We start from the raw sequence: 57,671 nt of genomic DNA on the forward strand, positions 1-57,671 counted from the left end.
CGGCACAGCGCCTCATCCGCCTTTCCCGGCCCTCCAAAGGGGGAGAGATGGGCGGTGCGGCCCATGAGCACCACCTGGCTTACCGTATAGGGAAACACAGGCTGATGCCCCTGGGGCACCAGGGCCATGCGCCGGGCCAACTCCCGGCGGGAGAGACGGGTGCTGTCCTGGCCGTCCACCAGGACCCTTCCCGCCAAGGACCGCCGGAGGCCCAGTACCGTGTTGATTAGGGTGCTTTTGCCGCAGCCGTTGGGGCCCATGAGGCACACCACCTGTCCCCGGTCCACCGAGAGGGACAGATCCCGGAACACCGGCACTTCCTGATAGCCGCAGCTCAGTTCTTCCAGGCGCAGCAGCTCACTCACTCCAGCCACCTCCCCTGGTCTTTTTCAGCAGGTAGATGAAGAAGGGCGTGCCCACCAGAGCAGTGAGGATGCCGATGGGGATCTCTGCGGTGGTCAGGGTGCGGGCCAGAATGTCCATTACCACCAGGAAGGAAGCCCCTACCGACAGGCTGGCCCCCATCAGGCGGCGGTTGTCGCTGCCGAACAGCATCCGGCAGATGTGGGGCACCACCAGCCCCACCCAGCTGATGACCCCGCTGATGCACACCGCCGAGGCGGTGGCCAGGGTGGCGCCTCCCACCAGCAGCAGCCGGTACTTGCTCAGATCCAGGCCCAGAGCGGCGGCCTCCCGGTCCCCCATGGACAGCACGTTGATCTGCCACCGGCACAGCATCACCAGCAGAATCCCCACCCCCATGGGCAGGAAGGCCGCAAAGTGGTGGTAGTGAATATCCGCGAAGCTGCCCATAAACCAGAAGGTGATGGCGGGCAGCTGAGAATAGGGGTCGGCAATGTATTTCAGAATGGAGGTGAACGCGCTGAAAAAGGCGGAGATGATAACGCCGCCCAGGATGAGGGTGATCCCGGAACTTCCCCCGGCCACCCGCCCGGCCAGCACGCTGAGCACCACCGCCAGCATCGCAAAGGCAAAGGCGGTGGGGTAGATGGCGGTGCCGCCCCCCAGCGCCACGATGGCCAGAGCCGCGCCAAAGCCCGCCCCGTTGGACACCCCCAGCATACCCGCATCCACCAGGGGATTGCGGAAGGCCCCCTGATAGGCGGCGCCGCTTACCGACAGAGCGGCTCCCACCAGGGCGGCGGCCAGGGTACGGGGCAGCCGCAGCTGCCACACCACACTGACCTGGGCGGCTTCCGCCCGACCGGGGTGGAACAGGATGTCCAGCACATCGCCCGGACTCAGGTCGTACAGCCCGATAAAGAGACTGGCCCCCACGCACAGCAGGGGAAGCAGCACCAGGACCGCGCCTCTCAGCCAGCTTCCTCTTCCCGGCATCCTTCCACCCCCTCTGCCCTCTTGTTGCCATTGTTTTAATTATAGCATAGTGGCATAAAAACGCAACTGGCCCAAAATATGCAAAAAAGGCCGTGTACACGGCCTTTTTTGCATTTGGACGATTTTACAGCTGGTAAAGGGTCTCAAAGCTGCCTTTAAGGGCGGGATAGAGACTGGTATACAGTTGATAGAAGGGCTCATAGGCCGCGCTGTTCTCCCCCTGGGGTGCGCAGGACTGATCGGGGTGGACGATGGCGTCGCAGGCGGTGGGCACATCGGGGTACACCCCGGCGCACACACCTGCCAGGATGGCCGCGCCCAGAGCGGGCCCCTCCTGGGCCGCCTTGGCGGTCTGGACGGTGCAGCCCAGCACATCGGAGAGCATCTGCCGCCAGAAGGGGGAGCGTCCGCCGCCGCCGCAGGCCATGATATGGTCGGGGGCCACGCCCATCTCCCGCAAAATGTCCAGACACTGGCGCTGGGAGTAGGACACCCCCTCCAGCACCGCACGGATGAGATCCCCCCGACCATGCATGGCGGACAGGCCGATGAAGGCACCTCTGGCCTTCTCGTCCAGCAGCGGGGATCGCTCGCCCATCAGGTAGGGCAGATAGAGCAGCCGGTTGGCTCCAATGGGGGACTCCCCCGCCTCCCAGGTCATAATATCGTAGGGATCCACTCCCTCCGCCTCAGCCTGCCGCCGCTCCTCGGTGCAGAACTGGTTGCGGAACCACTGGAGGGACAGACCGGCGGCCAGGGTACAGCTCATCACCGTCCATGCTCCGGGTACGGCGGCGCAGAAGGTATGGACCCGTCCGCCGGGATCGATGCTCACCTGGTCGGCGTGGGCAAAGACCACGCCGGAGGTACCCAGGGTCACAAAGGCCCGGCCGGACCGCACCACACCGGTACCCACTGCCGCTGCGGCGTTGTCACCGGCGCCACCTGCCACCGGTGTACCGGGGGCCAGGCCGGTCTCGGCAGCGGCGGCCGCCGTCACCGTGCCGGTGAGGTCGGTGGACTCATACAGCTTGCCCAGCAGAGCCGGGTCGATGTCCAGCTTGTTCAGCACCTCCTGGGACCAGCAGCGGTGAGCCACGTCCAGCAGGTTCATGCCCGAGGCGTCGGACACCTCGGTGGCAAACTCTCCCGTCAGCTTGTAGCGCAGGTAGTCCTTGGGCAGCAGGATGCGGCGGCATTTTGCAAACAGCTCCGGCTCATGGCGGCGCACCCACAGGATCTTGCCGGCGGTAAAGCCGGTGAGGGCGGGGTTGGCGGTAATATCGGTCATCTGCAAAATTTTCATGGTCAGGCACCCTCTTTAAGGAACAGCGGTCCCCGTGGGCGGCACAGCGCCCGCGGGGACCGCCGCTCGGTCTCGTTTAGAAGCCCTCGTAATCGGCCACGTTGGTGGAGCCGACCACGTCGACGGTAATGGTATGATCCTTTTCCACGGTCTCGCCGTTCAGGTGGCTGATCATGTCATCCACGGCGGTCTGGATCATCTTGGGCGGATAGGTAACGGAGAACAGGTCGAAGTTGGCAACGATGTCGGGATAGGCGGTATTGGCGTGAGTGCCGGACAGCACTTCATACATCTCGCCCAGGCCGGAGGAAGAACCGATGGACTCGATGGACTCCAGGAAGGCGTCCTTCTTGGCCTGCTCGATCTCGGTGCCGCTCAGGGCCTCCAGGATGCCCATGCCGATCTCATCGTCGTGGGTGAAGATGTAGTGATACTCGCCCAGCTCCTCGACGGTCTTGCTGTTGATCCAGTCGATGAACAGCTGCTTGCCGGTGGAACGGCTCCAGCCGGTGGCGGCAGAGTACTCGATGGTGGCCAGCTGCTCCTCGGTCCAGCCGTTGGCAGCCAGAGTCTCGGTGAAGCCCTTGTTGCGCATCTCAGGCACGGAGGAGGTGTCGCCGATCATAACGTACAGCTTGTCGCCAGGCTGCAGGCCGTCGGCGATGAAGCGCTCAGCGGTAGCCTTGCCGATACCCTCGTTATCGCCCTTGACGTTGGCGGTAACCTTCTCCTGCACCACGGGGTTGTCGATGATGCGGTCCACCATGATGAAGGGGATGTCGGTAGCAGCGATGGAGGCCATGGAGGACTCCATGGTGTTGTCGTAAGGCAGGATCACGATGCCGGCGGGAGGAGTGGCGGCAGCCAGAAGGTCGTCGATCTGCTCCTGCTGGTTCTTGGCGTCGGTAGCGGCCTGGACCACTACATTGTAGGTGCCTTCGGCGTTGACCTCTTCAGCCTTCTGCTGAGCATAGGTCAGAACGGCTCCGGTCCAGCCGTGGTCGGCGTTGGGTACCAGGACATAGATGTCGCCGCCGGCAGCGGGCTCGCCGCCGGTCTGGGTCTCACCGCCGCCGCTGGGGCTCTCGGTGCTGCCACCGCCGCCACAGGCGACCAGGCTCAGGGACATGACGATCGCAAGGATAAGCGCAAGATACTTTTTCATGTTCATTGGTCCTCCTTGTCAATTTATTTTCCGCGGCTGCTGCCGCAAATAATCGGTTGATCTCGTCTTTACAGGTCCCTTGAGGCCGGCAGGCCAGGGCGAAACGGCGCTCAAAGCCGTCCGCGCTGATCTTGCCCATGCTGCCTCGTGGTGGAATAAGTCAAAGGGTCCCGCCGCCGGAGGTGATGACGCTGGGGAAAGGGTGTATGCCGAATGTGCCGGTAACGAGGGGATAACGGGAACAGGGCATACAGGTCACCTCCTTTCGCGGAAGTCGTGTCGGTGGGTAGGGACTGCCCCGGCGGCGGACCTCTGGAAAGCCATCTTCTAACAATAAACAGAAAAAGAGTACGGCTTTTCAAAAGCTGTACTCTTTCATACCTGCGGCGCGAGCGCCGCGCTCTTTCATTCAATTTTTCCGGGAAAAGGGCATACTACCCCCTTTCCCCCGTCATTTCACATCAGCATATTGCCGTGGCCTCGCGGGCAGCGCCCACACCGGCAACAGGGGACTTGGTTCACCTCACTCCGCAGATCACACGGAAACGCTGACGCCGCCCATCGTCCGCCGGGACAAGCGTTTCGCATTCGGTTTCATTCAAAAATCATCCTTGGGCCTATTTATATCATTACACTTGGAGTTGTCCCGCTGGCGCATAGGCAGGGGAGGCGTCCCCGCGCGCCTGCGGCTCCACTTCCACGGCAAAACGGTTTTCTGCCGTGGAGAAACTGACCTCACGCACAGCCCATACACTATTCCCGGTTGCACTTATGCGCCCATATCCATAACGCCGGGGCCGGACTGCCGTATGAAAGACTGTCCCTGCTTCCCGCTGGTCCTGCCGGTGATCCTCGGGCAGGGGCCGTCCGCAGCAGTCTTTTACACCGCCAGTATAGCCGTTTTTTACCGGGCCGTCAAGGGCCGAAAAACGCCCCCTCCGCATCAGACTATTGAGCCTTAGTAAATTGCGACAAGCATTGAGCCAAATCAGACCTTAGACTACTAATTTCTATCTCCGAATAGTCTCCCCAGGAGCAGACTAACGCGCCAAACTCCTCGGAATAAAAAAGCCCATCAGAAACCACAAAATCTAAAAAATCCTTTTTACCATTATCCCAAACATACTGCCGGGACGCTCGTCTCTTGAATTTATGTCCAGCATCAGTATAGCCCAGCCTGCGCAGACCTGCCGCAATATCTTCTATGGAGATTTCGTCAGTATCAGCCACTCTATAGAACCTGTTGTTGAAAATGGAATTGTGGTGCAAGGTTTCATATAACTCCGCCGGTCGTATAATCGTCACATTCGGCGCAGATTCGGACTGCCTTGCCGTGGCCTCCTCGTCATTCCACTTCCCGCTGAACAGATAAATCCGCTCGTAGCCGGATTCGCCGCTATAATGTTCGATGGAGATTTCCTCCTGATTCTTAACCTGACAACTGATGGGTTTCTGACGGGAGTCTCTTGCGTTGACAAATTGGAACTCATACTTCTGCTGGTTAGTCTTTCCGGAAGATGGGAGGAGCATATATCCCTTGTCTCCATGCCTCTCCCAGATATACAGAGCCACCAAGTCCTCCAACTGCCTATAATCCAGACACCGAACAAAGTTCTCACGAGTAAAGCGCAGCGGCGGTATCTTCAATTGCGGCACAGTTTCTCTGTCGTCATAGAGTTTCATCGTTAGCAGACGGAGCCTATATCCATCCATTCTCTGTATTGTGGGGTGACGCTTCTGGGAAAGCCGCCCTCGGATCTCTGACGGGATATCCTCCTCCGAGGCATATTCCTCCCACTGCTCCACTCGACAGCCCCAGGAGAGATTGATATACGGCTCCTGATCTTGCTGCACATAGATTGCTGGCTCAATCACCCTTCCGACATAATAATGGCCGTTCTTCAGGCGAGTCAACACATAGTCGCCCTTTTGTACCCTTTTATATTGTTTTAGGGCGTTTTCCATACCGGAATTTGGGCCATATCTTTCTTTGTAAATTTCTGCGCCATCCTGAATGGAAGTACCGTAGCTAAGTGGCTCATTTACAATATCCCAACCCATTCCGAAGATCTTGTGATCGATGCAGGACTGCTGGAAGGTATCAATCTTCTCATAATCACCCCGTTCTTCCGGGTCGAAGGGCATCAGATAGACGATCCAGCAGTTGACGGGGTCCCCTGGTGATCTGCGCATATCGAGAAATGGGATCTCTCTGTGCATGTCGTTTCCTCCTCATATCATTTGTACTATGTTAACTTTGACCTCTGCAAAGGTCGCTGATACGATTAAGATATTCGCCCTGCAGGGCTTTCCCGGGAGGCACGCATTACAGCAGTCGCGCATCATAGGGAAGAAATCGCCCCGTCATCTTATCCCATAAAAGGGACAGAACTGCGCAGCGGTCGATGCTGGGTCCAGCAGCAATCGTGGCTACCTGATACTGTGATGTGTCCCCCGTGTAGTATCCGTCTCTATGGAGCAGGAACACAGAGTCTACCACCCTCTTGATGCTCTCCCAGTGGGGGATATCCACAGAGATCGGATGATGGCCCCTCCTGTACTCTGATGCCCTTGTCAGGCGTGAGAGCAGCAGCACGGCCATATTTTGACTGCGGGCAAAGTCCCGCAGATCAGCACAGATTCGTGCCGCATCAAATATTGCCTGACCGCCGCGGGAAATCCGATACATTCCCTGCAAATCATCTACCACCACAAGGTCAATTCGCTGCCCCAATTCCATGACAGCTTGTTGCAGTTCTCGTCCATCCCCCACTCTGTCCTCCAAGGCGATGTTTTGTGGACATTGAAAGTCTGGTTTGACCCGAAGGATTTTCTCAACAATCTCTCCAACAGAGAGGACTGTCGTAAACCAGACCACATAGCCGCCGGAGTCAGCGATGTTTGCAGCAATTTGGGCCGCCAAAGTACTTCTTCCCATGCCAGGGCGTGATCCAAGGAGGGACACCGTCCCGCGTCGAAGCAAGGGGGCCATACTGTCTAATTCAAGGAAACCCGTATGGATGATAGGAAACCTATCTTTCAAATCCGCGTGTTTCCTAATTGCATGATCCATCCATTCCATAGTATATCACCTTGGTCGTTACTATCACAATCATTTTAGCAGTTCTATTATCCGATATCCAGTGTACCAAAAAACGGACTTAAAACGGGGTGATTAAAAGAACAGGCCGACACTCAAATCACCTATGAGCGTCGGCCTGTTGTTACCCTATCATGCGCTTTGTCTGTGGCGTAAGTCTGGCGTAAATCCGCTTTTCCTAACGCTGAAACCCAGTCGTTTCAAGGGCTTAGGGTGTTTATCAATACATGCCGCCCTCGGGGAATTACGGCTTTCTATACGAGATAAGTAGAGAAAAGAAGGGATATGTGTTATATTCTATAATTTCTTTCCGATATTCTCTACCATAGTCTACATATCTTACCTGCTGAAAATGGTAAGTTTTATGGTAAGCAGTCGGGTATTTTTTGCAGGAAGCAAAGACACTTATAGATTGGAGACTGCCTTGCCAAATGCCTCTTGAACCGCGTGAAAGTCAACATGCGTATAGACATCTAATGTCACGCTGACATTGGAGTGGCCCATAAGGTATTGCAGGCTTTTCACATCGATCCCGGCTCGCTGCATATTGGTACAGAAGGTATGGCGCAGCACATGGGGCGTTACACGCGGAAAGGATTTTCCATAGATCCGTTCCATCTTTTTCTGCATTCCCCGCATATAGTTTTCCAAGTGCATAGCAACCTTTGGCATCCCGGCTTTATCCAGGAAGAGAAAGCCGCTGTACCCATCCACCAGGAGTTCTACTGTTGGAGGCTGCCGGTTTGCCACAACACGCTTTAACGCCATGTAGACCACATCGCTCATGGGGATACACCGGACACCGCTGCTGGTCTTAGGCGATTTTACAAAGTAAGGCTTTTCTGCCGTCCGGCAGAGCTGGTGGTCAATAAAGATGAGCCGCTTTTTGAAGTCCACGTCTTTCTTGGTAAGGCCGTACAACTCACTAACCCGCAACCCGGTGCCCATCAGGATCACAATATCATCATAGTAATTATCCTGTCCATTCTCCTGAATAAAGCGAAGATAATTTTCCTGCTGTTGCTTGGTAAGTGCCGTTCTTTTCACCGCATCGTCCGGAATAATATCGGACACCTTGAATTTGAACGGATTTTTGCGAATCATGTCATCATCGACAGCCATCTCAAAGGTGGGCCGTAGCACACTATGGTAGATAGAGATTGTGTTGCGTTTGCTTCCGGTATCATGTAGGTCAATGTAGAAACGCTTGGCATCGGACAGCTTTACATTTCGCACCTTCATCTGCCCAAACTCAGATTCCTTGATCCGGTTAATGACGGTTCCATAGGCCCGCTTCGTATTATTTCCAATGTCTCGCTTCAGGCTCATATAGCGGTCTACCAAATCAGCTACTGAAATTTCACCGGCAGCATAGTCGATGCCATCGGCGAGGTCCCTTTGGATCGCGGCTTCCTTCTTCCGAAGATCTTCTAATGTCTTAGCGTAAATACATCGCACTTTTCCGTAACTATCTGTATAGCGATAATCATAGGTGCCATTTTTGCGTTGATTTTCACCTGTTTTCAGTACTCGGCCATTTCTATCTTTGCGCTTTCCCGCCACAATGCACACTCCTTTCCGGAAAAGCGCCCGATATGTATGATACAGTTATCATAGCATATCTGGGCGCTTTTTGCCATTCAAATGGAATATTCACTTTGGAGATATGCCTCAAATGGTTTCCGTTTTATCAGGCGACGATTTCCCACCCAAAGCACATATTTCTCGCACTCCTTGGTATCGGTCATCTGCCTCAGTTTGTTGATGCCAATGTTATAGTAGGCAGCGGCTTCCTCCAAAGTAAGATTGGCTTTCTGCCAAATAGGAATTTCATGCGCCACGGAAATCACCTCACAGTTGCTTTTCGTCCAGCAAGTAAGCCTGGAACACAGTACCATCCCCGGTGATGAAGCGGCCCCTTGCGTCCTTGGGTATCTGATCGGCGGCGCTGGTATTGTCCAGAATGATTTGAGAGAGTACATTGTCCGCCCTGCCGCATACCCGGAAATCCAGGTTGTTCTTGATCTGGCCGGGGAGAATGTTGGCGTCCGGGCGCTGGGTGGCGAGGATTAGGTGGATGCCAAAGGCCCGTCCCAGGCGGGATAGTGTCGCCAGCTTGTTTTCAATCTGGGCCAGCACTTCCTTACTTTCTTTGCTGCGGCCTGTTTTGTCCAGCATCTCTGCTACTTCGTCGCAGGCGAACACGATCCGAGAGAGACTTTCTCCTGTGACCTCGTTATAGGTATCCAGATCTTTACACCCGGTTTCCGCAAGCCGTCCCTTGCGGTATTCCAACACCGTCACAAGCTGACCCAGGGTATACAGCAAATCTTTCTCAGTGAAGCACATCCGGCATTTATTGTGCCAGGCTTCGGGAAAGTCCACGCCGCCCTTGAAATCGGCTATGTAGACCTCCGCCCCCTTGAGGAGCGACTGCATAAGCAGCAGCTTCAGCAGCACACTTTTTCCGCTGCCCGTAGAGCCGCCCAGCAGGATATGAGGGATATTTGCAAGGTTGACTGTCACCGCCCCTGTGAGGCTTTCTCCCAGCACCAGAACAAAACTTTCCGGGGACAGGTATTTGTCATTCCAGGGGAGCAGGGCCGGGAAATCACTTTTTGCCGGGACAGCATAGACACGAATGAGTTTTCGCCCCTCCGCCCAGGTCATTTTTGCTATGGTAATATCCAGGGCCGTTTCAATCCTGGCCCGTTTGTCCTCCCACTCGCCCAGCGGTATCCCACAGGGGTCAAACTCCCAGATCGTCAGCCGGGGATTATCCCTGTCCTGCCGTTTGGCTATGAGGGCGGGGGCCTCTCCTGCATGGTTGACAAGGCCAACTTTCTGCAAACCCTCCTTTGCCGCTTTGCTGCCCTGGGGCGTTCCCAGGAACGCCAGGAAAGCCAAGAGGCCACCCACAGCATAGAGGGGAATCAAAAGATTGATAGCCGCTTCCAGAACAGGGGAAAACATACCATAGGAATCCAGACTGAACAGGTATGCCCGAAACAGCCAAACCAGCGCAGCGCCCACCAGATAGGCTCCCAGCAGCACGCCCTTGTAAGGAGTATGCGTTACCACCTCAAGCCCCGTTTTCATGCGTTGGAGTAGGCGGCGGTTCTCCGTCCGCTTGTGAATCGTGTCTTTATCACTTCTTGTCATAGGGAAAGCCCCCTTTCTTGTGGATGATCGTGGAGCCGTCCGGGAGGTACTCCACCACAGTATGGATACGGCGGAGAAATGCCCGCCAGGTTTCCGGCCTCGCCTGCTGTTCCACCCAATATTGATTTTCCAGCGGCGAGTTAGATGTGATATATACTTTTGTGTAACAGGCCGTTTTGTCATTGTACCGGGCCGGGAGCGACAGGGGATAAATGTCCAGGTAGTTGAGCATATCTTCAATGGGAATTTGGCTGCTGAACTCCTCGAATACAAGCACATCCTGCCCGTGGTAGCCGTCAAAGGAAATGCCCCTTGTGGCCCGGTAGTTTGTCACCCGGTAAATGCTCCTGGGGTCATGGGTGCTGTAAATGCTCCGTGTCTTACCTGCTCCGCTGGATCCATAGAGATACGTTACTTCCAAAAGGCGGTTTTCCACGGCGTACTTTTCCGCCGTCAAGGTCTGCCGCAGCAGGTCAATATCACGGACACGAAAAGCCATGGCGGGATTATCGTCAATGATCTCCGTGGTGGTCAGGCCGTCCCGGATATTCTGGACGAGCCGGAACATCTCCGGGTGTTTCTCCGCCCGTTCCGGGGGCATCTCGCCCCATTCCTCAAATGTCCCAGGCACCGCAGTTTCCGCTTTGTCCGTATCCGCCCATCGGCCCTCCTTGCGGATGTAGGCCCGGTTTTCCTGCACCGTTCCGTATGCCTTTTCTATATGAGCGACGGGGAAGCGGTTTTTGATTGTGGTAAATCGTACCGGCGATGGAGCGTAGAAAAACAAGTGCGTGTGATATGTCCCCGTTGACGCTGTTTCGTCGGCCATGCAGTAATAGGCCGGGGAAAACCTCTGTAAGATTTCCTTGATGGCGCTATGGTCTAATCCGGCCTCTGATGGATTGTTGATTACAAGCGCCCATTTTCGGGATTGGCTGTTGCTGCCCATGTAAAGCCTCCCTTGTATTGCTACATGCTACAAGTTTCCCATAAGGGGTAATACTGACCCTTATGGGAGGGCGGCGCTGGCGCTGCCGCCGGGGGCCATTCCCTTGAGGGGACTGTCCTTATCCCGGCTGGCCTCTCCAGTGCCGCCCAGGTCATCAGGCTTTCGGATTCACCAGATGGATGCCCGCAGCCCTAGCTCCCACCTGGGGCTGGCCCTGGCTCCAATAGATGAATACCTCCAGGCCGTCAAAGCGCACTTCCACATAGCCGTCCGGGGTATCCATACGCTTTTCACCGTCAATGCGTACATTGATTTTGTCCAGACCCTTGTCCGGCAGGGCCACCGTATAGCGGTAGCCGAGGACGGTATCTGTCCGCCTGTTGTTCTGGTACTCATAGGCCGGGGACACCTCCACCAGCCACAGCTTGCTTCCCAGGCTCTTAGAGTCAATGATAAGGTCAGTGATTTTCATAGCAATTTCCTCCACTGTATTGTGGGCGGTGGCTGGCCTGCCCGCCGCCCTGGTGATAAGGTCACAAGTCCTTGTGTGGCCTTATCATACCGCGGAAAATCCCTTGAAAATTTCACTGGTGAAATTCAGACAAAAAAATTACCGCCGTCCCACTTGCTGCCTGGGACGGCGGTTTTCTGTCATTCTTCAAAATTGCTTCCCAATAAGGGAAGTCCCTGTTCGGCCAGTTCACAGTTTACCAGGAACACACACCCGTCACGCCGCTTTAACGCCTTGTCAATCTCGTACAGTTCGGGCCATGCGAGATACCGCAGGTTATCCCGTTCTGCCGTTGTCTTTCTAAGGCCAAGGGCTAACTGGTTAATGTCCTGTTCTGTCAGCCGTACTTTTCCACTCCGCAAAATCCGGCTCAATCTGGCCTCCGGCATACCGCTTGCGGTTGCCAGTTCCTTTTGTGTCATGCCGAGTTTTTGGAGGTCTGCCTGGATCTGCCTTGCCAGGGCAGATTGTTCGTTCCTTTTATAACCGGGGCTTTGCTTCGGCTTCCTGTAAGCCAAAGCGGTTTCCCCTGGTTATAAATTGCCTATGTGGGCCTATTGCCGGAGGTGGTCTGCTGATTGTGTGCGTTCAGCTTGCTATGGTGAAAGATAGAATGTGCCATAGCGGCCACCTCCTCCCGTGAAACGCTGTTGGTGAATAATTACATTATCCACCTCCGGCGCAAAGCCCGTTCACGAAAGAAATTCATGGGCGCAGTTTTGGACTGCGCTGGGTCGTTGTTCCCGCAGGGTACCGGGTTGGCAAGTGCAGCAAACTTTTCCCGCCTGCATGTGGGATTGTTCGGGCGTTACCGCCCACCTCGTGGTTTTTCATGCCGCCCATAGGACGGCGTCCTCGTTGTGCCGTAAAAGCGGCGCTCTAATAAGTGGGTCGTGCTGTTGTCGTTGTTCATTCATAGTTATGCCTTTAGACGTTGGCAAAGATAGGGTATCATAGACACGCGCAGAAATCAACTACATATTGAATTATTTTCCGAAAATATTCTATATATTGTATCTCTGTGAATCCGGTCGCGCTTAAAAAAGATAGTGCTTCGCTTTATCCAAATAATCCATCTGTTTCAAAAATATGATCTAACTCCTCGTTAGATATTGCGCGAAGCACTTTGTCACACACAGATATATCAGTGAGATCCAGACGGACAAATCGACTCTTGTTGCCCGCACCAGTGGTCTTATGGATTAGTTGGATTCGGCCAATACGTTCTTCTGCCTTTGCATATGCTACCAGTGCTTTTGCCTTCGGCAGATTATCGGCATATTGGTTGCCATGGGGTTCCAAGATATCCACAACATAATCAACTGCTGGATCACGGCGTACAATCAAGAAATCGGGATAAAAGGATTTCTTCTCATTGTTGATGTCATACGGCAAACACAGCGCCCAAGAGGCTTTGGCCGGATTGCGCAGCCAGCAAACAAAATCTGGTCTGCGGGCTTCCTCGTCAATCAGGTCGGCTTCCCAACCATTCAGTTTGATCTTAGCAATACCTGTATCTGGAGCGGCGAGGAGATGATTTTCATATTCCTTACCGTCAGGGTCTTCCTTTACATAGATGTTTTCTGGAATCGCAAAGATCTGTTCGCTGACAACGGCGCTATCAGCCATGATTTCACGGTATTTTCTTTTACATGCATCTGACTTGTTCGCAACCGCCACGCGGTACTTTCCGGAAAATTCCCGCAGCTTGTTCTTTGCGTATTCACCGAGCTTTGCTCTGCACGATTCATCTGCAGCGAAAAGGACGCAATCGATTTTGTGTGCATTCGGGTTCTCTTCGTTAAAGTATCTGCTACCATAAATATTGGGGAACCCGTATCTGCCAAGCCGCGCATCTGCATTGCGCACCTGTCTGTCAAGATCAGTTTCTGACATCAGGGTAAAATCATTGAAATAGTTTTCCTCCAACGCCTTACCAAATGGGTCAAACACCTGAACAGAAAGTTTGAATTGCAGCACCTGGTCTGCCAGCGTATCATAACGCCCCGTACGATGCAGCTCTTCGATATAGGAGCGAATGAGCCCCACAATATCATCTATCACTTCGTCACGGGCATTTTGATAGATAACATTGTGCGTCAGCAACGTGGCAAGATCCAGAAGCGATTTCAGGTAGTCATTGATTCGATCCTGCCGAACGAAATAGGTTAAATACCCTTTGGCGTTGATAAAATCAATAATCTCTACCCGGTCAAACTCCGGAATCATTTCAAGCTGCTTACCCTGTAAAATATGTTCCGTTGGAATAGTGGGCGCAGATTGCTGGCCACCGGAAGGCACCGGAGCAGTCACTGATTTTGGAGGAATATACTCCGGCGCACCTGTGCCGGTGCTGTTCGAAGCGGCAGGAGCCTGCGGCGGCGCAGTTTCGGCTGCAGGAGTATCTGCAGGTGTCGTTGCCGCAACAGAATTTCCCGGCATATGATCAAACAGATCAATCTGATTCGGATCGGGTTCCACCTGACGGGCATGTCGGGGAGTGTGTACTGTCCAAGTGACATAGGTAGGTTCTTCCAATGATTCGCCGTTAATTTCTGTCGGAATTTCGCCGCCCTCATTGCTTTGAAGTTCTTCTACGACTTTTTTAACGGTATCCTTGTTGAAATGTGGGAGATACAGCTTCACGTCATTTAGAAACTCATCGCGCATGACCCGCATCTGCAGCGGTGTCCGCACCATTCTTCCAAGGAGCTGCGCGATATAAGTCGGGTCGTTTCTCACCGCAAAGGACATCATGGTTTCGGCTCTGGGACAATCCCACCCTGTGGAAAGTGCCTCCTTAAAGAAAACCACTTTAATCTTGTGATCGTCCGCGATTTCGGACGCCTTAACATGGGGGATGGTCAATCCATTCAGTTCCAAAGTCGTCCCTTCTCCAAAGCAATGGGCTACTTCTCCATGTTTGAATGGTGTACCGACCTTTTCTTCGATTTTTGCAAGCACATCTTCCAAGTTGGTGTCAGACAACGCACCGTTATGCCCTTGGCACACCTGAACCACAAGCACCGGATCTACATTGGCATAGTGCTGCTCAGACGTGTACTGATACCAGCGCTTGCATTTCTTCAGCCATTCTTCCACAGCAGCTTCCAGAAGTACAATATCGTTGTTTTTTTCCGGATCTTCCGGGTAAGTAATGACAATCCGATCCTTGAGAAGGCCCGAGCTACGCACATCGTCTGCTGTAATTACATATTTTTGGAGTCCGACGTTGGTGGTGTTGCCAACTAAAGTATTGAATCGCTCCGAAGTGGCGCTGATGCCAAGGATTACCGGCATAGCCCGCATCTTTCGCTTGATGCCGTTTTCGGTGTATTCGTACCCCTTGATAAAACGCTGCATGATCGTGGTGTCGGTACCGGCTTCCCGCTTGCTCTTGGCACCGCGGTGCGCTTCATCGATAATAAAGTACAGTCTGTCCGCTTTGTTTTGAATGGTATTATCAAGGGTTTCCCAAATCGTGTACTGCCGGTCATCAGAGTGCTGCGTCAGTTTACCGTTTCTGCTGATTTTTTGAGTATTCAGAAAGTAGACATGGCCATCTTCCAGCATCTCCATGTCGAAGGAATCCTCTGCAATGGTGACGCACTGGCCAAAGCGCAGTTTGCTGGTTTTCAACTCAATTTTTTGCTTGGACTGGGCATTCAGCTCCGGAGAATCCGACAGCCAAACAAAAATTGCCTCCGGCTGTTCGTCAAACGTAGTCCCATCTGCAAGGGTTGACCCAAAATAGATATCTTCAATTAGTCCAGCAGCAATAATCGTCTTTCCGGCTCCGGTGGGGGCCTGCAGGGAAACGACCTGCGTTTTCTTCCTACGTCTATAATTGTCCAGCGCATCGGCAATGTCCACACGCAGATCCTTCACAGCTTTATCCTGAAAGGATATTAAATTTACTTTCATCTGCTGTTCCTCCCTGCGTTGATTCTAAAGTTGTCCAGATAATCCCGGTACAACTGATACGTTATTTTGCCCTCCAGCGCCTGCGTCATGGAAACAAAGCTGGATTCATAATCGGTCACCAGATATACGACCTCGATTTCGGGATGCTGTGCCAGCTTTTCCGCAAATGCTCCAAATCGGTTCTCGTCATTGAGAATCGCCATTTTATTTTCCGGCAGAATGAGCATATCGGGTACCCCTGCATCAATGGTAGGACATTTCCCAATGGCACCCGCTTTCATCCATAGGGTAGAGAGCAACTCTTTGAACTGCATACCAAGAGAAATTTTGGTTTTATCAAGGAAACCAAGTTTAAAAAATATGGCGTTTGCCTTAAATCCTGCAGACATAGGCCTTTTTATTGGAATGACTTGTTCGATAGGCGAGAGGGTTTCGTTTACCTTTTTTTTGATTTGATTGAACAGTTTTTTGTCTTTTGTAATTACAAAAAGTTCATCAATATGATCAGATTCTCTTACTTTGGAAATCCATTCTTCTGCTCTAGTGGTATCAATTAAAATAGAAACGGTATGTTTTGGATCATCAGATACAACAAAGGCGGTTTCATCTGTAACCAGTTTTCCAGGAAGAATATTACGCGAGATTAGCTGCACTAGCTTCTTTTTATCCTGAAGTGATAGTATGGATAAATCTATGAAAGGAAGTTGTATAATACTTCTTTTTTTGGCAATTACCTCTTTACCCGAAGTAATATATTCATCGCTCAGTTTTTCGCCATTAATATTTGTTCCCATTATTGAACATACCGTGCGTGGCCATGTGATGTATCTTGCAATTCCGTGGCTTGCCCACGCACTACTACCTTCTTGAACTCCATTTGCCTTAAAGGACTCTTTTTCTTCTTCGCTAACTTCATTATTTGTAACCATAATACAGCGGCGATGCCCGTTATCTTCCGCATTTAATAAATTGATGGCATGAAGTGTAGTACCCGATCCAGCAAAAAAGTCAACAATGAGTGCATTGGGTTTATTCTTAACAAAGAAGTGGATTATATCATGGACTGCATATAAAGATTTTGGAAAAGGAAATTTTCGTTGGCAGACAAATTTTTTTAAAAGTTTACTACCAAACTCTGTAGCGTTATGAGACGAAATCCACCATTGATTGCATGGAATATACTCCTGTGTGTAATCGCTGTCATCAAAAATAAGTGACCCATCTTCTGCTTTTCCAACAACTGCAATTAGCCCGTTTTCAACTTTCTTTTGCCACCCTTCTGATATATATCGTAAAGTTAAACCACTGCTTGTTTGAGTGCTTATCCGCACATATCCTTTTCTTTGAATCTCTAATAATTTTTCTCTAGAGTACTGCCATCGTCCCTCGGTTCCATCATCATGAATGGGAAATAACGCAATCTGCCCTTCAGGTATTTCCACAGAATGTCTGTCTACACCTGGAGGTACAACATCACCAACTCCACAAAATGTTTTTTTATTCTTAGATATAAATATAGGATAAAAACATCCAGGCGAATCCTTTCTATCGGAACCGGATCCACTTCTCATCAAACTACCCCATCTGACTTTTTCGGTAGTTGATGTTCTAATGTTTCCTCTCCATTCTGATGATAACTGCATTGATGAAGGGACACAGTTACCAATTCTAACTACGTACAGGTACTCGTTAACACGATAGAATTCATCGCGTGCAACCCCTTTTGAATTAATCACGCTGCTAACCATCTGTATTTTAGCATCAGAGAACATCTCTTCAAGCAGGCAACCCAAATGGAGGTACTCTTTTTCGTCTATTGTAACAATTAAAACTGAATCGTTTGGATTCAATAGTTTTTTTGCTAATTTCAACCGCTTCTGCATCATAGAAAGCCACAAACTATGCGTATAAGTGTCAGTAGGATCAACGTAGTCGTTATTATACTTCCAATCCTTGGCCCGCGAATTATATGGTGGATCGATATAAATGCAATCCACTTTACCTCCATATAAATATTCCAGAAGCTGCAGAGCATGGTAGTTATCCGCTTCAATCAGGGTATGCCAAAGGTCACTGTCCGGCGCGTTGCACACTTCGTCCAGCATCTGGAGGCAGGGATAGATTGGGTCACCCAGTTCTGCCGTTGTCACGAGGTCATCAACAGGAAATTCCACCGCCTCATTTCCGTTTCTTGGCAGGCAGAGAGCCTTGCCGTCCTCAATTTTCAAAACAGTGTAAGTTTCATTCGCCTTTCCCCCGCGAAGCGATACCTTTAGGCCCTTCCTGACCGGAATGTCATAGAGGGGCGTACACTCCGGAAGATGTTCCTCAAACACAAGGCCAAACTTCTTCTGCTTTACCAGTTTGTCTGCCGCTGCTTGAATCTGCGCCCGCAGCTCCGGATTCTCTATTTTTTGAATCAGTTCATTCAACGCTGCCATATCTCCATCTCCTTATCCTTGCGCCGCAAGCAGCTCGTTCAGTGTTTTGCGTATCATGTCCAGTTTGGCCGGATTGTCTTTAATGAGCTTTGCTATGTCTGCCGGGATCTCACTGCGGCCTTCTGCTGCCAGATCGTATAACCGTTTTCGTCGAATATCATCGGCGCCAGTCTTTTCATCCAGTACAGATGCAATCTTATCCTGAAGCACAGTTGGAGGGGGCGTGGCTGTCAACAGATCGTAGAAGTACGGTTTTTTAATGCCGACTGCGGTATAAAACTCTTCCTGCGACATTTCTGCCTTTTTGATCTCTCCGACCAGATATGCACCAAATGCTGTTTTCTGCCGATGATTCATACGCCCACCTCCTTTGTATTTAGTATGTATGTTTACATACTAACATACTTATAAAATAAATCAAGACCCATCAAAAGATTTTTCTTTTTTCCCTCGACATGTAACGGCCGAAGACTTTTTTCGTAGGAGGGATAAACAAAATAAAACGCCGCTGTCTGTAAATCACAGACAGCGGCGTTCATACATATCAGGCGCTTTTTCTTTGCAATTGTCGTAAGTTTATCGTAAATTCACGGCTGTACCTCCGGCAATTGCTTGCGTCCCAATGGGTTCAGGCTATTGCTTAGTACATGCCGCCCATGTCGGGGGCAGCGGGAGCCGCGGGAGCGGGCTCCTTCTTGTCGGCCACCAGGGACTCGGTGGTCAGCAGGGTGGCGGCGATGGAAGCGGCGTTCTCCAGAGCGGAGCGGGTCACCTTGGTGGGATCCACGATACCGGCGGAGATCATGTCCACATAGGTCTCGTTGTAGGCGTCGAAGCCGTAGCCGGTCTTGTCGGCCTTCTTCACGTTCTCCAGCACCACAGAGCCGTCGATGCCGGCGTTGGTGGCGATCTGACGCATGGGCTCAGTCAGAGCCTTGGCGATGATGCGCACGCCGGTCTTCTCGTCGCCCTCGGTCTCGTCCAGCAGCTTCTCCACAGCGGAGACAGCGTTCACATAGGCGGTGCCGCCGCCGGCCACGATGCCTTCCTCAACAGCGGCGCGGGTGGCGTTCAGGGCGTCCTCGATGCGCAGCTTCTTCTCCTTCATCTCCACCTCGGTGGCAGCGCCCACGCGGATGATGGCCACGCCGCCGGCCATCTTGGCCAGACGCTCCTGGAGCTTCTCGCGGTCGTAGTCGGAAGTGGTGGTCTCGATCTGGCTGCGGATCTGATTGGTACGGTTCTTGATGGCCTCGGAGCTGCCAGCGCCATCCACGATAATGGTGTTCTCCTTGGAGACCTTCACCTGGCGGGCGCGGCCCAGCATATCCATGGTGGCTTCCTTCAGCTCATAACCCATGTCGGCGGTGATGACGGTACCGCCGGTCAGCACGGCGATATCCTCCAGCATCTCCTTGCGGCGGTCGCCGAAGCCGGGGGCCTTGACGCACACCACGTTCAGGGTGCCGCGCAGCTTGTTGACGATGAGGGTGGACAGAGCCTCGCCCTCCACGTCCTCGGCAATGACCAGCAGCTTCTTGCCGGACTGCACCACCTGCTCCAGGATGGGCAGCAGCTCCTGAATGTTGGAAATCTTCTTATCGGTGATGAGGATGAGGGCGTCGTCCAGAACGGCCTCCATCTTCTCGGTGTCGGTGACCATATAGGGGGTGATGTAGCCCCGGTCAAACTGCATGCCTTCCACGACCTCGCTGTAGGTCTCGGCAGTCTTGGACTCCTCCACAGTGATGACGCCGTCGTTAGAAACCTTTTCCATAGCCTCGGCGATCAGCTTGCCCACGGTCTCGTCGCCGGAGGACACGGTGCCCACGCGGGCGATGTCGTCGGAGCCGTTGACCTTCTTGGAGTTGGCCTTGATGGCCTCCACAGCGGTGGCGGTGGCCTTGGCGATGCCCTTCTTCATGACCATGGGGTTGGCACCGGCGGCCAGGTTCTTCAGGCCCTCGCGGATGATGGCCTGAGCCAGCAGGGTGGCGGTGGTGGTGCCGTCGCCGGCCACGTCGTTGGTCTTGGTGGAGACTTCCTTCACCAGCTGAGCGCCCATGTTCTCAAAGGGATCGTCCAGCTCGATCTCCTTGGCGATGGTCACACCGTCGTTGGTGATCAGGGGAGCGCCGAACTTCTTATCCAGCACCACGTTGCGGCCCTTGGGGCCCATGGTGATCTTCACGGTATCAGCCAGCTGATTCACGCCCCGCTCCAGCGCGTGGCGGGCTTCCTCACCGTAGCAAATGATCTTGGCCATAATGAATTACCTCCATGCAAATTCCGCCAAAGCGGAATTAAATTTAAAATTGGTCCGGAGCAGGACATGCGCCTGCGCAGGACACCACTGCTTGCTCCGCCACCGGCGGGCAACCGCCTTTGCGTGCAAAGGCGAGGGGGGTATCGAAACCGTTGTGCCGCTTGCGGCGCGGCGGTTTCGTATCTAGGGGGGATGCAATCCCCCCTGGACGTTTTTACTCGACGATAGCGAGGATGTCGGACTGACGGACGATGGTGTACTCCTCGCCGTCCACCTTTACCTCGGTGCCGGCATACTTGCTGGTGATGACCTTGTCGCCCACCTTCACGGTCATGGTGACTTCCTTGCCGTCCACCAGGCCGCCGGGGCCCACCTCGATGACCTGAGCCACTTCGGGCTTCTCCTTGGCAGAACCAGTCAGGATGATGCCGCTCTTAGTCTTTTCTTCGGCCTCGACCAGCTTGATGACCACACGGTCGGCGAGAGGCTTGAGTTTCATAATGGGTTCCTCCTTATATGATTCATTTTCTTATTAACCAATCCAGATGTTAGCACTCATTTTGCGCGAGTGCTAACTACGTGTATGATAATACCTCTCTCCGCACAAAAAATCAACCCCCTTTTTTGAAAAAAGGGGGTCGGTTTTGGAAAAATTCAAGTTTTGTTCACAAACTCACAGCAGGAGTGCTAATCCACACTCTCACATCTGACTCCAGTAATGCTTGGAACGCTCCAATTCCTGGGTAATCCTGATCTCCTTGTTCTTTTCGTCCAGGTCCATGCCCTGCCCCACCGTACGGCAGGCTTTGCTGTTGATGGCGCATACAAAGACGGTGACCATTACAAAAATCACATAGAGCAGCCAGGCCAGCAAACTGGTACGCAGTGCGGCCAGAAACGGGACCAGAAGGACGCAGGGAAGATAGAGGGCGCTCAAAATAATCATGGTCCACTTGACGATCTTGTACATAATACCCTCCTTTTGAACCGATAGGCCTATATTTGTACATCTCTATTTTACCATACACGCTTTCTCTTTACAAGTCTGAGACCCCTGCCAGGTAGCCCCGGCGGGATAGAAAAACTGCACTTTCTTGTCCGACAGGGCGATGGACAGTTCCTGCCCGTCCACCCGCTCGCCATCCACGTTCACCGCACTGACCCGGTCGCAGTGTATCTTCATCTCTCTGCCCTGGCGTAAAATGGCCTGGGGAATCTCCCCGATCTCCCCCCGGGCAAACTTCTGGATGAGGGCCGCCACAGTCAGACGGGACACCGCCGGAATGACGATGAAGTTCAGAAGTCCGTCGTCCGGCATGGCATCCGGGCTGGGGTTAAAGCCACCGCCGTAGAACCGCCCGTTGCAGGCGCACAGCAGAGTGAACCGCTCTCCGGGCATGGTCTCCCCGTCCACCTCCACCCGATAGGGCAGATGGATGCCCTTGATGATGGTGCGCACAGCGGAGAACTGGTAGGCGGCGGAGCCGCTGATCAGGGGCAGCTTTTTGAAGTCCGCCGCCCCGAACCCGATGCGGGCGTCAAAGCCCACCGAACACACATTGAGGGAATACCGGCCGTTGCAGTTGATGAGGTCCATGGCAGTTTGGGGGGTATCCAGCAGCTGGTCCAGCTGCCGGAATCGGCCGGCATCCTGGCCGAACATCCGCAGGAAATCGTTGCCCGAGCCCATAGGGCAGTGGGTCACCGCCACATGATCCCGGCCCGCCGCACCGTTGACCACCTCGTTCAGGGTCCCATCGCCGCCGCAGGCATAGACCCGCAGCGGATCCCCCCGTTGGGCCGCCTCCTCCACCAGAGCCACGGCATGGCCCGGCCCGGTGGTACGCACCGCCTCCCACTTCTCCCGGCGGCCTGCCATGGTGAAGCGCACCTTCTCCAGCATCTCCTGGCTGCGGTCATACTTTCCCGCATGGGGATTCATGATAAACAGGTGCCGCACAGGCACCCTCCTCTCTCTTCCGTTCTCTCTCTCTTCTCAGCTTACCAGGACGCCGGCGTCGTAGCTGCCCCAAAGGGTCAGCCGCTGCTCAGCCCGCACCATGCGGGCCACGATGGCCGCCGCCTCCGCCCGGGTCACGGTGCCCTGGGGATGGAAGGTCAGCTTGCTGTCCACCCCGCCCAGGATTCCCTTGGCGTAGAGGCTGTAAATGGCCTCCGCCCCCGGGCTGGAAGAGGTGATGTCAGGCACGCTGGCCTTGACCCTGTTCAGATCGTTGATATTGCGCATGTTGCGGGCCTGGCTGGTGGCCGCGAAGATCTGGGCGATCTCCCGCCGGGTGGCGGGGCGCTGATAATCCTTCTGGGTAAAGGTGCCGCTTTTGATGATGCCGCTGGCCAGGCAGTAGCTCACCGCACCGGAATACCAATAGGGGCCGGTGGAGCTGCTGGTGTGGAAGCTGTCATTCTTATAGCGGCTCTCCATGGTGGCGGCCAGCTTGAGCACCTCGGCCACCGTCAGGGTCTGATCGGGGGCATACCGGTTGCCGCCCACACCGGAGGTGAGGCCCACATTATAGGCAATATCCACCCACACGGCAAACCAGTCCCTGGGGGACACATCGCTGAAATTGGGCAGCTTGCCCCGTGTGAGAGAAAATCGGGCCGAGGGAACCCCCTTCTCCACCAGAATCCTGGGCAGGTCAAACACAGGGATCTTGGTCGCCACCCCGTCTTTGGTCAAAGTAAGTACTCTGGTACCCCCCTGCTCAGTGATGGTGGCGCTGTCATAGATCAGATCGTAGAGCAGGTTGGTGGTGCCCCCCTGCCCATCCGGGAAGGGCAGGATACTGGCCACCCCCCAGCGGTTGCCCTTCTGCACCACATACAGGCCGCAGTCCAGGGGCAGCAGGGTACCGTACTCCGGCTGGATCAGGTAGGTGCCGTCCTGCCGGATCACCCCCAGCTTGCCGTCCAGATTGACGGCGGCCAGCCCCAGGGAGAAGGATACCACACTGTCATACTGCAGGGGAATGACCACTTTCTTCTGGGCGTCCACAAAGCCCCATTTGCCGTCCAGCTCGCACTGGGCCAAGCCCTCGCTGTAGCCCCACACCGTGGCCCCCGCCGGGGCGGCAAAGGCCTGTCCCGCCAGCAGCAGGGAGAGCGCCAGCATCAGGCACAGACTCCGAATCGTCCTCTTTTTCCTCATCGTCAGTTCCTCCGTCGATTGATCCCATACTGGAACAGATCACATTTCAGCATGCCGTTATACAGCTTCCGCTTCTTCTCCGCTGTCCGGCCGAAGGTGCGCTCAAACTCCGTATGGGAGGAGAGCACGCTCACCTTCCACCCTTCAGGCAGGGCGCGCACCGCCTTGCCGAAGGCCCGGTACAGCTCCTCCGCCTCCCGCTTCTCCAGGATGCGCTCGCCGTAGGGCGGGTTGGTGACCACCCGGCCCACAGGGGCCTCCCGGTGGAATTTGGTAGCGTCGGCCACCTCAAAGCGTACCACGTCCTCCACGTCGGCCTTGACCACGTTATCCCGGGCGATGGCCACCGCCTTGGGGTCGATGTCCCCGCCCCAAATGTCGTAATCCCCGTGGAACTCCTTGTCCATGGCCTCGTCGGCGGCCTGGAGCCACAGCCCGCTGTCCAGCCACCGCCACCGCTGGGCGGAGAAGGCCCGGTTCAGGCCGGGGGCACGGTTCTTGGCAATGAGGGCGGCCTCGATGGCAATGGTGCCCGAGCCGCAGAAGGGGTCGCAGAAGGGATCTCTTCCCCGATAGCGGGAAAGAAGCACCATGGCGGCGGCCAGAGTCTCCCGCAGAGGCGCCACCACACCCACCGCACGGTAGCCCCGCTTATGGAGCCCCGCTCCGGAGGTATCCAGCATCAGGGTGACCTCGTCGTGCATGATAGAAAACTGGACCTGGTAGAGGGCTCCGCTCTCCGGCAGGGTATCCATGCCGTATTTGCTCCCCAGCCGGGCGGCCAGCGCCTTCTTCAGTACCGCCTGAATGGCGGGCACCGCGTGGAGCTGGGAGTTGAGGGAGTGGCCCTTCACCGGGAAGGCCCCCTCCCGGGGGATGTAGTCCTCCCAGGGCAGAGCTTTGGCACCCTCAAAGAGAGCCTCAAAGTCGGCGGCATGGTACCGGCCCACCACCAGCAGCACCCGCTCGCCGGTGCGCAGATTCAAATTTACTCTGGCAATATCTTCCGGACGAGCCTTACAGCCCACCCGGCCATTCTCCGCCTTCACCTCCGGCAGGCCCAGCCGGCGCAGCTCCTCAGCGCACAGGCCTTCCAGGCCAAACAGAGTGGGGATCAGCAATTCCAGTTCTCTCATGATTCGCTCCTCATTCCAGTCTCATCGGTTTGGTCCAGTATACCCTATTTCTCTCCGCTTGGCAAACTGTAACGGAATGTCACTTCCCTTTTTTACAGAAGTATGCTAGGATAGCCCTAAGAAAGGAGGTCCGTCTATGCCCATACCCAGTATTTGCTGGCTGGTGGCCCTGATCGTCCTGGCGGTGGTGGAGGCCGCCACCGTGACTCTGGTCTCACTTTGGTTCGCTCTGGGCGCTCTGGCCGCACTGATCACGTCCTTCTTCGTCCAAAATATCTGGATCCAGTTTGCCGTATTTCTGGTGGTCTCCCTGGTCACCCTATTGGTGATCCGGCCCCTCACCCGGCGCTATGTGGCTCCCAAGCAGGTGGCCACCAACGCCGACCGGGCGGTGGGCGCTGAAGGTGTGGTCACCCAGGCCATCGACAACCGGAACGCCCAGGGTCAGGTGACCGTGGACGGCAGCGTGTGGACCGCCCGCTCCGACCCGGAAGAACCCATTCCCGAGGGCGCCACGGTGCGGGTGCTGCGCATCGAAGGCGTCAAGCTCATTGTGACTCCCGCAGAAGAAAACTGTGTGTCCCACCGATAAAAGGAGGAATGGAATATGCCTGATATCCCCATCATTCCCATCATCATAATCATCCTGGCCGTGCTCATCATCCTGGTGCTGGCCGCCAACCTGAAGATCGTTCAGCAGTCCAAGGCCTACGTCATTGAGCGCATGGGCGCCTTCCATTCCGTGTGGGGCGTGGGCGTCCACTTCAAGATTCCCTTTATTGAGCGGGTGGCCAAGGTGGTCTCTCTGAAGGAGCAGGTGGTGGATTTCGCCCCCCAGCCCGTTATCACCAAGGATAACGTCACCATGCAGATCGACACGGTGCTCTACTTCCAGATCACCGACGCCAAGCTGTACACCTACGGTGTGGAGCACCCCATGAGCGCCATTGAGAACCTGACCGCCACCACCCTGCGCAATATCATCGGCGAGCTGGAGCTGGATCAGTCCCTCACCAGCCGGGACATCATCAACTCCAAGATGCGCTCCATTCTGGACGAGGCCACTGACCCCTGGGGCATCAAGGTCAACCGGGTGGAGCTGAAGAACATCATCCCGCCCAGAGAGATCCAGGACGCCATGGAGAAGCAGATGAAGGCCGAGCGGGAACGCCGGGAATCCATCCTCCAGGCCGAAGGCCAGAAGCAGAGCCAGATCCTGGTAGCCGAGGGCGAGAAGCAGTCCCTCATCCTCCGGGCCGATGCCGCCAAGCAGGCCGCCATCATGAAGGCCGAGGGCGAGGCCGAGGCCATCCTGAAGGTGCAGCAGGCCACCGCCGAGGCTCTCAAGCTCCTCAACGAGGCCAGCCCCACCGATCAGGTGCTGAAGATCAAGGCACTGGAGGCCTTCCAGGCCGCCGCCAACGGCCAGGCCACCAAGCTCATCATCCCCTCCGAGATCCAGGGGCTTGCCGGCCTGTGCGCCTCCGCCAAGGCGGTGTTTGAGTCCTCCTCCGATTCCGAAAAGAAGAGCTGATCCCCTGTCCCATCCATGCGCCGCGGAAAGCCGCGGCGCATTTTTTATCTTTCTCTTGACAACTATCCTTGTCAATGCTATGCTATGTATGACAAGGATAATTGTCATTTTGACGTATATATTTGTCAATCCGGGAGGTGTGACCATGCCGCTGTACAACCGGCTCAAGGAATACCGGGCCAGACTGGGGGTCAATCAGCAGGAGATGGGCCGCCTGGCGGGGGTATCCCGCCAGACCATCAGTCAGATCGAGCGGGGGGACTACTCCCCCTCGGTGACTCTGGCGCTCAAGCTGGCAAAGCTGTGCGGAGTGACTGTGGAAGATATCTTTATCTATGAGGAGGAGTAAGAACATGAATGACACGGTAAGACGGGACAACCGGAAGTCTCTGCCCCGCTTTCTGCTGGTGGTCCTGGTGGCTGGCCTGCTGGGCGGCGTGGTCGGCTTTTTCAGCGCCTTGGCAGCCGATTTGGGGACCCTGAACGCCATCCGGGACGGGCTGGATATGTTTATGAGAACCATCACCCCCTGGGCCATCCCGGTGTGCACCGCCGCTCTGCTGATCCCCGGCCTCTGTCTGTATCGCTCGGCCAAAAAGGGGTATGCCGCCTGGGATCAGGAGTGTGACGAGGACTATCAGACCATTGAGGAAAAGCTGAGCTACACCCTGCTGCTCAGTTCCCTGGCCATGCTGGCCGATCTCTTTTTCCTGGCCGCCGGTTTCCTCTACGACATCTCCCTGATGAACGCCCTCCTTTTCCTGATCTCCCTGGCTTTTCTCATCGTACTCCAGCAAAAGGTGGTGGATTTGACCCGGCGGATGAACCCGGAGAAGAAGGGCAGCGTCTACGACGTCAACTTCCAGAAGAAGTGGCTGGACAGCTGCGACGAGCTGGAGCGGGCCCAGATCGGGCAGGCAGCCCTCCATGCCTATAAAATCCTCAACGGCCTCTGCCCCGCCCTCTGGGTCATACTTGTGCTCCTCAGTCTTGTGACGGATGTGGGCCTGCTGCCCATCCTGATGGTGGTGCTCATCTGGGGTGCGCTCCAGGTCTCCTACACCCTGGAATGTATCCGCCTCAGCCGCCGCAAATCCCGCTGAAAAAAAGCCTGTATCCAACCGGATACAGGCTTTTTTCAGTGCTTTTTGGAAATGGGAGGCGGGACGATGGGACTGTCCTGCTCGAAGGCATCGAAGTAATCGGCTTCCTGAAGCTCAGGCCGGCGGTGGCGAATGGCCTCGGAGATGATGGGATAGAGCACGATGGCCAGCAGGCCGCCGGAGAAGCCGTTGTTATACAGGTTGAAGCCCTCCACCGGGGTACCGGCCCGCAGCACCACCGAGGAGTGGAGGAACCCGGCCAAAATACCGAAGGGCCAGCCGAAGTAGCCCGAAATGGGGGCCAGAGTGGTACCGAAGAGCAGGGCCAGCTGCACAGCGCTGTCGTTGATGCTCCAATGCATGCAGAAGCCGCCCAGCACCACACCCAGCATGATGGGGATAATGTTGCGGGCGTGCTTGCCGAAGGCGGAGAAGCCCATGATGGTAAAAATACCGCCCAGGGTGGGACCATTCAGATCGCCGCCGGTAATCAGAATGAAGGCCATACCGATGAGACCGTTAACTCCCACATTGATCAGGGTAGGCGCCGCGCCGAACATACGCAGATAGTCACTGGGAGCCCGGCCAGTGGTGAGCAGCAGCCGCCGGTAGCCCGCCCAGGCTGCCCAGATGGGCCGTCCGCTGAAAAACAGGCCCATTACGATCAGGATCAGGCACAGTCCGCCCAGACAGATCCCCAGTTCCACGTTATAACCGGTGGCCCAGTGGTGGGCCACTGTAGGCCGCGCCCCCAGGGAGGTCATCACCGGCACCATGATGGTGGCCAGCAGGCCGCAGGCAAAACCCATATTGTACAGGTTCAGGCCGTTCTGAATCTTGTATGTATAGGCGGACAGGGGGGGCAGCACGAAGCCGATGACGGCGCCGATGAGAATGGCCCACCAGATATTGCCCCAGCCGTTGTCCAGCGCCACATAGCTCACCACAGGAGACAGCGAGGTGGCCAGCAGGGATACCGAGGCATACTTGCCGAACTCCTCCCGGCGGACCTTGGCGTACAGGAAGGTACCAAAGATGATGGGCCAGATGTTGGCAATATTTTTGCCGAACAGGGCAAAGCCCGCCATCAGGCCGATTTCCACCAGGGTGTAACCGTTGAGAGGGTCCTTACTCAGGTGGAGGATTCCCAGGCTAATGAGGGTGACCAGAGCGGCGTTGACAAAGGCCGCCCCGATACCCGCGATCTTCACATAGTCGGTGATGAGGGCATCCTCCGTCTGGATGATCTTCCACAATCCCGGCAGGATCTGGGTGGGATCTCCCAGGATCACGCCGATGGCGATGAGGTAGACAGCAAAACAAATGGCAGCGGGATAGATCTTATGGTAGCGCATATGGTGTCCCCCTTCGGATGGGCAGCCGTATTACAGGCCCTCAAAATATTGTCTGGTCTGTTCCGCGTTGCGCATGACTTCCTGCTTCAGTTCCTCCAGGCTGTCAAATTTCCGTTCTCCCCGCAGCCGCTTGTAAAACTCCATCCGCACGGTCTGGCCGTACAGATCACCGCTGAAGTCCAGGATGAAGCCCTCTACCGTCACCCGGTCCCCGTCGTCCACCGTGGGGCGTACCCCAACGTTGGTCACCGCCGGGCGGCTGTCGCCGTTTTCAAACCAAACCCGGGTGGCATATACGCCGTAGGCCGGCACCAGCACGCCGGGCTGGAAGCGCAGGTTCACCGTGGGGAAGCCCAAGGTGGAACCCAGTTTCTTGCCGTGGGCCACCGTATCGGTGAGGGTATGGGGATGGCCCAGAAACTCGTTGGCCCGCTCCATCTCTCCCTGGGCCACCAGGGTACGGATATAGGTGGAGGACACGGTGATATCGTCCCGGCTCACCTTGGGGATGATGTCGCAGCCGATGCCCAGCTCCCGGCACAGGGCCTGAAGCCGCTCCGGATTTCCCTCTCCCTTGTAGCCGAAGTGGAAGTCGTGGCCGGCCACCAAGTGGACCGCCCCGTGTTCCTTCACCAGATAGTCGGTGACAAACTCCCGCCAGGGCTGGTGCATCATCCGCTCGTCAAAGTGGGCCACGATCACGTCCCGGATGCCGTAATACCGCCGCATCAGTTCCGCCCGGTCCAGGGGGGAACTGAGCAGAGGCACCGCCGGAGTTTTAAGGATCAGGTTCTCCGGGTGGGTGTCAAAGGTGACCGCCGCCGGGACCGCTCCCAGCTCAGCCGCCTTCTCCCCTACCCGGCGCAGCAGGGCTCCGTGGCCCAGATGGACCCCGTCAAAAAAGCCCAGCGCGATCACACGTCTTGTCTCTGTCCCGTTCAATGTAGTTACACCTCGAAAAAGCTTTTGATGGTGCTCATGGTACCCCCTACGCACCGGCCCAGCAGCAGAAATTCTCCGTCAGGGCCGTATACCCGCCAGGTGCCGTCCTGAGCGGCACAGGGGAAGGGGCTGCCGTTTTTGGCCTTCTTCAGCACGCTCGCACCGATGGTCACCGCAGGATACTCTCCAAAGCAGGCATCCACCGGAGCCAGCAGGGCGGCAGGATCGGAGGCGGCCTGAAGCATCTCCAGGGTCACCGCCCGGTCCAGGGTGTAGCCCGCCGCCTCGGTGCGCCGCAGGGCGGACATGCAGCCACCGCAGCCCAGGGCCTGCCCGATGTCGTGGCACAGGGTACGGACATAGGTGCCCTTGGAGCAGCGCACCCGCAGATACCAGGTGTCTGCATCCCGGGGGAAGCCCTTGGGGACCTCCTCCAGCACCTCCAGCCCATAGATGGTCACCGGACGCGGGGGACGCTCCACCTCTTTGCCCGCCCGGGCCAGCTCATAGAGCTTTTTGCCGTCCCGCTTGATGGCGGAGTACATGGGGGGGATCTGGAGGATGTCTCCCCGGAACCCTTCCAGGGCCCTCTCCAGGGCAGCCCGGTCCACCTGCACCGGACGCTGCTCCAGCACCTGGCCGGTGGTATCCTGGGTATTTGTGATAACGCCCAGTTTTAAACCGGCGATATATTCCTTTTTTCCCTCTGTGGCGAACTCCACCGCCCGGGTGGCCCGGCCCACAAAGACAGGGAGCACACCGGTGGCCATGGGGTCCAGGGTGCCGCCGTGGCCCACCCGCCGCTCATGGAGGATGCCCCGCACCTTGGCGCAGACGTCCATGCTGGTCCACTCCTGGGGTTTGTCGATGATAAGCACTCCGTTAGGCATTGTGTTCCACCTGCCGGATGGCGTCCAGAATGGCGGACTCCGCTTGCTCCAGGGTACCGTTGATGGTACAGCCGGCAGCGGCGGCATGTCCGCCGCCTCCCAGCAGAGCGCATACCTTGGTAGCATTCAGCCCGCCGCTGGTGCGGACGGACAGCTTGCACGCCCCATCCTCCAGCTCCCGAATGGTGACGGAGGTCTCCACCCCCTCGATCTGGCCCAGGAAGGCGGCGATGTCCTCCATGTCCTCCTCAGTGGCGCCCGCCTCGTCCATCAGGGACAGGGACACAGGGGCCACGGCGATCTTGCCGTCCTCATAGCGGTGCATCCGCTCCACAATGAGCCGCTCCACCTGGAGCCGGGCCCAGGTCTTGGTCCGGAAGTGGCGCTTGTTCAGGGGGAAGACGTCGATCCCGGTGGCCATCAGGGCGGCGGCCACCCGGTGGGTGTCCGCCGTGGTGTTGCCGTACTGGAAGCAGCCGGTATCGGTGGACACGGCCACATACAGGGGCACCGCCGTCTCGGTGTTGACCTGGCCCAGTTCGTTGAGAATCTCATAGATGATCTCACCGCAGGCCGCCCGCCCGGCATCCAGGCAGGTCTCCTTGGCAAAGAACTCCTGGGAGGGGTGATGGTCGATAGCCAGGTCGACTCCCCGCTCCAGCCAGGGTTCACCGGATTTGGTAAACAGGCCCCGGGCGGCGATATCCACGCTGACCACTGTGTCCGGCTCATAGCCCTCGGGGGCCAGCAGGCCCTCCAGGTACGGAGTGAACAGATGGGTCTCCCCGGTGCCGGGGCAGATATGGGCGGTCTTGCCCAGGCCCCGCAGGCCACGGCACAGGGCGGCGGCACAGCCGATGGTGTCTCCGTCAGGCCGCTTGTGGGTCAAAATCAGATAGCGGTCGTGGGCACGCAGCCAGGCCGCAGCTTCGGTATAGGTCATGGTTTATTCCTCGCTGTCCAGATCGATGTGGGCGTTAGCCGGATTGGCAGGCTTGACCACCTCCGGGTCCCGCAGCATGCTCAGAATGTGGGCGCCGGTGTTGATGGAGTCGTCCTCCACAAACTGCAGTTCCGGAGTATAGCGCAGCTGAAGGGCACGGCCCAGTTCCCGCCGCAGGTAGCCGCCGGCGGACTTCAGGCCCTTGACCACTTCCTTCACATCGCTCTTGTCCAGCACGCTGACATAGATCTTGGAATAGCGCAGGTCAGAGGTGGTGTCCACGCCGGTGATGGACACCAGCCCGTGGACCCGGGGATCCTTGACCGTGCGGATGAGGGTTGCCAGCTCCCGCTGGATCTCCTCGTTGATACGTCCGATACGATTACTTGCCATATATTTCTCCTATTACGCAATACAGACCCGCCCCCTCCTCAAATGAATTGGGGACGGAACGGGTCTGTTTGAATTTTAATGATTGTAGCACCAGAAGTGACTCATTACACTTCGATTTGCTCCACCGCAGCGTTAAGAAGATTTGCCGGTGGCAAATCTTTAGCGTAGGCCGGCACGGCTATGCCGGGCCGGTGGCACTCCGCAAGAAGCAGAATTACACCTCAATCTGCTCCATCAGGAAGGCTTCAATCACGTCGCCCGCTCCCAAACAATGCTCGCGCATTGTTTGGGAACCCTTTCACTTTCTCTGCTCGGGCGAAATGAATCCGCCCTGCGCCAAGGTTTTGCCCTACGGCAAAACACTTGTGCGGCGCTAGCGCCGTCCCGCCTGCGGCGGGGCCCAAGGAGGGCGACCAAAAAATCTGTTCTGATAACAGGCTAAAAAATTATACCTCAATCTGCTCCATCAGGAAGGCCTCAATCACGTCGCCCTCCTTGATGTCCTGGAACTTCTCAAAGGTGATACCGCACTCGTAGCCGGCGGCAACCTCCTTCACGCTGTCCTTGAAGCGCTGGAGGGAGGCGATGGAGCCGTCGTAGATCACCACGTTGTCGCGCAGCAGGCGCATCTGAGCGCCCCGCTGCATTTTGCCGTTGGTGACATAGCAGCCGGCTACCATGCCCACGCCGGTGATGCGGAACACGTTGCGCACCTCGGCCTGGCCCAGCTCCACTTCCTTGAACTTGGGCGCCAGCATGCCCTTCATGGCCGTCTCGATCTCGTTGATGCAGTCGTAGATCACGCGGTACATCCGCATATCCACCTTGTTGCGGGCGGCGGTGTCCTTGGCGTTGGAGTCGGGACGGACGTTGAAGCCCACGATGATGGCGTTGGAGGTGGTAGCCAGCATGACGTCGCTCTCGTTGATGGCACCCACCGCGCAGTGGATGACCCGCACCCGGACCTCCTCGTTGGAGATCTTCTCCAGGGAGGCCTTGACGGCCTCGGCGGAGCCCTGAACGTCGGCCTTGACGATGATATTCAGGGTCTTCATCTCACCGGCCTGGATCTGGCTGAACAGATCCTCCAGGCTCACCTTGCCCACCGGGCCGGAGGCGGCCATCTTCTGATCGTGCTTACGCTGCTCCACCAGCTCACGGGCCATGCGCTCGTCGTCCACGGCGTGGAAGTCGTCGCCGGCGCCGGGCACCTCGCTCATGCCGATGATCTCAACTGGCACGGAGGGACCGGCCTCGGTGAGCTTCTCGCCCCGGGCGTTGGTCATGGCACGGACACGGCCCACGGCGGTACCGGCAATGATGATGTCGCCCTGGTGGAGAGTACCGTTCTGCACCAGCAGGGTGGCCACAGGGCCCCGGCCCTTGTCCAGACGGGCCTCGATGACGGCGCCGTGGGCAGAACGGTTGGGGTTGGCCTTCAGCTCCTGCATCTCGGCGGTCAGGTTGACCATCTCCAGCAGGTTGTCGATGCCCTCGCCGGTCTTGGCGGAAATGGGGCAGATAATGGTGTCGCCGCCCCACTCCTCGGGCACCAGCTCGTACTTGGTGAGCTGCTCCTTGATGCGCTCGGGGTTGGCCTCCGGCTTATCCATCTTGTTGATGGCCACGATCACGGGGATCTGAGCGGCCTTGGCGTGGTTGATGGACTCCACGGTCTGGGGCATGATGCCGTCGTCGGCAGCCACCACCAGGATGGCCACGTCGGTAATCATAGCGCCGCGGGCACGCATGGCGGTGAAGGCCTCATGGCCGGGGGTATCCAGGAAGGTGATGGGCTTGCCGCCCACCTCCACCTGATAGGCGCCGATGTGCTGGGTGATGCCGCCGGCCTCGCCCGCAGCCACGTGGGCGTTGCGGATATAGTCCAGCAGGGAGGTCTTGCCGTGGTCGACGTGGCCCATGACCACCACCACGGGGGCACGGGGGAGCAGATCCTCCTCCTTGTCCTCGGCGGTGTCGATGAGGCGCTCCTCGATGGTGACAATGACCTCCTTCTCCACCTTGCAGCCCAGCTCCTCAGCAATGATGGCAGCGGTGTCGAAGTCGATGACGTCGGACAGGGAGGCCATGACGCCGTTCTTCATCAGGGTCTTGACCACCTCGGCGCCGGTCTTCTTCATGCGGGAAGCCAGCTCGCCCACGCCGATCTCATCGGGGATCTTGACGGTGAGGGGAGTCTTCTTGGCGATCTCCATCTGGAGCCGGCGCATCTTCTCCTGCTCCTCCTGGCGGCGCTTGTTGCCGCCCTGGAAGCCGCCCTTGCGCTGGTTGCGGCCCTGGAACTTCTGCTTGCCGGCCTGCATCTGCTTGGTCTTGCCGGCAGCCAGATCCTCCAGGCGCTGGTCGTACTTCTCCAGGTTGACGTTGCCGCTCTTGCGGGTGTCCACCACCTTCTTCTCAGGCACACGGGTGGTGGGACGGTTCTGCTGCTGGGGCTGCTGGGCCTTGGGCTGCTCAGCCTGAGCGGCGGGCTTGGCAGGGGCAGCGTTCTCCTTGGCGGGCTTGCCGGCCTTCTGGCCCTGCTGCTGGGCAGGCTGGGCCTTGGGCTGCTCGGCGGGCTGGGCGGGAGCGGCCTTGGGCTCCCGGTACACGTCGGCGTAGATGCTCTCGATGCTCTCCACCTGGTTGTGCTGGGTGAGATACTCAAAAATCAGGGACAGCTCCCGGTCACCCAGAGGCTGCATGTGGTTTTTCGGGGTCGTCGCGTATTTGGTCAGAATGTCGGTGATCTCCTTGGAGTTCTTGTTGAAATCCTTGGCCACCTCATGCACACGATACTTGTTGTTCAGCAAATAAGCCACCTCCAACTGGTCGGCTTGCGCCAATAGGAAAACGCGGCGCTGCCGCTGCGCTTTCTTATTGGAACAAGCCTGCTTGTTCCAATCTGTCTCAGCCATTTTGTTTTCATGGCTGCGGTTTCTTGATCGTCAGTTTGCCCTTGGGGGCAAAGGGTTTTACCTGCTTCTTGGCCGGGGGAGCACTCTGAGGCTCCTTGGCCGCCTTGGGGGGCGGGGCCCAGGGCTTCTTGTTCTTCTTCTGCAGGTTCTTTTCGTGGGCCCGCTGCTCCTTCTGCCGCTGGAGGGCCTTTCCGGCCTGGAGCTTCAGCTGTTCTGCCGCGGCGGAGCACCCCTCCGGGTCGGCGGCGGCCAGCTTGGCGGCAATGGCGGCGGCCAGGCCCACATCGGTGAGGGCCAGCATGGTGCAGGCGGAGCGGCCCACCGCACCGCCCAGACCGCCCTTGGTATAGGGGGTGGTCAAATGGGGCACCTTGCCGATCTCGGCAAAATGGGCCGCCCGGCGCAGGCTGTTGTCTGCGCCGTCGCAGGCGGTGAGGATCAGCTTGGCCTGATGGGCACGGGCGGCGGCGCCCACCGGCTCCTCGCCCACCTCCACACGGCCCGCCTTGCGGGCGATGCCCAGCAGATGCAGTACGCTATCCATCCTGATCGCCCTCCCGCATCTGCTGTTCCAGGGCCTCATATACCTCGTCTGGCATGGGGGCGGAGAAGGCCCGCTCCAGCGCCCTGGCCTTCCGGGCCCGCTTCAGGCAGGCCTCGTCAGGGCACACATAGGCGCCCCGGCCCGGCTTTTTTCCTTTGAAATCCAGGGAGACCTCTCCCTCAGGGCTCTTCACCACCCGGATCAGCTCCTTCTTGGGCTTCATCTCCCGGCAGCCCACGCACTGGCGCATGGAAATCTTCTTGGGCATCCTTCTGCCCCCCTTCCATTGCATTTGATCACCGAGGAATTACTCCTCAATCTCGGCCTCGTCCTCCAGGATCACATCCTCCTCGTCCTCCACTTCCTCGTCAGCAGGGGCGGAGGCGGGCTTGATGTCGATCTTCCAGCCGGTCAGCTTGGCGGCCAGACGGGCGTTCTGGCCCTCCTTGCCGATGGCCAGGGAGAGCTGATCGTCGGGCACCACCACGCGGCAGGTCTTGCCCTCCTCATGGATGTCCACGCTGATAACATCAGCGGGAGACAGGGCGGCAGCGATGTACACGGCGGGGTCCTCGGACCACTTGACGATGTCCACCTTCTCGCCGCGGAGCTCCTCCACGATGTTGTTCACGCGCTGGCCCCGGGGACCCACGCAGGCGCCGATGGGGTCCACGTTTGGATCGGCGGACCAGACGGCCAGCTTGGTGCGGGAACCGGCCTCACGGGCGATGGACTTGACCTCCACGGTGCCGTCGTAGATCTCGGGCACCTCCATCTCGAACAGGCGCTTCACCAGGCCGGGATGGGTGCGGGAGATGAGGACCTGGGGCCCCTTGGTGGAACGGCGGACCTCCACCACGTACACCCGCAGGCGCATGCCCTCCACGTACTCCTCGCCCTTGACCTGCTCGCCGGCGGCCAGGAAGGCCTCGGTGGCCTCGCTGCCCGAGCCGATGCGCAGGCTGGCGGCGCCGGAGCGGGGATCGATGCGGGTGACCACACCGGTGAGGATCTCGTGCTCCTTGGAGGAGAACTCGTCGTACACCATGCCCCGCTCGGCCTCACGCATGCCCTGAATGATGACCTGACGGGCGGTCTGGGCGGCAATGCGGCCAAAGTCCCGGGTCTTGATCTCGATGCGGATCACGTCACCCAGCTGGGCCTGGGGCAGCTTGGAGCGAGCCATCTCCAGGCTCATCTCGGTGCAGGGGTTATCCACCTCCTCCACCACGTCCTTCTTGACGAACATGCGGACGGTACCGGCCTCCTCGTCGGCCTCCACCACGATGTTGTCCCCGGCAGACTCATGGTCCCGCTTGTAGGCGGACACCAGGGCCTGGGTGATCTTATCCAGCATGTAGGCCTTGGGGATGCCCTTTTCCTTCTCAATCAGGTTGATGGCGGCGAAAAACTCCTTGCCGTCCAGCTCATTGGTCTTCTGCGCTTTGGCGTTCTTCTTCGGCATAGCTCTGTCTCCTTATCCTCAACACGGGCGGTTCCTGTCCGCCCCTACATCTTAAAACCGCACGTACAGCCGGGTCTGAGCCACGTCCTTCTTGACGAAGGTCCTGGGTCCGTCCGCCGTGTCAATGGTCACGTCGCCGTTTTCATAGCCGGAGAGGATACCCACGTGGTCCTTCCGGCCGTCCACCGCCCGGTAGAGACGCACCTCCACCTCACTGCCCATGAAGGCGGCAAAATGCTCCGGCTTCTTCAGGGGCCGGTCGGCACCGGCGGAGGACACCTCCAGCACATAGCTGCCCTCGATGGGGTCGGCCTCGTCCAGGGCGTCGGACAGGGGGCGGCTCACCGCCTCGCAGTCGTTGATGGAGACGCCCTCCTCCTTGTCAATGTAGACCCGCAGGAACCACTGCCCCGCCTCACGGACGTATTCCACGTCCCACAGGGTGCAGCCGGCGGCCTCCACCAGGGGAGCCGCCAGGGTGGATACCAGCTCTGTTACCTTGGCCATAAGCCACCTCCGGCATAGGATGTAAATTTTTTACATTCCCCGTTTTTTCAATAAGAAAGAGCGGAGCCGTGACCCCACTCTCATCATACCTCTACTACTAACGTATGTACTATACCACAAAGTGGTGTTTTGCGCAAGGGTCTGCCGTGATTTTTTCCATTCCCGGCTTTTTTATTCCTTATAGTTGACATAATGGTACGCTCTGATACAATAGGACTTAGCTTTCAGATATCTTTAAGGAGGGCGGAACATGGACGGCAACAAACAGGCCCTGGAGATCCTGGGCGAAGTGAAGAAAGCGGTGGTCGGCAAGGACGACGTGCTGGCCAAGGTGCTGCTGGCCATTCTGGCCCGGGGCCACATTTTGTTGGAGGATATCCCCGGCGTGGGCAAGACCACCATGGCATTGGCTTTTTCCAAGGCTTTGAGCCTGAAATATAACCGGGTGCAGTTCACCCCCGACGTAATGCCCTCGGACATCACCGGTTTTTCCATCTACAACAAGGCCACCGGCGCCATGGAGTACCAGCCCGGCGCGGTGCTGTGCAACCTGTTTCTGGCAGACGAGCTCAACCGGGCCACCAGCCGCACCCAGTCTGCCCTGCTGGAGGCCATGGAGGAGGGTCAGGTCACCGTGGACGGGGTGAGCCATCCGGTGCCCCAGCCCTTCCTGGTCATCGCCACCCAGAACCCGGCGGGGGCCTCGGGCACCCAGCTGCTGCCCGACTCCCAGATGGACCGGTTTATGATCCGCCTGTCCATCGGCTACCCCGCCCCGGCGGACGAGCTGGACATGGTGCGCCGCAAGCAGGGGGGCAATCCTCTGGACCAAGTGCGGCAGGTACTGGATCTGGCCGGTCTGGCCGCCCTGCGGGAGCAGGCCGACCGGGTGTATGTGTCCGATGAGGTGCTGGACTACATCATCCGGCTGGTAAACGCCACCCGCAGCCATCCCATGATCGTTCAGGGGGCCAGTCCCCGGGCCTCCCTGGCCCTCACCGCCATGGCCAAGGCGGCCGCCCTGGTGCTGGGCCGGGACTATGTGAATCCGGAGGACGTGTCCATGGTCTTTGCCGACGTGGTGGCTCACCGGCTCATCCTCTCCCCCCGGGCGGAGGCCAGCGGCGGCTTTGATCTGTCGGAGATCCTCCGGCAGGTCCAGCCCCCCAAGATCGGGTGAGGCCATGACTTCCCGTCGGATCCTGTACGCCGTTCTGGTGGCGGCGGCGGTATTGTTTCAAATTTTGTTCCGGTTCTACCTGTCCACCTTTATCCTGGTATTCATCCTCGTGCTGCCGGTGCTCTCCCTGCTGCTGGCCCTGCCCGGCCTGGCGGGGAACCGGCTGGAGATTCGGCCTGACAGCCCCTCCGTGGTACGGGGGGAGCAGGCCCAGTTCCGTATCTGCCTGCACACCCCCTCCCCCTTCCCCCTGATCCGGCCCCGGGTCAGACTGCGCTGGACCAACCAGCTCACCGGCGAGGAGGGACAGGCCCTGCTGGCGGCCTCCCCCACAAAGGAGGTCCCCCTGACTATCCCCGCCGACCACTGCGGCCGGCTGGTATGCCGGGCGGAGCGGGCCTGGAGCTGCGATCTGCTGGGTCTCTTCCCTCTGCCCGTGGGGCGAGGGGAAGAGGGGGCCGTCCTGGTGCTGCCTCCCGCCCTGGAGCTGGACGACGCCCAGGAGCTCACCGGCGGTCAGAACGACGGGGTGGTGCTCCGTCCCCGGCCCGGCGGCGGTCCCGGCGAGGACTACGACCTGCGGGAGTACCGGGCGGGGGACCCCCTGCGTTCGGTCCATTGGAAGCTGTCCTCCAAGCTGGACGAGCTGGTGGTGCGGGAGACCCTGGAGCCCCAGCAGGCCGCCATTGTGGTGACCTACGACCACTTCGGCTCTCCCGAGGTGCTGGACCGCACCTTTGCTCAGCTGTGCGCCCTGTCCCGCTGGCTGCTGGACCGGGACCGGCCCCACCATATCCAGTGGGCCGCCCCTCTCACCGGTGTCATTGAGGACCGGCCGGTGGACGGAGAGCGGGCCCTGCTGGCCTGTCTGGAGCTGTCCTTCTCCACCCCGGCGCCCCAGGAGGGCCGCTCCATTCTGGACGGCGCCCTGCTGCTGCCCGCCGGATCGGGCAAGGTGCGCCATCTCCATGTGACGCCCGAGGGCGTGGAAGGAGGGGGACGATGAAACACCGTGAAAAGCACCCGCCCAAGCCCCGCTCCAACCGCCGGCCTCGGCCCCTGGAGCTCTTCACCGGCGGTCTGCTCCTCTTTCTGCTGCTCACCGGCACCCTGTGGGCCTTCTCCTCGGCAGTGGGCCAAAGCCTTCATCCGTTCCTGCTGCTGACCGGCTGCACCCTGCTGAGCGTGCTGCTCACCCTGCTCTGTGCCCTTCCCACCCGCTGGATGCTGTTCGGCATGGCCGCGGTACTGGGGGCCGCCGGTTTTACCGTATGGCGGCTGTTTCCCATCATGCAGCTGGGTGAGATCACCTTCCGCTGCGCAGTGGTCAACACCGTGTGTACCAGCCTGGAGCTGGACGGCTTTATCTACCCCATTGCCCAGCTGCCCACCATGGTATGGATCCGCTCTGCCACACTGCTGGCTCTGGTGGTGGCTGCGGTGCTGGGCGTTCTGCTGGCCCTGGCGGTGATACGGCGGCCTTCCTTTTCCGTATCCTTTCTGCTCACCGTGCCCTTTGTGCTGGCACCCCTGTGCATCTCAGTGACCCCGGCCTGGCTGCCCCTGATGGGGCTGATCCTGGGCTGGACCGTCATGGGTCTGGGCTCTCTGGTCCGGCGGCAGGACCGGGCAGGGGCCGCCAAGCTCACCCTGCTCTCTCTCCCGGCGGCGGCCCTGCTTCTCTTCCTGCTGGGGCTGGCCATGCCCCAGGACAGCTACCAGCGGCCCCGGTGGGCGGACGATGCCCTGGACTCCATCAACAACTGGGTGACCCACCTGGACGTGACCCTCTTCCACGGAAAGGGACCCTTCGGCTTTGGGTCGGGCGGCTCCTTTGCCGACGCCGACGGCAAGGTGTCTCTGGACGACGCCGGACCTCTGGACTTCTCCGGCCGGACGGTGCTGGAGGTGGACACCGACCTGCGGGGCCGGATCTACCTGCGGGGCTTTTCCAGCGCGGTGTACGACAGCGATGGCTGGGGGCCTCTGGAGGAAGCGGACTACGATGACCTGGGCATCTTCCATTACCCCATTGGTGAGGTTTCCGGTCAGTTTTCCCTCTCCGACCTGTCCAATGCCCTGGACAGCTATCAGCCTATGAACTTCCCCGCTCTGGCTGACCGAAACACCTTCCCTAACAAGCAATATGCTAAGGTCACCGTCCATAATGTGGGCGCCGACCCGGGCTATGTATATGTCCCCTATCACATTCTGTCCCAGCCCAACGAGCTCAGCGGCACCAGGTTTATGTACGATTCCTATCTGGCCCGGGGGGAGGATGTCTGGACCCACACGATATACGTCCAGCCCGGCTGTAATCCCCTGTCCGGGGCGGAGCTGCCGGGGGAGGCCGCCCAGGCCGAGAGCACCTATGCCTACTTTGTCTATGACAGCTCCTACATGGCCATTGATGAGGATGCGGTGGACGCTGTCTCCGACGCATTGAACAAGCTGTTCGGAAACCCAGCCCAGTCGCTGCCCGGCGGGCTGGACAATGAGCATCTTCAGGCCTATTCCAGCTATATTTCCTATGGTCGTTTGAGCGAAGAGGATTCCCGGGGAGCCATGCTCAGTCTGGCCGGGATGGTGGGGGACTATTTGTCTCAGCTGGCGGAATATGACCCGGACACCCACGCCACTCCGGAGGGGGAGGACTTTGTGTCCTACTTTTTGACCGAAAGCCACCGGGGCTACTGTATGCACTTCGCCTCTGCCGCCACCCTGATGCTGCGTGCCATCGGTATTCCCGCCCGGTACGTCACCGGCTATGTGGCCGACGTGCCCCCCTCCGGCCATGTGAATGTCCCCGACTCTGCCGCCCATGCCTGGGTGGAGATCTATATTGACGGCTACGGCTGGGAACCCATCGAGGTCACCCCTGCCTATGCCGGCAGCAACCCCGGCCAGAGCGGGACCGCGGAACCCACCCCCACGCCTACCGCGATGCCCACCCCCACTGCCACCCAGGGTCCTCAGGCCAGCGCCCGGCCTTCCGCCGCTCCTGACGATCCGGATGAGGACGGCCAGGAGGCCGCCCCCCTGGATCTGCGCTTCATCCTGATCCCCCTGGCCGCTGTGCTGGTGGTGCTGGCCTTCCCCGTCCGCCGCTCTGTGGGCCGGAGCCGCCGGGAGAAGAAATTCCGGCAGGAAAACACCAACCGGGCGGTTATTGCCGCCTACCTCCACCTGGAGAAGCTGGCGCGCTGGGGCGGTCAGACCCCGGAGGAGGTGGCCGAACTGGCCAAGAAGGCCAAGTTCAGCCCCCATACCCTGACGGAGGAGGAGCGGAGCACCGCCGTGGAGGCTGCCCGCACCATCTCCGCCCAGGTGGACAAGGCCCTGCCCTGGTACAAGCGCTTCTGCTGCCGCTATATTCTGGGACTCTGTTAAACAAAACGCGCCCCCGGAGGAAATTCCCTCCGGGGGCGCGTTTGCTATTGGATCAGGGAAAAGAAGTTTTCCAGCCGATCGGCCTTATCAAAGATGTTGTTGTACAGCAGCACCTTGTACTCCTCGATGGCGGCGTCCAGATCGGCAGGCAGAGCCTCGTTCTCTCCGTACCAGTTGCCCTGGGCGTCCCGGATGCCCACGGTGTTGATGACCGGGGCCACCTCCCGGAGCTGGGACAAAAACTTCTGATATCCTGTCTGAGGCAGGTTGGCAGCCTCCATCAGCAGGGCAGACAGATAGTTGAGGGAGAGCTCGATGCCCTCCGCTTCCGGGATATCGTAGTTGGCCCACAGGGCAAAGGGCACCATCTGCTTCTTCTGGGCCAGTTCGGTGTCCGGGTCCTCCCCCAGCACATCGGTGTAGAAGTTGGTGGCCACCTGGGGCTGATGGTCCCCGAAGATGAGGATCATAGTGGGCTCCTCCACCTGGGAGAAGTAGTTGATGAGATACTCCAGGGCCTGGTCGCTCTGATAGATCAGGGATAAGTACTGATTCACCGTCTGGAAGCGATTCTCCAACTCTCCGGTGAGCCACACCTCCCGGGGCAGGTTCTCCCAGGACATCTGGTAGCCGCTGTGGTTCTGCATGGTGACGTTGAAGAGGAACAGGGGCTCCCCCTCCTCCTTCTCCTCATAGAGCCGGATCAGGTTCTCGTAGTCGCACTGATCGGTGACATAACCCGTCTTTTCATCCCCCCGCATATAGGTACGGTTTTGGAAGTCGCTCTCAAAGTACACCTCATCAAAGCCGAAGTTGCTGTACACCGAGGGGCGGTTCCAGCCGGAGGAGCGGTAGGGGTGGGCGGCGATGGTGTGGTAGCCCAGGGCGGACATCTGGCTCACCAGAGTGGGGTCCCCGTCGGAGACATACATCTGGTAGGGCACCGTACCGGCGGGCAGGAAGGCGGTGGTGTTGCCGGTAAGGAACTCATACTCCGAGTTGGCAGTGGTGCCGCCGAACACCGAGGAGTAGGCGTAGCCCTTGATGGTGTTCTCGGTGAGGGAACGGAGGAAAGGCATGGCGTCCATATTGGTCTCCACCCCCGGCAGCACACTGAGGTCAGAGAAGGACTCGTTCATGATGACGATGACATTCACCGGCCGGGTGGTGCCGTCCGGGTCCACCACGCTCACCGACACGTCGTCGCTGATATTCTCCCCGCCCAGGGCGTTCAGGGTCTCCTCCGAGTAGGTGTCCGGCTTTTCCACCCGCATGTATTTCATGCACACGGTAAAATTGAGGAACAGGCCGTTGCCCCGGGTGGTCCACATGGAGGGTTCAATGCCCAACCGCTCCACCATGCTGGTGCCGAAGAACACCGCCAGGAAAACGGCGGTCAGACCCGCTGAGGGAAGGAACACCTTCCAGGAGAACTTCTTCCGGGGCTCCTTGGGCAGGAATTTTATCAGCAGGAAAATGACCACCACAACGATCAGGGTGATGAACTGCCGCTGGGACAGGCGGTAGTCGTAGCCCCCCGCCACATTGAGGGCGGTGCCCAGGCAGAGGAAGTCCCCGGGGAACAGGGTACGCCCCCGGAAGGCGATGAGGTAGTGGTTGACAAAGCCGAAGCCCCAAGTGAAGATCAGGCCCAGCTTGATGGCCCCGCTCCGCCGTCCCCGCAGGAAGTAGAACACCAGCTCCGCCAGGTAGTACCACACCAGGTTGAGGGCCACCTGGACGGTGCTGAAGCCCCGCCAGGGGTCATTATAGTTGAGGTACTCCACCATGGTGAAGGAGATGAGGGGCACCACGATGAGCAGCACCATGGTGACCCACCAGTACTGCCGGGGCGTCAGAGGTAGTCTGGGCCACTTCAACGGAAATCGTTTTTTCTCCGGAAGCCGGGGAGCAGCTTCCGGAGTTTGTGAAGCTTCAATGGAATGACTCATGTTTTTACGCTGCCTTTACCAAAAATGTATGGTTCCCATTTTATCACAAAAAGGCGAAAGCGCAACGCGCTTTCGCCTTTGTTCACAAAACCTTTGTAACTCTGAAAGCAAGCTGAACCTCCTAAACCCGGCACAGAGGCGGGCCGGACAGCTCCACCACCCGGTCGCACAGGGCCACGATTTCCGCCTCGTGGCTGGACAGTACCACCGGCACCCCCAGCTGACGCACCCGGTCCAGGATACGCGCCGCCCGGGGGGTGTCCACCCCGGTGAAGGGCTCGTCCAGCAGAAAGAGCCCCCCGCCGCAGGCCAGGGTACGGGCCAGAGCCAATCTCCGGCCCATGCCGCCGGACAGGGCGGCGGGATGGGTCTTCTCCTCCCCCTCCAGCTCCGCCAGGGCCAGCCAGCGCTCCGCCTCCCCCCGGCGGCTCCGGGGAAGCACGTCGGTGATATGCTGCTCCGCCGTCCGCCAGGGCAGCAGCCGGTTCTCCTGGAAGAGGATGACCGGCGGCGTGGGAGCGGTCACCGCGCCCCCCTCCACCGGCTGGAGTCCCGCCAGCACCCGCAGCAGAGTAGTCTTGCCGCAGCCCGACGGACCGGACAGGGCGGTGATCCCCTTCGCCGGCAGCTCCAGGGAGAATCGGTCCAATACCGTCTTTTCTTCAAAACGGACGGTAATATCTTTTACGGATATCACGTTTTACCCCCTCCCAGCCGCCGGAACAGGAAGCCCAGCACATATTCCAGCAGAAAGCTCAGCACAATGACCACCGCCGTCCAGGCAAAGAGGTCGGGGGTCTCCAGGGTGATCTTGGCCCGGTACAGCTGGGTGCCGATGGCCAGCTTGGGCTGGCACAGCACCTCGGCGGCCACCCCGGCCTTCCAGGCCAGACCCAGGCCGGTGGCGCAGCCGCTGGCAAAGTAGGGCAGCACCGAGGGCAGGTAGACCAGCCGAAAGGTCCTGCCCCGTCCGAAGCGGTAGGCTCGGGCGGCCTCCAGCAGCAGGGGGTCGGTCTGGGCCACTCCCTTGCTGACGTTGCCCCACAGCACCGGCAGCACCATCAGCCCGGACACGATGGCGGGCACCCAGCCGGAGGAGGGGGCCCACAGCAGCACCAGCACGATAAAGGAGGCCACCGGGATGGCCCGGATTACCTTCACCGCCGGGGTAAGCACCCAGTCCGCGCACCGCAGGGCGGAGGTGGCCGCCGCCACCGCCGCACCTGCCGCCGCGCCTACGGCGAAACCGGCAAAGATGCGCCCCAGGGTGACCGCCGCCGCCTGCCAGAAGGCAGGCTGGACCGCCAGCAGCCGCAGCCGCTCCGCCACCAGCATGGGATAGGGCAGCAGCAGGGCCCCGTGGCCGTTGGTGCGCAGGTCCACCAAAAAGGCCGCAAGCTGCCAAACCCCCAGCCAGAAGGCCAGGGGTATGACAGCTCGCAGTAATTTATTTTGTTTGAAATTACGGGATGTAGTAGAAGGCGTCATCGGGGATGGAACCTCCGATCGAAGTGGGGTCGGCGGCAAAGAGCACCTCATAGTAGCTGGAGATGGACTTCAGGTCCTCACCGGCGGTGAAGATCATGTTGGCCTGGGGGATGGCGGCGGTAGCGATGGCGGCCTTGGGCACGATGCCGTACTCCTCGATGAGCTGTCCGCCCTCCTCCGGGTTGTCCTTGATATAGTTGATGGAGGCCTCATACTCGGTGAGGAAAGCCTCAACCGCCTCGGGATGCTCCTGGGCAAATTCGGTGCGCACCACCACGCAGCCCATGGTGAAGGTGCCGGAGGCCCCCGACTCGGTCCAGGCGTCGCTCAGGTCGATGGCGTCCCGCACGTCGCTGTTCTGCATGAGCACGGTGGTGGCGGCGGGAACGGGGAGCATGCACAGGTCGATCTCACCGGAGGCCATCAGGGAGGTGACCTCCTCGCTGGTCTTCCACTGGATATCCACGTCGGTATCGGGGTCCAGACCATTCTGGGTCAGCAGGTAGTCCAGCACAAACTCGGTGTTGGTGCCCTGGTTGATGGCGTAGATGGTCTTGCCGGACAGGTCGGCCAGGGAGTGGACGGTGTCGCCGTTCTCCAGGATGTGGAGCACACCCAGGGTATTGAGGGCCAGCAGCTGGATGCTGCCGGTCTTGTTGTACAGGTTGGCGGCCACATTGGTGGGCAGAGCGGCAATGTCCAGCTCACCGCTGTTCAGCTTGGGTACGATATCGGTGGAGGGATCGGAGCCCATGGTGACGTTGTAGTGGTTCACGGTCTCCCCGGCGTCATTGTCAGAGAGCAGCTTGGCTGCGCCCATGCCGGTGGGGCCGTTGAGCAGGCCCAGGTTGATGTCGGTCCCCTCCGCAGCGGGGGTCTCGCTCTCCACCACGGGGGTGGTCTCGGCGGGCGGGGTGCTCTCCTGGGTATCGGTATTGGATGCGCAGGCGGCAAGGCCCAGCGCCAGGGCCACAGTCAGGCCCAGTGCAAGCAGTTTCTTCTTCATGGTATCTCGTTCCTTTCTAGACCACCGAAGGGTTTTCCCTTCATACGGTCCAGTTCAGTGTACCATGTCTCCTGAAAATGTCAACAGGCAATTTCCCCAATTTCACCCCGTCCGGACCCGCAGAACTCCAAATGCATAGGATGGAGGGCATAAAGGAGGTATTTCTATGAGCCAACCCACCTGTCAGAAAAACCGGGATTTGGAGGCCCAGCGCCGGGCGGCCGCTATCCTGGCCCAGAGCCACCAGGAGCCCCCGCTGCCCCAGGAGCCGGCCATGAAGCGCTACGTCCACCCCATCCCCTGCTGGGGCGGCTGCCCCTGGCCCGCCCAGAGCCAAGAGCACGGCCAGAGCATGGACCGGGTACTGGAGGAGCTGACCCGCCAGAATCAGCTGCTGGTGGAGCTGCTGGGGGCGGTCAACGCCCTCACCGCCGCCACCCTCAGCATCCGCAGCCGGTTCGTGGGGGAGGAATAGGTCGTTTCCTGTCAAAAAACAAAATCTTAAGAAACTTTAGCTTGTAGGCTGCCGTCTAATTGGATATAATGCGGTCAATTCCAACCGCCAAGCCCTTACATATCATATCAATGCTACCAAAGAAAGGCGTGGTCTCCCGTGGCCAAAAGGCTTACAAAGAGAGAAAAGGTCCGTCTGTCCCCCGGCCAGCAGGTGCTCCGGGTGCTGTTTATCATCCTGGTGATCCTGTCCTCCCTGGTGGTGGTGGGATACACCGCCTTCCGACTGATGGCCCAGCCCCCCAAGATCGCCCTGGAGGAGACCCCGCCCCCGGCGGAGAGCGCCGGGCTGTCCACCGATTCCCCGGAGCCCGTACAGAGCGAGACATCCTCCCGGCAGCGGAAGGAGTACACCTACACCTTCCTGCTGTGCGCCAGCGACCAGGCCAGCGGCAACGTGGACACCATGATCGTGGCTACCTACGACACGGTGAATCAGACCATCGCCATGGCCTCCATCCCCCGGGACACCCTGATCGAGGGGGTCTCCGGCAAGGGAAAGCATTTCTACAAGCTGTGCAGCATGTACCCCTACAACGGCATCGACGCTCTGAAGGAAGAGGTCCGCAAAATCGTAGGCTTCCCCATCGACTTCTATGTGAAGGTCAACACCAAGGGCTTTGTGAAGCTGGTGGATGCGGTGGGGGGCGTCAACTTCAACGTGCCCGTCCACATGGCCTATGACGACCCCGCCCAGAACCTGCACATCCACTTCGAGCCGGGGATGCAGTACCTCACCGGCACCGACGCGCTGAAGGTGGTACGCTGCCGGAAAAATTCCGACGGCAAGGGCGTCTATCCCCATAACATCTACGACGCCTACCCCGACGCCGACATCGGCCGCACCAAGACCCAGCGGGAACTGATCATGGCGGTGCTGAAGAAGGCCATCTCCCAGCCCCTGAACCTGCCCACCTACTACGATATTTTCATGGAGAACGTGGAGACCGACCTGAAAGTCACCGACCTGGCCTACTTTGCCGACAAGGGCCTGAGCTTTGACTTTGACAACGTGACCGCTACCTCCCTGCCGGGGGACGGCACGGTTAAGTACAAGGGCGTGGACTGGTGCTATGAGCTCTACCCCGATAAGGTGCTGGACATCGTCAACACCTCCGGCCTCAACCCCTACACCACCGACATCACCGCCGACATGCTGAACATCACCCAGAGCGGCACCGCCAAGCGATACGATTGAGCAAAAAAGGACGCCTTTCGGCGTCCTTTTTTAATAGCCTCGCAGAGTTCGCGCCCGCAGGCGCGAAAAAAGTCCAGTTCGTTTTCAGCCGCGACAAGTGCGTGGCTGAAAACACTTCTCAGCCCGCAAGTGTGGACTCTGGCCGCTTACAGCGGACAAAGTCTGCGCGCGGCGGGCTGCAGCTCTTTCAAAAAAGTGCTTTGTCACTTTTTTGATTAGACAAACTCGTAATCCACGAATTTGTCCTCACCCTGCTTGTTGTCCTTGGTCTCGCCCACAAAAGTGCCCATCACGTGGCAGTCGGGGCAGAAGCCAAACTCGGGCTCAGAGGCAAACTCCAGCTCATAGCGGTACTTCTTGCCGCACTGCGGGCACTCGTAAAAGAAATAGTAGGTTCCCCAGGTCATTTTTTACTTCCTCCTCTTGTTTCCTGTCATTTTCCCAGCAGACCCAGCCGCTCCAGGATCAAAGCGGCCTGCTCCCGGGTCAGGGGAGCGCCGGGGGCGGTACCGTCAAAGATCCCCGCCTCCTCCGCCTTCTTCCAGGCCGCTTTGGCCCAGTCGCTCACCGTCCGGGCGGAAACCGCCCCCTCCCGGGCGGCAAGGGCGGCGTCAAACTGCTCCTGCGTCATCTCCGGTTCACCCCCCTTCAGCCGCGCTTTCACATCGGCGCGGAGGGTATCCATGCTCTTGCCATGCTTGGGGAACCAGTGGCCCACATCCGCGTGGTTGGAGGCCAGTCCCAGCTTACAGCCTTCCGCATGGTCGATGATGTCCCGCTCGGGGTCCAGGCCGTAGGTTTCGCACAGGTAGGCGCACAGCTCCACCGCCGTGTTGTATATCTGCTGGAAATAGGGCCCATTCTTCACCGGGTCGTATCCGATCATGGTGCCGCCTTTGTAGGTGTGTCCGGCGGGCTCCAGGATCTCAAAACTGATATGGGTGTTGTTGGCCGCGCCGCCGGCGTGCCACCCCCGCCAGTTCCAGGGCAGGGTCTCTGTGACGCCCCCCTGGTGGACAAAGGCATGGACACAGGCGTTTACCCCCGGTTTGTCCCAGGCCTTCAGAAATACGTTGACGTCGGGCTGGGCCACACCGGTGGAGTGGACCATGATGCCCTTTGGCTTGATGGTCCGTCCGGCCTTGTAGCAGTCGCTGTTGGTAAGAATATGCTCTGTGATGTGCATTGGCAACCCCTCCGGGTCATCCTATGCTCATCACACGCCGTCGGTCATTCTCCCTCGGCTTTGGCCGCCTCCAGCTCCGCCCGGCGGGCGTCTCTGGCCTGGATGGTCTCCTTCAGACTTCTGGGCGGCCGGGCGTTGATGGTCTCCTGCCAGGTCAGCGCCCAGGCGCGCAGCTCCTCCAGCCCCTCCTCGCTCATGGGGAAGGACGTGGTCTCCTCCACCGTACTGTCCTGGAGCCGCCAGGGGCCCTCCCACACCTGGGCGGTCAGGGAGGGTGGATTTTCCTCATCCCCCTTCACCGGGTCCACCCGGTAGCGCATCCGGCCGGAACTGGCAGTCCAGAAGTTTTCATTCTCAAAGTGGGACAGCACCGGCAAAAACATGGTATCGTCCATGGCGTCAACTCCTTGCAGTGGAAAAGCGTGGTATCCAGGTTATGATACCACGCTTTGCGATTCTTTTCAATTCTCGGAATAGCGGGAGAGAAACTGGCGGGTACGCTCCTCCCGGGGCGACTCGATGACCTGCCGGGCGGGTCCCTGCTCCACGATCACGCCGCCGTCCATGAAGATCACCTGGTCGGCCACATCCCGGGCAAAGGCCATCTCATGGGTGACGATGATCATGGTGGTCTTCTGCTCGGCCAGGGAGCGGATGACCTTGAGCACTTCGCCGGTGAGCTCCGGGTCCAGGGCGGAGGTGGGCTCGTCAAAGCACAGGATGTCCGGCTTCAGGGCCAGAGCCCGGGCGATGGCCACCCGCTGCTGTTGGCCGCCGGAGAGCTGGTGCGGGTAGTGGTCCGCCCGGTCGGACAGGCCCATCTTTCCCAGCAGGCTCCGGCCCTCCACCTGGATCTCCTCCAGAATGGCCTTTTTATTCTGCTTGAAGTCGGGCCGCTCCTGGGCCAGCAGTTGGGGCGCCAGGGTCACGTTCTCCAGGGCGGTATACTGGGGGAACAGATTGAAGGACTGAAACACCAGACCGAAGTGGAGGCGCTTCTTGCGCACCTCGGCCTCCCGCTGGGTGGCGGGGTCATCCGAATCAAAGAGAGTCTCCCCGTTGACCAGGATCTTGCCCTGATTGGGGGTCTCCAGGAAGTTGAGGCACCGCAGCAGGGTTGTTTTGCCCGAGCCGGAGGAGCCGATGATGGCCAAAGCCTGCCCCTGCTCCAGGGAAAAGCTGATATCCTCCAGCACCCGGGTGGCCCCAAAGTGCTTTTCAATGTGTTGTACATCCAAAATAGGCATGGAGCGGGCCTCCTTACTTGAAATAGTCCAGCTTCTTCTCAAACCAGCCAAAGAGCAGGGTAAGAATGCCGTTGGCCACCAGATAGAACACGGCGGTATAGAACAGGGGCCAGATCATGCCCTTCTTGATGTAGGACTCGCCCATCCAGATGATCTCATACACCGAGATGACCCGCACCAGGGCAGTGTCCTTCACCAGGGTGATGAACTCGTTGCCCATGGGGGGCACGATGCGCTTGATGACCTGGAGCAGGGTGACCTTGAAGAAGATCTGGCTGCGGGTCATACCCAGCACCAGACCGGCCTCCTGCTGGCCCCGGGGCACCGACTGGATGCCGCCCCGGTAGATCTCGGAGAAGTAGCAGGCGTAGTTGATGACAAAGGTCACCACCGCCGCGGTAAACCGGGGCAGCAGGGGCAGATCAAACATCAGACCCGGCCCGTAGAACACCACCATGATCTGGAGCATCAGGGGAGTGCCCCGGATGATCCACACGATGGTCTTGACCACCGCCCGCAGGGGGGTACACCGGCTCATGGAGCCAAAGGAGATCACCAGACCCAGAGGCAGTGCAAACAGGAGGGTCAGGAGAAAGATCTCCAAAGTGACCACAAACCCCTCCAGCAGGGTGAGCGTAACAGACATCAGCATATCGTTTCCCTCTCTTGGACCGGGGAAGGGCAGAGAGCCCCCGGCTCTCTGCCCTGTTCCCTCAGAATGATCTTATTTCTCGATGACGGACTCCTGAACGCCGTAGGTGTTGGCCAGCTCCATGACGGTGCCGGCATCATAGGCGTCCTTCCAGAAGGTGTTGAAGGCCTCGGTCAGGTCGGAGCCCTTGCGGAAGGCCACGCCATACTCCTCGTCGTTGAGCTGCACGGTATAGGTCAGCTCGGGATAGCTGGTACCCTCACCGATCATGGCGCCCGCCATCAGCAGGTCGATGACACAGGCGTCGGAGGCGCCGGAGGCCACCTCCATCAGGGCGTCGGCCTGGGTGGTCTTGGCCACGTAGGTCAGGCCCAGGGAGTCCAGCTGCGCAGCGCCGGCGGAGCCGTTCTCCACGGCGAAGTTCAGGCCGCTGAGGCTGTCCACGGTCTGGTAGTCCTCAGCCTTGTCGGCGGGAATCACCACCACCTGGCCGTTGCGGCAATAGGGCTCGGACACAGAGGCGCCGGCCAGCACCTCATCGTTGATGGTCATGCCATTCCAGATCACGTCGATGCCCTTGGTGTCCAGCTCCATCAGCTTGTTGTCCCAGTTGATCTCCAGGAACTCCACCTTTACGCCCAGGCTCTCGGCAAAGGCCTTGGCCATATCAGCGTCAAAGCCGATCCACTCGCCGTTCTCATCCTTATAATCCATGGGGGCAAAGTCGGTCATGCCCACCACCAGGGTGCCCTTCTCCTTCACATAGGCCAGGTCGCTCTCAGCGGCGGGAGACTCGGTATTCACATCGGGGGTCTGGCTGTTGCCGGCAGGGGTATTGGCGCTGCCGGTAGTGCCGCCGCCGCAGGCGGTCAGGGCAAAGGTCAGGCCCAGCGCAAGGGCCAGAGCGGTCAGTCTGCGTTTCATGTACATTCCTCCAAACCATGTATGTGGTGGTTGCTTTCGTATATTACCACACTAAAGCGTTATTGTAAAGAGGAATTTTCACTTTTCTCCCTGTCGCTCCGCCGCCCGGCGGAAATCCGTCTGGGTGTTGATATTCCACAGGGCCCGCTCCAGGTCGAAGCCTCCCAGGTCGTCCTCCTCCAGCCAGCGGCAGTCCACCCGGTCCAGCAGGGCCTTCACCGCCCGGCGTCCCTCATCCAGGCAGGCGGTCAGGGCGGGCAGACAGCTGCGGCGATACAGGGCAAACAGGGGCTCCACGCCCCCGTCCCGACGCCGGATGACGCAGGCATCCCCATCCCCCGCCCCGGCCAGCACCCGCCGGGCCAGGTCCGGGCTGGCAAAGGGCAGATCCACGGCGGTCAGAAAGACCGCCTCCGCCCCGGTGCGCAGGAAGGCGGCCTCCAGTCCCGCCAGAGGGCCCTGTCCCGGCCGCAGGTCGGGCAGCTCCTTCCGGCCGGGATAGCGCCCTGGCCGGTCCACCGACACATACACCTGGTCGAAAAGGGGTGCAAGACCTTCCGTCATCCGGTCCAGGAAGCTCTGTCCCTCCAGGGTCAGCCCCGCCTTGTCCCGACCCATCCGGCGGCTCTGTCCGCCGGACAGGACCACCGCAATGGCATGCTCCATATCCGCCCCTCCTTTTGAATCTGATTGATTTTGCCATTGTACCAGAAAAAATTACCCCAGTCAAAAACCGTATAGAAGTCTTTTCCCCTCCATATCCTCTCCAACAGAGCATTTGAGCATTGGAGGCGTCACAGACGATGAAAAAACTGGCCGCGGCCCTGCTGGCCGCCACCCTACTGGCTCTGCCCGTTCAGGCCGCCCCGGCCGCGCCCACCGTGGACGCAGCGGGCGCCGTGCTGATGGAAAAGGAGACGGGCACCGTTCTGTACGAGCAAAACGCCCACGACAAGCTGGAACCCGCCAGCGTCACCAAGGTCATGACCCTGCTGCTGGTAATGGAGGCCATCGACAGCGGCAGTCTGTCCAGAGAGGATATGGTCACCGTATCCGCCTACGCCGCCTCCATGGGCGGCTCCCAGGTCTATTTAAAGGAAGGGGAGCAGATGACGGTGAACGATCTGCTCAAGGCGGTGGCGGTAGCCTCGGGCAACGACGCCTCGGTGGCCCTGGCCGAGCACCTGTGCGGCAGCGAGGAGGCCTTTGTGGCCAAGATGAATGAGCGGGCCGCCCAGCTGGGCATGGCAGACACCTGCTTTGTCAACTGTACCGGCCTGCCGGCGGCGGGCCATCTCACCTCCGCCTATGACATTGCCCTGATGAGCCGGGAGTTGATTTTGAACCACCCCTCCATCCGGGACTACACCACCATCTGGATGGATACCCTGCGGGACGGCCAGTTCCAGCTGGCCAACACCAACAAGCTGATCCGGTTCTATGAGGGAGCCACCGGTCTGAAGACCGGCTCCACCGACGCGGCGGGCTACTGCCTGTCCGCCACGGCGGAGCGGGACGGCATGGAGCTCATCGCCGTCATCCTCAAGTCCTCCACCAAGGACACCCGGACAGCCGCCGCCCAAACCCTGCTCAACTACGGTTTTGCCAACTACACCCTGATGGATGTTTACCCGTCCCAGGCTCTGCCGCCGGTGAGCGTGCTGCTGGGCCAGAGTGAGACTGTCCAGCCCGTGCTGGCCCAGCCCTCCCGTATCCTGATCAGCCGGTCCATGGTCAATCAGATGGAGACCCAGCTGGAGCTGTGTGAGGACGTGGAGGCCCCCGTGGAGGCGGGCCAGACTTTGGGACAGATGACGGTCACCGCCGGGGATCAGGTTTTGGCCCAGATCCCCATCGTGTCCGACCAGGCCGTGGAACGGCTCAGCGCTCCCGGCATCTTCCTGCGCCTGATGCGCACCCTGCTGATGGCAGGTTAATATGGGTTCCACAGGGGCAGCCGCAGATCACCTGCGGCTGCCCCTGCGCGTTCTTTACAAAAGGGAATCCGTATATTGCTGGAAATTTTACATCTTGATTGGTAATCCGTGTCTTGACTATCCGACCATATCGTTGTATACTTTACACAAATAAAATCCGTGTATTTTGGATTTTATTTATTACCAATGACAAGAACCCCCAGTTTACGCCATTTTGGCGCATCTTGGGACGTTTCCAACAAGGAGAGGATACCTATGGCTTCCACCAAACCGAATACGATCCTCCATGACTTCTCCCAGGGACACGCGGTACGGGCCCAGGAATTTATGGGCGCTCATCCCGCAGTCCGGGACGGGCAGGACGGCTGGGTATTCCGGGTCTGGGCGCCCCATGCCAAATCGGTCGCCGTCATGGGCGATTTCAATGGCTGGAATGACTCCGACCATCCCATGGAGCTGCTGAGCGACGGCGTCTGGGAGACCTTTATTCCCGGTCTGAAGCAGTTCGACAGCTATAAATACGCAGTCCATACCGCCTCCGGCCGGGTGCTGGCCAAGGCGGACCCCTATGCCTTCCACGCCGAGACCCGTCCCGGCAACGCCTCCAAGCTGTATGACCTGTCCGGCTACGGCTGGGGGGACGACGGCTGGATGGATTACCGGAAAAAGAACCCCATTTACCAGAAACCGCTGAATATTTATGAAGTCCATCTGGGCTCCTGGCGGCGCACCGGCGAGGATGAAATGCTCTCCTACCGGGATATTGGCAAGTATCTGGTGCCCTATGTGAAGGAGATGGGTTTCACCCATGTGGAGCTGCTTCCCATCACCGAGCACCCCCTGGACGCCTCCTGGGGCTACCAGTGCACCGGCTACTTTGCAGCCACCAGCCGTTTCGGCACTCCCCACGACTTCATGTGGCTGGTGGACCAGCTCCATCAGGCCGGCATCGGCGTGATCCTGGACTGGGTGCCCGCCCACTTCCCCAAGGACGCCTTTGGTCTGTACGAGTTTGACGGCGAGCCCTGCTATGAGTATGCCGACACCCGCAAGGGTGAGCATGCCGACTGGGGCACCCGTGTGTTTGATTACGCCCGCCACGAGGTCCGCTCCTTCCTGTTCTCCTCCGCCCTCTTCTGGCTGGAGCAGTTCCATATCGACGGTCTGCGTGTGGACGCGGTGGCCTCCATGCTCTATCTGGACTATGGCCGTCAGGGCGGCGAGTGGGTACCCAACATGTTCGGCGGCCACGAGAATCTGGAGGCCGTGGACTTCATCCAGGAGCTCAACGGCCATATCTTCCAGGCCCATCCCGACGTGATGATGATCGCCGAGGAGTCCACCGCCTGGCCCCGGGTGTCCCACCCGGTGGGCGAGGGCGGTCTGGAGGGCGGCCTGGGCTTTAACCTGAAATGGAACATGGGCTGGATGAACGACATCCTCCACTATATCAAGCTGGACCCCTACTTCCGTCAGTTCAACCACAAGGACATCACCTTCTCCCTGATGTACGCCTTCTCGGAGAACTTCGTGCTCCCCCTGTCCCACGACGAGGTGGTGCACATGAAGGGCTCCCTCATCAACAAGATGCCCGGCACCAACGAGGAGAAGTTTGCCGGCGTGCGGGCCTTCTACACCTATATGCTCACCCATCCCGGCAAAAAGCTGCTGATGATGGGCAGCGAGTTCGGCCAGTGGAACGAGTGGCACTATGAGCACTCCCTGGACTGGCACCTGCTGGACCCGGATCAGGAGTGGGCCGTGCCTCACCGCCAGCTGCAGCAGTACTTCAAGCAGGCCAACGCCTTCTATCTGGCCCACCCCGAGCTGTGGGAGCTGGATTTCTCCTGGGAGGGCTTCGAGTGGATCGAGGCCAACGACAACCAGGCCAACACCGTGGCCTTCCTCCGGAAGGATACCAAGGGAGACGCCCTGGTTATCGTGTGCAACTTCTCTCCCGTGGACCGCACCGGTTATACCGTGGGCGTGCCTGTACCCGGCGTCTACACCTGCATCTTCAACTCCGACGACCCCGACTTCGGCGGCAAGGGGGGCGGCGATCATGAGCCGGTCCGCAGCCGCTATGTGGAGAGCCAGGGCCGGGAGCAGTCCATCACCATCTCCCTGCCGCCCATGAGCGCGGTGATCTATAAGTGTACCCGCAAGTTCCCCGTCCGCAAGAAAAAGGCGGACAAGGAAGCTTCCCTCAAGCCCGCCGTGCGCAAGAAGGCTGCTTCTCCCGCCGTGAAGGCCCCCGCCGCCAAGCCCGCCGTCCGCAAAAAGGCGGCCGCCCCGGCGGTAAAGGAGCCGGCCCCCAAGCCCGCCGTGCGCAAGAAGGCCGCCGCCCCCGCCGTCAAGGCAGAGAGCCCCAAGCCTGTGGTACGCAAGAAAAAGGAAAAGTAACCCCTCTCCGAACGGTTCGGAGATTTCAGGTTAGTCCCAGTTCAAACTCTGAGGTGATAGAATGAAAAAGGAATGTGTCGCCATGTTGCTGGCGGGTGGTCAGGGAAGTCGCCTGCACGCCCTCACCAGCCATGTGGCCAAGCCCGCAGTACCCTTCGGCGGTAAGTACCGCATCATCGATTTCCCCCTGTCCAACTGCATCAATTCCGGCATTGACACCGTGGGCGTGCTGACCCAGTACCGTCCCATGGAGCTCAACGCCTACATCGGCAACGGCGAGCCCTGGGATCTGGACCGCTCCTACGGCGGCGTCCATATCCTGCCCCCCTACATGCGCGAGGGCGAGAAGGGCACCTGGTACAAGGGTACCGCCAACGCCATTTATCAGAACATCAACTTCCTGGATACCTATGATCCCGATTACGTGCTCATCCTGTCGGGCGACCACGTATATAAGATGGATTATGCCGATATGCTCCGCCGCCACAAGGAGGCCCAGGCCGCCTGCACCATCTCCGTGCTGGAGGTTCCCATGGCGGAGGCTCCCCGCTTCGGCATCATGAATGTCAACGAGAATGACGACATCTATGAGTTCGAGGAGAAGCCCAAGAAGCCCAAGAGCAATCTGGCCTCCATGGGTATCTACATCTTCACCTGGAAGAAACTGCGGGAATACCTGATCGCTGACGAGGAGAATGAGAAGAGCGCCAACGACTTTGGCAAGAATATCATCCCCGCCATGCTGGAGGCCGGCGAGAAGCTGACCGCCTATCGCTTCAAGGGCTACTGGAAGGACGTGGGCACCATTGACTCCCTGTGGGACGCCAACATGGATATGCTCTCTCCCGACAACGGCATCGACCTGTACGACTCCGAGTGGCCCATTTTTGCCCGCACCCCCACCAAGCCCCCTCACTTTATGGGCAAGAACGCCAAGGTGGACCACTCCATGGTCACCGGCGGCTGTGAGGTCTACGGCACTGTGGAGAATTCCGTCCTGTTCCACTCGGTCATCGTGGAGGAGGGCGCCGTGGTGCGCTACTCCATCCTGATGCCCGGCACCGTGGTCAAGGCGGGCGCCGTGGTGGAGTACTCCATCATCGCGGAAAACAGCGTCATCGGCGAGCGGGCCCGTGTGGGCGCCTCCCCCGACGGCTCCGAGGAGTGGGGCGTGGCCGTGGTGGCCCAGAACCTCACCGTGGGCCCTGACGCTGTGGTCTCTCCCAAGGCCATGATTACTCGTAACGTGAAAGGAGGTGGGGTGAAATGATGAACAAACTGCACGGCATCATCTTCTCCTACCTTTCCAACCCCGACCTGCGGGAGCTGACCCAGAACCGCAACACCTGCTCCATCCCCTACGGCGGCCGGTACCGGGTCATCGACTTCATGCTCTCCAATATGGTCAATGCCGGCATCTCCGATGTTGGCATGATCGTGGACGCCAACTATCAGTCCCTGCTGGACCATGTGGGTTCCGGCAAGGACTGGGACCTGTCCCGCAAGCACGGCG

General features: G+C 58.8%; 55 protein-coding genes (2 of these 55 cut by a window edge). 13 read left to right on the forward strand and 42 right to left on the reverse strand.

Annotated features, from left to right (window positions below; all coding sequences use genetic code 11):
• From B5G34_RS09860 to B5G34_RS09960, 21 genes are all read right to left on the reverse strand, one after another.
• Positions 1–365: the beginning of an ABC transporter ATP-binding protein gene (locus B5G34_RS09860; protein WP_204245939.1), read on the reverse strand. It extends 433 nt beyond the left edge of the window; the window shows 365 of its 798 coding nt (coding positions 1–365); it begins with the start codon at positions 363–365; its stop codon lies off the left edge, out of view.
• Positions 358–1,359 (reverse strand): iron ABC transporter permease, encoded by a 1,002-nt coding sequence (locus B5G34_RS09865; RefSeq protein ID WP_087336616.1) that lies wholly within the window; start codon positions 1,357–1,359, stop codon positions 358–360. Before B5G34_RS09865 ends, B5G34_RS09860 begins: the two co-directional genes overlap by 8 nt.
• A gap of 124 nt (positions 1,360–1,483) precedes the next feature.
• On the reverse strand, positions 1,484–2,665 hold the full coding sequence (gene xylB, locus B5G34_RS09870; RefSeq protein WP_087336619.1) for a xylulokinase: 1,182 nt from the start codon (positions 2,663–2,665) through the stop codon (positions 1,484–1,486).
• 76 nt (positions 2,666–2,741) lie between these two features.
• The gene (locus B5G34_RS09875) at positions 2,742–3,830 is read right to left on the reverse strand and encodes a substrate-binding domain-containing protein (protein WP_162609461.1); all 1,089 of its coding nucleotides are present in this window, start codon (positions 3,828–3,830) and stop codon (positions 2,742–2,744) included.
• A gap of 948 nt (positions 3,831–4,778) precedes the next feature.
• Complete coding sequence (locus tag B5G34_RS09880) at positions 4,779–6,050, reverse strand: hypothetical protein (RefSeq protein ID WP_087336625.1); 1,272 nt, start codon at positions 6,048–6,050, stop codon at positions 4,779–4,781.
• A gap of 106 nt (positions 6,051–6,156) precedes the next feature.
• The gene (locus tag B5G34_RS09885; RefSeq protein WP_087336628.1) at positions 6,157–6,912 is read right to left on the reverse strand and encodes a DnaB-like helicase C-terminal domain-containing protein; all 756 of its coding nucleotides are present in this window, start codon (positions 6,910–6,912) and stop codon (positions 6,157–6,159) included.
• A gap of 423 nt (positions 6,913–7,335) precedes the next feature.
• On the reverse strand, positions 7,336–8,493 hold the full coding sequence (locus B5G34_RS09890; protein WP_087336631.1) for a tyrosine-type recombinase/integrase: 1,158 nt from the start codon (positions 8,491–8,493) through the stop codon (positions 7,336–7,338).
• A gap of 77 nt (positions 8,494–8,570) precedes the next feature.
• On the reverse strand, positions 8,571–8,771 hold the full coding sequence (locus B5G34_RS09895) for an excisionase (protein ID WP_087336634.1): 201 nt from the start codon (positions 8,769–8,771) through the stop codon (positions 8,571–8,573).
• A 10-nt stretch (positions 8,772–8,781) separates the two neighbouring features.
• Entirely contained in the window at positions 8,782–10,092 is a 1,311-nt protein-coding gene (locus tag B5G34_RS09900; protein WP_087336637.1) for an FtsK/SpoIIIE domain-containing protein, read from the reverse strand.
• Positions 10,079–11,041 (reverse strand): viral replication protein, encoded by a 963-nt coding sequence (locus B5G34_RS09905; protein ID WP_087336640.1) that lies wholly within the window; start codon positions 11,039–11,041, stop codon positions 10,079–10,081. The genes B5G34_RS09900 and B5G34_RS09905 overlap by 14 nt, the downstream gene beginning before the upstream one ends.
• Positions 11,042–11,195: 154 nt before the next feature.
• Positions 11,196–11,513, reverse strand: coding sequence for a hypothetical protein (locus B5G34_RS09910; RefSeq protein ID WP_087336642.1), 318 nt, complete (start codon positions 11,511–11,513; stop codon positions 11,196–11,198).
• A gap of 179 nt (positions 11,514–11,692) precedes the next feature.
• Positions 11,693–12,070, reverse strand: a complete 378-nt coding sequence (locus tag B5G34_RS09915; RefSeq protein WP_087336645.1) for a helix-turn-helix transcriptional regulator — start codon at positions 12,068–12,070, stop codon at positions 11,693–11,695.
• Between the two features lie 541 nt (positions 12,071–12,611).
• A complete protein-coding gene (locus B5G34_RS09920; RefSeq protein ID WP_087336648.1) occupies positions 12,612–15,476 on the reverse strand; it encodes a DEAD/DEAH box helicase family protein in 2,865 nt (954 codons plus the stop codon).
• Entirely contained in the window at positions 15,473–17,917 is a 2,445-nt protein-coding gene (locus B5G34_RS09925) for a DNA methyltransferase (RefSeq protein WP_087336651.1), read from the reverse strand. The genes B5G34_RS09920 and B5G34_RS09925 overlap by 4 nt, the downstream gene beginning before the upstream one ends.
• Positions 17,918–17,929: 12 nt before the next feature.
• A complete protein-coding gene (locus B5G34_RS09930) occupies positions 17,930–18,274 on the reverse strand; it encodes a hypothetical protein (RefSeq protein WP_087336654.1) in 345 nt (114 codons plus the stop codon).
• Between the two features lie 283 nt (positions 18,275–18,557).
• Entirely contained in the window at positions 18,558–20,183 is a 1,626-nt protein-coding gene (gene groL, locus B5G34_RS09935) for a chaperonin GroEL (protein ID WP_087336657.1), read from the reverse strand.
• Between the two features lie 214 nt (positions 20,184–20,397).
• Positions 20,398–20,682: a co-chaperone GroES gene (locus B5G34_RS09940; RefSeq protein ID WP_087336660.1), complete on the reverse strand. Its 285-nt coding sequence runs from the start codon at positions 20,680–20,682 to the stop codon at positions 20,398–20,400.
• Positions 20,683–20,883: 201 nt separating this feature from the next.
• Entirely contained in the window at positions 20,884–21,153 is a 270-nt protein-coding gene (locus B5G34_RS09945) for a hypothetical protein (protein WP_087336663.1), read from the reverse strand.
• A gap of 42 nt (positions 21,154–21,195) precedes the next feature.
• Positions 21,196–22,143 carry a diacylglycerol kinase family protein gene (locus B5G34_RS09950; protein WP_242956964.1) on the reverse strand — a complete coding sequence of 316 codons (948 nt, stop codon included), beginning with the start codon at positions 22,141–22,143 and terminating at the stop codon, positions 21,196–21,198.
• 36 nt (positions 22,144–22,179) lie between these two features.
• Complete coding sequence (locus B5G34_RS09955; RefSeq protein ID WP_087336666.1) at positions 22,180–23,352, reverse strand: WG repeat-containing protein; 1,173 nt, start codon at positions 23,350–23,352, stop codon at positions 22,180–22,182.
• A gap of 2 nt (positions 23,353–23,354) precedes the next feature.
• Positions 23,355–24,488 carry a class I SAM-dependent RNA methyltransferase gene (locus tag B5G34_RS09960; protein ID WP_087336669.1) on the reverse strand — a complete coding sequence of 378 codons (1,134 nt, stop codon included), beginning with the start codon at positions 24,486–24,488 and terminating at the stop codon, positions 23,355–23,357.
• Between the two features lie 136 nt (positions 24,489–24,624).
• Between B5G34_RS09960 and B5G34_RS09965 the strand changes: the two genes are divergently transcribed.
• The 4 genes from B5G34_RS09965 (at position 24,625) to B5G34_RS09980 (ending at position 27,125) form a co-directional block, all read left to right on the forward strand.
• Positions 24,625–25,080 carry an NfeD family protein gene (locus tag B5G34_RS09965; protein WP_087336672.1) on the forward strand — a complete coding sequence of 152 codons (456 nt, stop codon included), beginning with the start codon at positions 24,625–24,627 and terminating at the stop codon, positions 25,078–25,080.
• Between the two features lie 15 nt (positions 25,081–25,095).
• Positions 25,096–26,022: an SPFH domain-containing protein gene (locus B5G34_RS09970; protein WP_204245940.1), complete on the forward strand. Its 927-nt coding sequence runs from the start codon at positions 25,096–25,098 to the stop codon at positions 26,020–26,022.
• A 145-nt stretch (positions 26,023–26,167) separates the two neighbouring features.
• Entirely contained in the window at positions 26,168–26,371 is a 204-nt protein-coding gene (locus B5G34_RS09975; RefSeq protein WP_087336675.1) for a helix-turn-helix transcriptional regulator, read from the forward strand.
• Between the two features lie 4 nt (positions 26,372–26,375).
• Entirely contained in the window at positions 26,376–27,125 is a 750-nt protein-coding gene (locus tag B5G34_RS09980; protein WP_162609462.1) for a DUF3169 family protein, read from the forward strand.
• Between the two features lie 35 nt (positions 27,126–27,160).
• Here B5G34_RS09980 and B5G34_RS09985 read toward each other — a convergent pair whose 3' ends face one another.
• The 10 genes from B5G34_RS09985 to rimP all read right to left on the reverse strand — a co-directional run bounded on the left by B5G34_RS09985 (position 27,161) and on the right by rimP (position 37,082).
• A complete protein-coding gene (locus tag B5G34_RS09985) occupies positions 27,161–28,480 on the reverse strand; it encodes a DUF1576 domain-containing protein (RefSeq protein WP_087336682.1) in 1,320 nt (439 codons plus the stop codon).
• Positions 28,481–28,510: 30 nt separating this feature from the next.
• Entirely contained in the window at positions 28,511–29,422 is a 912-nt protein-coding gene (gene ribF / locus B5G34_RS09990) for a riboflavin biosynthesis protein RibF (RefSeq protein WP_087336685.1), read from the reverse strand.
• 5 nt (positions 29,423–29,427) lie between these two features.
• Positions 29,428–30,312 carry a tRNA pseudouridine(55) synthase TruB gene (gene truB / locus B5G34_RS09995; RefSeq protein WP_087336688.1) on the reverse strand — a complete coding sequence of 295 codons (885 nt, stop codon included), beginning with the start codon at positions 30,310–30,312 and terminating at the stop codon, positions 29,428–29,430.
• Positions 30,305–31,255: a DHH family phosphoesterase gene (locus B5G34_RS10000; RefSeq protein WP_087336692.1), complete on the reverse strand. Its 951-nt coding sequence runs from the start codon at positions 31,253–31,255 to the stop codon at positions 30,305–30,307. Before B5G34_RS10000 ends, truB begins: the two co-directional genes overlap by 8 nt.
• Positions 31,256–31,258: 3 nt before the next feature.
• A complete protein-coding gene (gene rbfA / locus B5G34_RS10005; protein ID WP_087336696.1) occupies positions 31,259–31,648 on the reverse strand; it encodes a 30S ribosome-binding factor RbfA in 390 nt (129 codons plus the stop codon).
• A gap of 446 nt (positions 31,649–32,094) precedes the next feature.
• Positions 32,095–34,458, reverse strand: a complete 2,364-nt coding sequence (infB, locus tag B5G34_RS10010) for a translation initiation factor IF-2 (protein ID WP_343286563.1) — start codon at positions 34,456–34,458, stop codon at positions 32,095–32,097.
• Positions 34,459–34,573: 115 nt separating this feature from the next.
• The gene (locus B5G34_RS10015) at positions 34,574–35,110 is read right to left on the reverse strand and encodes a 50S ribosomal protein L7 (protein ID WP_087336699.1); all 537 of its coding nucleotides are present in this window, start codon (positions 35,108–35,110) and stop codon (positions 34,574–34,576) included.
• Positions 35,103–35,378 carry a YlxR family protein gene (locus tag B5G34_RS10020; protein WP_087336702.1) on the reverse strand — a complete coding sequence of 92 codons (276 nt, stop codon included), beginning with the start codon at positions 35,376–35,378 and terminating at the stop codon, positions 35,103–35,105. The genes B5G34_RS10015 and B5G34_RS10020 overlap by 8 nt, the downstream gene beginning before the upstream one ends.
• Before the next feature lie 39 nt (positions 35,379–35,417).
• Positions 35,418–36,575: a transcription termination factor NusA gene (gene nusA / locus B5G34_RS10025; protein WP_087336705.1), complete on the reverse strand. Its 1,158-nt coding sequence runs from the start codon at positions 36,573–36,575 to the stop codon at positions 35,418–35,420.
• Between the two features lie 51 nt (positions 36,576–36,626).
• Entirely contained in the window at positions 36,627–37,082 is a 456-nt protein-coding gene (gene rimP / locus B5G34_RS10030; RefSeq protein WP_087336708.1) for a ribosome maturation factor RimP, read from the reverse strand.
• A gap of 250 nt (positions 37,083–37,332) precedes the next feature.
• Between rimP and B5G34_RS10035 the strand changes: the two genes are divergently transcribed.
• The 3 genes from B5G34_RS10035 to B5G34_RS10045 are packed head-to-tail and all read left to right on the forward strand — an operon-like array spanning position 37,333 to position 41,652.
• The gene (locus B5G34_RS10035) at positions 37,333–38,262 is read left to right on the forward strand and encodes a MoxR family ATPase (RefSeq protein ID WP_087336711.1); all 930 of its coding nucleotides are present in this window, start codon (positions 37,333–37,335) and stop codon (positions 38,260–38,262) included.
• A gap of 4 nt (positions 38,263–38,266) precedes the next feature.
• Positions 38,267–39,268, forward strand: a complete 1,002-nt coding sequence (locus B5G34_RS10040) for a DUF58 domain-containing protein (RefSeq protein WP_087336714.1) — start codon at positions 38,267–38,269, stop codon at positions 39,266–39,268.
• Complete coding sequence (locus B5G34_RS10045) at positions 39,265–41,652, forward strand: transglutaminase-like domain-containing protein (RefSeq protein ID WP_087336718.1); 2,388 nt, start codon at positions 39,265–39,267, stop codon at positions 41,650–41,652. Before B5G34_RS10040 ends, B5G34_RS10045 begins: the two co-directional genes overlap by 4 nt.
• Positions 41,653–41,696: 44 nt before the next feature.
• Here the strand turns inward: B5G34_RS10045 and B5G34_RS10050 are convergent, their stop codons facing one another.
• From B5G34_RS10050 to B5G34_RS10065, 4 genes are all read right to left on the reverse strand, one after another.
• Entirely contained in the window at positions 41,697–43,604 is a 1,908-nt protein-coding gene (locus tag B5G34_RS10050; RefSeq protein ID WP_087336721.1) for an LTA synthase family protein, read from the reverse strand.
• Positions 43,605–43,725: 121 nt separating this feature from the next.
• Complete coding sequence (locus B5G34_RS10055; RefSeq protein ID WP_087336724.1) at positions 43,726–44,301, reverse strand: ATP-binding cassette domain-containing protein; 576 nt, start codon at positions 44,299–44,301, stop codon at positions 43,726–43,728.
• Positions 44,298–45,092: an ABC transporter permease subunit gene (locus B5G34_RS10060; protein WP_087336727.1), complete on the reverse strand. Its 795-nt coding sequence runs from the start codon at positions 45,090–45,092 to the stop codon at positions 44,298–44,300. Before B5G34_RS10060 ends, B5G34_RS10055 begins: the two co-directional genes overlap by 4 nt.
• Positions 45,067–46,098 (reverse strand): ABC transporter substrate-binding protein, encoded by a 1,032-nt coding sequence (locus B5G34_RS10065; protein ID WP_087336730.1) that lies wholly within the window; start codon positions 46,096–46,098, stop codon positions 45,067–45,069. Before B5G34_RS10065 ends, B5G34_RS10060 begins: the two co-directional genes overlap by 26 nt.
• Before the next feature lie 166 nt (positions 46,099–46,264).
• Between B5G34_RS10065 and B5G34_RS19410 the strand changes: the two genes are divergently transcribed.
• Both B5G34_RS19410 and B5G34_RS10075 read left to right on the forward strand, forming a co-directional pair.
• Positions 46,265–46,573, forward strand: coding sequence for a hypothetical protein (locus B5G34_RS19410; protein ID WP_087336734.1), 309 nt, complete (start codon positions 46,265–46,267; stop codon positions 46,571–46,573).
• A 138-nt stretch (positions 46,574–46,711) separates the two neighbouring features.
• Entirely contained in the window at positions 46,712–47,809 is a 1,098-nt protein-coding gene (locus B5G34_RS10075; RefSeq protein WP_242956968.1) for an LCP family protein, read from the forward strand.
• A gap of 215 nt (positions 47,810–48,024) precedes the next feature.
• Here B5G34_RS10075 and B5G34_RS10080 read toward each other — a convergent pair whose 3' ends face one another.
• From B5G34_RS10080 to B5G34_RS10110, 7 genes are all read right to left on the reverse strand, one after another.
• On the reverse strand, positions 48,025–48,216 hold the full coding sequence (locus B5G34_RS10080) for a hypothetical protein (protein ID WP_087189476.1): 192 nt from the start codon (positions 48,214–48,216) through the stop codon (positions 48,025–48,027).
• Between the two features lie 26 nt (positions 48,217–48,242).
• On the reverse strand, positions 48,243–48,995 hold the full coding sequence (locus tag B5G34_RS10085) for a peptidoglycan recognition family protein (RefSeq protein ID WP_087336738.1): 753 nt from the start codon (positions 48,993–48,995) through the stop codon (positions 48,243–48,245).
• A gap of 44 nt (positions 48,996–49,039) precedes the next feature.
• Complete coding sequence (locus B5G34_RS10090) at positions 49,040–49,390, reverse strand: hypothetical protein (protein ID WP_087336741.1); 351 nt, start codon at positions 49,388–49,390, stop codon at positions 49,040–49,042.
• Positions 49,391–49,456: 66 nt separating this feature from the next.
• Positions 49,457–50,242 carry an amino acid ABC transporter ATP-binding protein gene (locus B5G34_RS10095; protein WP_087336744.1) on the reverse strand — a complete coding sequence of 262 codons (786 nt, stop codon included), beginning with the start codon at positions 50,240–50,242 and terminating at the stop codon, positions 49,457–49,459.
• 13 nt (positions 50,243–50,255) lie between these two features.
• A complete protein-coding gene (locus B5G34_RS10100; RefSeq protein WP_087336747.1) occupies positions 50,256–50,894 on the reverse strand; it encodes an amino acid ABC transporter permease in 639 nt (212 codons plus the stop codon).
• Between the two features lie 72 nt (positions 50,895–50,966).
• Positions 50,967–51,818 (reverse strand): transporter substrate-binding domain-containing protein, encoded by an 852-nt coding sequence (locus tag B5G34_RS10105; protein ID WP_087336750.1) that lies wholly within the window; start codon positions 51,816–51,818, stop codon positions 50,967–50,969.
• A gap of 78 nt (positions 51,819–51,896) precedes the next feature.
• On the reverse strand, positions 51,897–52,484 hold the full coding sequence (locus B5G34_RS10110) for a molybdenum cofactor guanylyltransferase (RefSeq protein ID WP_087336753.1): 588 nt from the start codon (positions 52,482–52,484) through the stop codon (positions 51,897–51,899).
• Positions 52,485–52,621: 137 nt separating this feature from the next.
• On the opposite strand from B5G34_RS10110, the gene B5G34_RS10115 reads away from it, so the two are divergent.
• From B5G34_RS10115 to glgD, 4 genes are all read left to right on the forward strand, one after another.
• The gene (locus B5G34_RS10115) at positions 52,622–53,755 is read left to right on the forward strand and encodes a D-alanyl-D-alanine carboxypeptidase family protein (protein WP_087336756.1); all 1,134 of its coding nucleotides are present in this window, start codon (positions 52,622–52,624) and stop codon (positions 53,753–53,755) included.
• A gap of 255 nt (positions 53,756–54,010) precedes the next feature.
• A complete protein-coding gene (gene glgB / locus B5G34_RS10120) occupies positions 54,011–56,158 on the forward strand; it encodes a 1,4-alpha-glucan branching protein GlgB (RefSeq protein ID WP_087336760.1) in 2,148 nt (715 codons plus the stop codon).
• A gap of 61 nt (positions 56,159–56,219) precedes the next feature.
• A complete protein-coding gene (locus B5G34_RS10125; RefSeq protein ID WP_087336764.1) occupies positions 56,220–57,428 on the forward strand; it encodes a glucose-1-phosphate adenylyltransferase in 1,209 nt (402 codons plus the stop codon).
• On the forward strand, positions 57,425–57,671 hold the beginning of the coding sequence (gene glgD, locus B5G34_RS10130) for a glucose-1-phosphate adenylyltransferase subunit GlgD (RefSeq protein WP_087336766.1). The gene runs 869 nt beyond the window's last position; 247 of the gene's 1,116 nt are visible here — the first part of the coding sequence; the start codon lies at positions 57,425–57,427; the stop codon falls past the right edge of the window. Before B5G34_RS10125 ends, glgD begins: the two co-directional genes overlap by 4 nt.

Origin of the sequence: Flavonifractor sp. An82 (assembly GCF_002159265.1) — a bacterium.
GTDB lineage: Bacteria > Bacillota > Clostridia > Oscillospirales > Oscillospiraceae > Flavonifractor.

Coding starts and splice junctions, on each gene's coding strand:
- B5G34_RS09905 (WP_087336640.1), bottom strand. CDS start 11,041: ATGGGCAGCAACAGCCAATCCCGAAAATGGGCGCTTGTAATCAACAAT.
- rimP (WP_087336708.1), bottom strand. CDS start 37,082: ATGGCCAAGGTAACAGAGCTGGTATCCACCCTGGCGGCTCCCCTGGTG.
- B5G34_RS09965 (WP_087336672.1), top strand. CDS start 24,625: ATGCCCATACCCAGTATTTGCTGGCTGGTGGCCCTGATCGTCCTGGCG.
- B5G34_RS10045 (WP_087336718.1), top strand. CDS start 39,265: ATGAAACACCGTGAAAAGCACCCGCCCAAGCCCCGCTCCAACCGCCGG.
- B5G34_RS09980 (WP_162609462.1), top strand. CDS start 26,376: ATGAATGACACGGTAAGACGGGACAACCGGAAGTCTCTGCCCCGCTTT.
- B5G34_RS10095 (WP_087336744.1), bottom strand. CDS start 50,242: ATGCCTATTTTGGATGTACAACACATTGAAAAGCACTTTGGGGCCACC.
- B5G34_RS10035 (WP_087336711.1), top strand. CDS start 37,333: ATGGACGGCAACAAACAGGCCCTGGAGATCCTGGGCGAAGTGAAGAAA.
- B5G34_RS09930 (WP_087336654.1), bottom strand. CDS start 18,274: ATGAATCATCGGCAGAAAACAGCATTTGGTGCATATCTGGTCGGAGAG.
- B5G34_RS10105 (WP_087336750.1), bottom strand. CDS start 51,818: ATGAAACGCAGACTGACCGCTCTGGCCCTTGCGCTGGGCCTGACCTTT.
- B5G34_RS10090 (WP_087336741.1), bottom strand. CDS start 49,390: ATGGACGATACCATGTTTTTGCCGGTGCTGTCCCACTTTGAGAATGAA.
- B5G34_RS09910 (WP_087336642.1), bottom strand. CDS start 11,513: ATGAAAATCACTGACCTTATCATTGACTCTAAGAGCCTGGGAAGCAAG.
- B5G34_RS19410 (WP_087336734.1), top strand. CDS start 46,265: ATGAGCCAACCCACCTGTCAGAAAAACCGGGATTTGGAGGCCCAGCGC.
- glgB (WP_087336760.1), top strand. CDS start 54,011: ATGGCTTCCACCAAACCGAATACGATCCTCCATGACTTCTCCCAGGGA.
- B5G34_RS10000 (WP_087336692.1), bottom strand. CDS start 31,255: ATGACCTATACCGAAGCTGCGGCCTGGCTGCGTGCCCACGACCGCTAT.
- B5G34_RS10080 (WP_087189476.1), bottom strand. CDS start 48,216: ATGACCTGGGGAACCTACTATTTCTTTTACGAGTGCCCGCAGTGCGGC.
- B5G34_RS09925 (WP_087336651.1), bottom strand. CDS start 17,917: ATGGCAGCGTTGAATGAACTGATTCAAAAAATAGAGAATCCGGAGCTG.
- B5G34_RS09880 (WP_087336625.1), bottom strand. CDS start 6,050: ATGCACAGAGAGATCCCATTTCTCGATATGCGCAGATCACCAGGGGAC.
- B5G34_RS09900 (WP_087336637.1), bottom strand. CDS start 10,092: ATGACAAGAAGTGATAAAGACACGATTCACAAGCGGACGGAGAACCGC.
- B5G34_RS09975 (WP_087336675.1), top strand. CDS start 26,168: ATGCCGCTGTACAACCGGCTCAAGGAATACCGGGCCAGACTGGGGGTC.
- rbfA (WP_087336696.1), bottom strand. CDS start 31,648: ATGGCAAGTAATCGTATCGGACGTATCAACGAGGAGATCCAGCGGGAG.
- B5G34_RS09985 (WP_087336682.1), bottom strand. CDS start 28,480: ATGCGCTACCATAAGATCTATCCCGCTGCCATTTGTTTTGCTGTCTAC.
- B5G34_RS10060 (WP_087336727.1), bottom strand. CDS start 45,092: ATGACGCCTTCTACTACATCCCGTAATTTCAAACAAAATAAATTACTG.
- B5G34_RS10115 (WP_087336756.1), top strand. CDS start 52,622: ATGAAAAAACTGGCCGCGGCCCTGCTGGCCGCCACCCTACTGGCTCTG.
- B5G34_RS09940 (WP_087336660.1), bottom strand. CDS start 20,682: ATGAAACTCAAGCCTCTCGCCGACCGTGTGGTCATCAAGCTGGTCGAG.
- B5G34_RS10050 (WP_087336721.1), bottom strand. CDS start 43,604: ATGAGTCATTCCATTGAAGCTTCACAAACTCCGGAAGCTGCTCCCCGG.
- B5G34_RS09885 (WP_087336628.1), bottom strand. CDS start 6,912: ATGGAATGGATGGATCATGCAATTAGGAAACACGCGGATTTGAAAGAT.
- B5G34_RS10110 (WP_087336753.1), bottom strand. CDS start 52,484: ATGGAGCATGCCATTGCGGTGGTCCTGTCCGGCGGACAGAGCCGCCGG.
- B5G34_RS10015 (WP_087336699.1), bottom strand. CDS start 35,110: ATGGATAGCGTACTGCATCTGCTGGGCATCGCCCGCAAGGCGGGCCGT.
- B5G34_RS09960 (WP_087336669.1), bottom strand. CDS start 24,488: ATGAGAGAACTGGAATTGCTGATCCCCACTCTGTTTGGCCTGGAAGGC.
- B5G34_RS10100 (WP_087336747.1), bottom strand. CDS start 50,894: ATGCTGATGTCTGTTACGCTCACCCTGCTGGAGGGGTTTGTGGTCACT.
- B5G34_RS09955 (WP_087336666.1), bottom strand. CDS start 23,352: ATGAGGAAAAAGAGGACGATTCGGAGTCTGTGCCTGATGCTGGCGCTC.
- xylB (WP_087336619.1), bottom strand. CDS start 2,665: ATGAAAATTTTGCAGATGACCGATATTACCGCCAACCCCGCCCTCACC.
- B5G34_RS09875 (WP_162609461.1), bottom strand. CDS start 3,830: ATGAAAAAGTATCTTGCGCTTATCCTTGCGATCGTCATGTCCCTGAGC.
- B5G34_RS09865 (WP_087336616.1), bottom strand. CDS start 1,359: ATGCCGGGAAGAGGAAGCTGGCTGAGAGGCGCGGTCCTGGTGCTGCTT.
- B5G34_RS10065 (WP_087336730.1), bottom strand. CDS start 46,098: ATGAAGAAGAAACTGCTTGCACTGGGCCTGACTGTGGCCCTGGCGCTG.
- B5G34_RS09945 (WP_087336663.1), bottom strand. CDS start 21,153: ATGTACAAGATCGTCAAGTGGACCATGATTATTTTGAGCGCCCTCTAT.
- B5G34_RS10125 (WP_087336764.1), top strand. CDS start 56,220: ATGAAAAAGGAATGTGTCGCCATGTTGCTGGCGGGTGGTCAGGGAAGT.
- nusA (WP_087336705.1), bottom strand. CDS start 36,575: ATGCCGAAGAAGAACGCCAAAGCGCAGAAGACCAATGAGCTGGACGGC.
- B5G34_RS10085 (WP_087336738.1), bottom strand. CDS start 48,995: ATGCACATCACAGAGCATATTCTTACCAACAGCGACTGCTACAAGGCC.
- B5G34_RS10020 (WP_087336702.1), bottom strand. CDS start 35,378: ATGCCCAAGAAGATTTCCATGCGCCAGTGCGTGGGCTGCCGGGAGATG.
- truB (WP_087336688.1), bottom strand. CDS start 30,312: ATGCCTAACGGAGTGCTTATCATCGACAAACCCCAGGAGTGGACCAGC.
- groL (WP_087336657.1), bottom strand. CDS start 20,183: ATGGCCAAGATCATTTGCTACGGTGAGGAAGCCCGCCACGCGCTGGAG.
- B5G34_RS09970 (WP_204245940.1), top strand. CDS start 25,096: ATGCCTGATATCCCCATCATTCCCATCATCATAATCATCCTGGCCGTG.
- B5G34_RS10040 (WP_087336714.1), top strand. CDS start 38,267: ATGACTTCCCGTCGGATCCTGTACGCCGTTCTGGTGGCGGCGGCGGTA.
- B5G34_RS09920 (WP_087336648.1), bottom strand. CDS start 15,476: ATGAAAGTAAATTTAATATCCTTTCAGGATAAAGCTGTGAAGGATCTG.